Genomic DNA, 56,445 nt, shown 5'->3' with positions numbered 1-56,445 from the left:
ACCTGAGCCTCCTCGACCTGCGTGACCACGACTTCGACCTGCCCTTCGGCGCGTTCTCGCCGCGCCTCGGCGGCTGACCAGTACGCTCCGCCAGCCGGACGGACTAGAGTTCGGAAGCGTGACAGCGCGTATCGAGCGAGTGGTGACCGAGGGCGTCGTCGACATCGACGGCACCGAGCACAAGGTCGAGAACAACACCTGGATCGTGGGCGACGACGACGAGGTGATCGTCATCGACCCGGCGCGTGACGCCGAAAAGATCCTTGAGCAGGTCGGTGAGCGTGAGGTGCTCGCCGTTATCTGCACCCACGGCCTGCCCGACCACGTCGGCGCGGCCATCGAGGTGGCGAGCAGGGACGAGTCCGTCATCGCCCTCCACCCCAAGGACAAGCAGCTGTGGCGGGACACCTGGACCGAGACGTGGCCGGACATCGAGATGGAGGACGACGGCGTCTTCGGCGTCGCCGACGTCCAGCTCGACGTCATGGAGACGCCCGGCATCAGCCCCGGCGGCGTGTCGCTCTACTCCGAGGCGCTCGGCGCCGTGTTCACCGGCAAGACGCTGCAGGCCGACGGCCCGGGCAAGCTCGGCGGCGAGTACCCCGCCCTGCCCGACCAGCTCACCGCCATCGGCGGGCGCCTGTTCACGCTGCCCGGTGACACCCGCGTGCTGGCCGCCCACGGCGACGAGGTCACCATCGGCGACCTGGAGCCGCACTTCGACGACTGGGTGTCCGGCTCGCTGACCCGCACCGCCACCGAGGAGGAGGGCCCGCTCGCCGACGGCACCCGCGTCGCGGGGATCAGGCTCGACCCGGGCGACGACTAGGGTGCGAGGGCTCCGCAGCGACCGGAGTGACGAGGGAAGGCGGCGGCTCCGCGGCGACCGGGCCGCCCGCACGGGGTGGAGGCCATGAACGCCGACCAGCTCCCCCTGGAGGGGATGCCGCGGCGGCTCTACTCGTGCACGCCGTCGCGGCTCAACACCTGGCTCGACTGCCGGCGCCGTTACCGGTTCACCTACCTCGACCGGCCTCAGCCGCCCAAGGGCCCGGCCTGGGCCCACAACAGCGTCGGCGCCAGTGTGCACAACGCGCTGGCCGGGTGGTGGCGCGAGCCGTACGAGCGGCGCACCCCGCTGACCGCGGCCATCCTGCTCACCAACGGGTGGATCAAGGAGGGCTTCCGCGACGAGGAGCAGTCGGCACGGTGGCTCGGCCGTGCCCGTGACCTGGTCTCCGGCTACGTCAGCACCCTCGACCCCTCCGACGACCCGGTCGGCGTGGAGCGCACCGTCGCCACCCGTACCAAGGTCCTCGCGCTGTCCGGGCGGATCGACCGGCTCGACCGGCGGGGCGACGAGCTGGTGGTCGTGGACTACAAGACCGGGCGGCGGCCGCTCACCCAGGACGACGCCCGCTCGTCGCTGGCGCTGGCCGTCTACGCGATCGCGGCCTCCCGGATGATGCGCACGCCCTGCCGCACCGTCGAGCTGCACCACCTGCCGACCGGCGAGATCGTGGAGTGGCGGCACACGGACGAGTCGCTGGAGCGGCATCTGGGGCGGGCGGAGGAGATGGCGGCCGAGGCGTCCGCCGCCGACGAGCGCTACCGCGAGGCCGTGGCCGCGCCTCCGTCGTCCCGGTCGAGGGCGCCGCGGGGCGCTCCGCAGGGGCCGGCGGTGCGGGTCCCGCCCGAGGTCGAGGAGCTGTTCACGCCCAGCCCGGGGCCGATCTGCTCCTGGTGCGACTTCCGCCGCCACTGCCCCGAGGGCCTGGCCGCGGGCCCCGACCGCAACCCCTGGGACGGCCTCGCCGACTAGGACTCCTCAGATCCGCCGACGGTCTCGTACCTGATCAGGAGACAGCCCCTCAGCCTTCAAGATCGGCGTGCTCGGCGATGCCGGGACTGCCGGCCGCTCACGGCGCCGGCGGCCGTCTCCCGGGCTGGACGACGCCCCGTTCAGGCGAGGCCGGCCACCGGCAGTGACCCGTTCAGGCGAGGCCGGCTCGCCGGGCGACGACATCGACGTGCTCGGAGAGCAGTTCGAGCAGGTCGGCCGGCTCCGGGTCGTCGGCGTGCAGGTGGGCCAGGGCCGTCAGGGCGGTCATGGCCACGTCCAGGAGCTCGTACTCGACATCCTGGCGCGTGGCGGACCGGCCCTTGCGGGGATTCTGGCCGGTGACGCCGACGAGTGCGTTGATCGCTTCACCCGCCTCCTCGGCGACCTTGGCGACCCTGCCCCACAGCAGCGCCTCAGGGTCACGGTCGAGGTTTTCCGGCGACTGGTCGATCCAGGTGGACACCGCGCGGATGAGCGCGTTGGTCCGGTCGTGGTTCATCGACCCGGACTCTACCGGCCGCCGGGCCCGCCCGGACACGGGACTGGATCGGGACCGATATCGGTTCGGGCGTGGAGGCGCCGACACCCCGCCCGCACTACGGGCCGGTCAGTTCTTCGGCCGGCGGCGCGGGTCGGTCAGGCCCCTGAGCCCCTTGCTCACGTCGTAGCCAGCCGCGCCGAGCCGCTCGCGGCAGCCCCGCAGCATGGTCCGGGTCGCCGGCATGAACGCGCGGTCGTGCACCGGCTCCGGCAGGCTGTTGAGCGCCAGCCGGAACCCCCGCAGCCCCGCCGTCACCAGTCCCGGCGGCACCTCCGGCAGCACGCCGTACATCCGCCTCGCCCACTCCGGCAGCGAGTAGTAGCACAGCGCGCCGAATGGGAAGTAGAGCGGCTTGCCCGCCGACAGATGCCGCAGCTCCCGCGGCAGCCTCGGCCACAGCAGGAACCGCACCGTCGCGGCCGCCTCCTCGGTGACGCGCAGCGACGGCCGCGCCTGCTTGAAGTAGGCGTCCATCTCGGCGCACGACCCCGGCACGTCCTCGGGGTGCAGCCCGACGTAGGCGGCGCTTCCGCGCTGCTCGCGCAGGTAGCGGTCGGCGTCGCGCTCCGTCAGGCCGAGCCCCCCGCGCCGGGCCACCTCCAGGTACGACGACACCTCGGCGCAGTGGACCCACAGCAGCAGCTCGGGGTCGTCCACGCGGTGCCTCGCGCCCGTGTCCGGGTCGGTGACGCGCAGCGCGCGGTGGATGCCGCGCACCCGCCTGCCGATCTCGGCCGCCTCCTCGGGGCTGCCGAACGTCACCCGCCCCACGAAGTCCGCCGTGCGGCGCAGCCGGCCGAACGGGTCGTCCTGGAACGTGGAGTTCTGCCAGACGCCGCGCATGGCGAGCGGGTGAAGCGCCTGGAGCATCAGCCCGCGGACACCGCCGACCCACATGGAGCGGTCGAGGTGGACCCGCCAGGTGGCGCTGTCAGGAGGTTGGACGACGATCTCGTCGATGCCGGCCATGATGGGCAGCAGGATTACACGGAGACGGACCTGGTGTCCAAATGGCGGCTCTCCGCCCGGTTCCAGAACCTGACGAGCGCGGCCGCCGTCGTCTCGGGTGCCTCCACGGCCGGCGAGTGCGCGGCGCCGGGCACGACCACGATCTCCGCGCCCAGGGCCGTGGCCATCTCCGCCTGCGTCTCGGCGGGCCAGCCGTCGTCGTGCTCGCCGTACAGGACGAGCGTCGGCACCTCGACCTGGCGCAGCTCGTCGGTGCGGTCGTGCATGCTCACCACCTGCTCGGCCATGCGGGACAGACCGGTCGGGGAGTTGGACAGCAGCCGCCTGCGCAGGAACGCCAGGATCTCGTCGGACACCCCCGCGGACAGCGCCTCCGGCTCGAAGGCGTCGTCCCAGACCTGCTCAAGGCCGAGCCGCGGCACCTCGTCCATGATCCGGCGGCTGGCGTGCGCCCGCCGTCCGACGATCGCGGCCGGGCCCGAGCTCATCAGCGTGAACGAGGCGAACTTGGTGCGCCCGTCGATGACCGCCTCCCGCGTCACGAGACCGCCGAAGGAGTGACCCACCAGATGGAGCGGCTCGCCGTCGGCGACGACCTGGGCCAGCAGGTCGATGTCGGCGCCGAGCGCGGCGCACGTGTAGGCCTCGGGGTCGTCGGGGCCGGGCGTCTCGTACTGCCCGCGCAGATCGACCGCGAGCACCCTGCGGCCGGACTGGGCCAGCGTCTGCAGGACCGCGATGAAGTCCTCCTTGCTGCCGGTCAGGCCCGGGACCATCAGCGCCGGCCAGCGCTCCGCCACACCGCTGACGGGCAGCGCCTCAAGGGCCGCGAAGGTGCCCTCGGGCGTCTCCAGCTTCTGCGGCACAACGCCAGGTGGCAGGTTGAGGAATCGCGGCGTACTCACGTGGGGCAACAATACCCCGAGGTCAGCGGTCCGACACCGGCGAAGCTAGGACGCTGGTGCGAGTTCAGAGGAGTTGTCCGCATGCGCGAAGTGGAGTCCGGCCGGCGGCTGAGCTGCCGCGCCGCCTGACGCGCGGTCGCTCCTGACGTCCCGTTCCGGCGTGCCGTGCGGTGAACGCAACCGTGCGGTGAACGCGACAGGGCCGGTGAACGCGACAGGGCGGTGAACGCGACAGGGCGGTGAACGCGACAGGGCGCGCACCGCGAAGGTGCGCGCCCTGTCGTCCGGACGTGTCCGGAGGTTCTTCCGGAGGCGTCAGCCCGTGCGGCGGCGATTACCGCCGCCACCGCTGCCGCCACGAGCCTGGCGGCGCTGCTGCTTGCGCTCCGTCGCGGCCGACGGCGCGATGTCGTCGTCGTCCGTCGCCAGATCGGGCGACTGGAAGATCACCGCGAACGGGCTCGGCGGAATGATCCGCTCCGGCTCCTTGCGGGCCGGGGGCGGCGGGGTGGACAGGAAGCTCGGCTCCGGAACGCGCTCGGCGACCGGCTCCTGAACGCGCCCGCGGTCCTCACCGCGTCCGCGCTCGGCGACGTCCTCCCGAGCACGTCCGCGCTCGGCGACGTCCTCCTGAGTACGTCCGCGCTCCGTGGACGGCTCCTGGGCACGGCTCCGGGAGATGACGGGCTCCTTCTCCTTGACGCCCCGATCCTTGACGCCCCCATCGTTGACGTCGCGATCCTGGACGTCCCGCTCCTTCGCCTCCCGCGGGCCGGCCTCGGCGGCCGGCTGGGCGGCGGAGCGGCGGGTACGGCGGCGCGGCTCGGCGGCCACCGCCTCCACCTCGTCCGCGGAGATGATCGCGGGTGTCTCGTCGGTCCTGCGCGAGCGGTTGTCCACGACCTCTACCTCCGCGGTCTCGACGGGGCTGTCTTCGGCCAGCTTGCCGCCACGGGTGCGGCGGCGCTGACGCGGCGTGCGCGGCGGACGCTCCTCGCGCTCCTCACGCTCGTCGCGCCGGCGACCCCGTACGCGCGGGCGGCCGGTCTCACCGAGGTCCTCGATGCGCTCGGCCGACAACCCCACCCGCGAGCGGTTGGCGTGCGGCAGGACGCCCTTGGTGCCCTCCGGGATGCTGAGCTCGGAGTAGAAGTGCGGCGACGTCGAGTAGGTCTCCGCCGGCTCGGCGAAGTCGAGCCCGAGCATCTGGTTGATCATCTTCCAGCGGGTCAGCTCCTCCCACTCGACGAAGGTGACCGCGATGCCCGTGCGCCCGGCCCGGCCGGTGCGGCCGATGCGGTGCACGTAGGTCTTGTCGTCGGTGGGCGCGTCGTAGTTGACCACGTGGGTGACGTCGTCGATGTCGATGCCGCGCGCCGCCACGTCGGTGGCGACCAGCACGTCGATCTTGCCGTTGCGGAACGCGCGCAGCGCCTGCTCCCGCTGGCCCTGGCCGAGGTCGCCGTGGACGGCCGCGACCGCGAACCCGCGGGTGTCGAGCTGCTCGGACACCATGTCGCAGGCCCGCTTGGTCTCGCAGAAGACCATGGTGAGCCCGCGGCCCTCGGCCTGGAGCAGCCGGGACACGATCTCGATCTTGTCCATCCGGTGGACCCGCCAGACGAGCTGGCGGACCTGCGGGGTGGCCTCGCCCTCGCCGCTGTCGTGCTCGGCGCGGACGTGGGTGGGCCGGTTGAGGTACTTGCGCGACAGCCCGACGATCTCGCCCGGCATGGTCGCCGAGAACAGCATGGTCTGCCGCTGCTCGGGGATCAGCTTGAAGATCCGCTCGATGTCGGGCAGGAAGCCCAGGTCGAGCATGCGGTCGGCCTCGTCCAGCACGAACGAGGTGACCTGGCTGAGATCGAGATGCTTCTGCTTGACCAGGTCGAGCAGCCGGCCGGGGGTGCCGACGATGACGTCGACCCCGGCCTTGAGCGCCTCGACCTGCGGTTCGTACGCGCGACCGCCGTACACGGTCAGCACGCGCGAGCCGAGCTTGCCCGCGGCCGTGACCAGGTCCTCGCTGACCTGGGTGGCCAGCTCGCGGGTGGGCACGACGACGAGCCCGCGCGGCTTCTTGCGGTTCTTGCGCGGCTTGCCGATGCTCTGGAGCATCGCGATGCCGAACGCCAGGGTCTTGCCGGTGCCCGTGCGGGCCTGTCCGATCAGGTCCTGGCCGCTCAGTGCGAGCGGGAGTGCCATTTCCTGGATCGGGAACGGTGTGGTGATGCCCTCGGTCTCGAGGGCATCGGCGATTTCTGGAGTGACTCCGAGGTCTCGGAAAGTCGTCAGCGTGGCCTGCCTCAGTCTCAAATGAAGGCGGGCCTGCCGGGACCGACGGGCGGAAAACGTTCCCCGTTGCCTGGGTCCTCGCGGTAGAGCCAGCCCTCTCGCGTCATTAGCGACCGCGGCCCGGGGAGCGGGGGTTTTCGGGGGGATCCCCCGAATTTACACAGTGCGGTCGCACTTTCACAGAGCAGTGTACTCGATACCACAACGTTGGCCGAGCTTCTGGATGTTCCCGAAGATTTCGCGAAGTACGCTGCGTTCCATGAAGGAGTCTCCTGGAGTGGTCGATCTGCTCGGTGTGCTGGCATATGCCGAGCTCAGCGCGTTCGCGCGGATGACCGAGGACGCCGCGTCCCTGGCCCCCTCCCTGGCGGACCGGGCGGCGCTGAGCGAGCTGGCCCTGGCCGAGTACGCGCACTTCCGGCTGCTGCGTGACCAGCTGGCCGAGCTGGGCGCCGATCCGGAGGAGGCCATGTCGCCCTTCGTGGAGGCACTGGACGGCTGGCACACCCAGACCGCGCCGGGCGACTGGCTGGAGGCGCTGGTCAAGGCGTACGTGGGGGAGGGCATCGCGTTCGACTTCTACCGGGAGGCGGCCAAGCGGCTGGACCCTCCGCTGGCCAAGCTGGTGGACCAGGTGCTCGCGGACGAGGGCCGGTCGCAGTTCGCGGTGGAGCGGGTCAGGGCGGCCCTGGAGGCCGACCCGGTCGCCGCGGGCAGGCTGGCGCTCTGGGCGCGGCGGCTCGTCGGCGAGGCGCTCAGCCAGGGGCAGCGCGTGGCGGCGTCCCGGCCGGAGCTGGCGCGCATGCTGGTCTCCGCGGACGCGGACGACCAGGCGGAGATCTCGCGGATGTTCGCCCGGCTGACGGAGGAGCACGGCAAGCGCATGACCGCCCTGGGGCTGTGACGCCCGGGCACAGCGGGCGCCCAGCGCCAGGGGGCGCGTCCGGGGCCGCGGCGCCCCAGGAGGGCCTACGGCGGCGGCGCCCAGGAGGGCATGCGGGGGCGGCGCCCAGGAGGGCATGCGGGGGCGGCGCCCGGGAGGGCGTCCGGCGGCGGCGCCCGGGAGGGCGTCCGGCGGCGGCGCCCGGGAGGGCATGCGGGGGCGGCGGACGTCCGGGCGGGTGTCCGCGGGCCTCTCAGGACAGGCGCGGGGTCCTGAACCTCCTCAGGGGCAGGCGCGCGCTCCTGGGCGGGTGAGCCGGCAGCCCCATGGTGGCCGGTCGGCCGGGAGACCGGCCTTGGACGGCTCGATGGCTGGACAGCGCGCGCTCTCCCTGCGGAGCACGGGGCGCGAGGTCCAGCGACTGGGTCCGCATCTCGTCAAGGAACCGCCGTGGCGGCGCCAGGCCCTCATAGATGCACGGTACAGCGGTTTCGCCTTCCGCGCCCGCCCCGGCGTCGAGCGGGGGCGGGCGCGGGGCGATCGGCGGGGGTGGCTGGGGGCGCTCCCCCTCCGCGTCAGGTCAGAGGGTGCCGCCGAAGCCGACCGGACGGGACTCGTCCTCGCCGATCTCGACGAATCCCAGCGACGAGGTGGGCACGAGCACACGCCTGCCCTTCGTGTCGGTGAGCGAGACCACGCCGCGCTCGACCGCCAGGGCGTTTCTGATCTCCTCTTCGACCTGCTCGGCCGACAGCTCGGTCTCGACGACGAGCTCGCGGTGTACGGACCGCACACCGATCTTGACTTCCATCGTGCTCCCTTTCGTGCCTGTGGACGCGGCCGCTCCGAGCTGACGCTCGACGGGGGCTGGCCCCTCCATGGTCGCCCCTCCGGGGCGGGAGCGGGCGGAGTGATCGCGCCCAGCGAACGGGTTAAGCCGTACGCGGAAAACCGCTGATGCCGCGCCAGGCGAGCCGGGCGACGAGCTGCTCGGCCGCCTCCTTGGGGATGGAGCCGTGGGTGGTGACCCAGTACCGGGCGCTCACCTCGGCCATGCCGACCAGGCCGACGCCCAGGAGGTGGGCCTCGTCGCTGGTGCAGCCGGTGTCCTCCTGGATCACCGCGCTGACCATCTCCGCGCACTCGCGCAGCGAGCGCTCCACGCGCTGGCGCACCGGCGCGACGTTGCGCAGGTCGGACTCGAACACCAGGCGGAACGCCTCGCCCTGGGTGGAGACGAAGTCGAAGAACGCCGCGAAGGTCGCCTGCACCCGCAGCTTGTTCTCGTGGGTGGAGGCCAGGGCCTCGCGGCAGCGGTTGACCATGTCGTCCACGTGCATGTCGAGCAGCGCCAGGTACAGCTCAAGCTTGCCGGGGAAGTGCTGGTAGAGCACCGGCTTGCTGACCCCGGCCCGGTCGGCGATCTCGTCCATGGCGGCCGCGTGGTAGCCGTTCTCGACGAACACTTCCTGGGCGGCGCTGAGCAGCTGCCGGCGGCGGGCGAGTCGGGGCAGCCGGGTGCCCCGGGGCTTGGCGTCCGGGGTTGCTGTCACGCGGGTCTCCCATGGGTCTGTTCAGTGTGCCCTGTCGGCACATCCTACGTGCGGGTAGGCGGCCTCACCGGTAGTCGTCGTCATCGAGGTCCACGACGCGGTCCTGGTCGGCCGCGTCGGCGGGATCGGCCTCCAGCGGGAGCGAGGCACGCGGTCGTCCCGTCTCCTCGCGGTGGGAGCGCTGCTGCTCGGCGGCGTCGGCCTCCGGCGCCTCGATCGACAGCTCCTCCTCCTCGAAGGTGCGGTCGTCGTCACGCGTGTCCATCTCCGACATGTGAGGTCCCCTTCCAGATGTGGATGTTCACCAGACTACGCCCGGGCGAAAAGATCGCCGTGCTCCTCCGCGCGCGCCAGCACGTCGGCCGCGGTGAAGACCAGGTCGTCGGGGTGTTCGCAGCTCTCGACCTCCTCCCACAGCAGGGGCGTGGAGACCGTCGGGCGTTGCCTGGCCCGCAGCGAGTAGGGCGCCACGGTGGTCTTCGCCGGGTTGTTCTGGCTCCAGTCGATGAACACCTTCCCGGGGCGAGCCTTCTTGGCCATCACGCTCACCACCTGGTCCGGGTGCTCCTTCTCCAGGAGCTGGGCGAGTCTCCTGGCGTACGCCGACGGCTCCTCGCGGCAGTCCCAGGAGGCGTACAGCTGCATGCCCTTGTTGCCGCTCGTCTTCGGCAGGGCGGTCAGTCCCTCGACGCGCAGCACCTCGCGCAGCGTGAGCGCCACCTCGCAGCACTCCACGATGGTGGCCGGGGCGCCCGGGTCGAGGTCGAAGACCAGCGTGTCGGGCGCCAGCGCCTGCCCGTCCTCCGACACCCGCCACTGCGGGACGTGCAGCTCCAGGGCGGCCAGGTTGGCGTAGTACACGAGCGTGGGCAGGTCGTCGACGACGGCGAAGTCGATGGTCTCGCGGTTCTTGGTGCTGCCGGGCGCCGGGAGCCGGGCCGTGCGGACCCAGCCGGGGGTGTGCTCGGGCGCGTTCTTCTCGAAGAAGAACGCGCCTTCGACGCCGTTGGGGTAGCGCTTGACGGTCAGCGGCCGGCCCCGCAGGTGGGGGAGCAGGAGGGGCGCGACGCGGCTGTAGTAGTCGATGACCTCGGCCTTGGTGAAGCCGTCCTCGGGGTAGAGGATCTTGTCGAGGTTGCTGAGCACCAGCTCGCGCCCGTCGACGCGGACGGGGACCTTCTTCACGGCGTGACCTCCGCGGCGCTCACAGGGTGACCTCCGCGGGGATCTTGTCGGGGCGCAGCCCACGCCACACGGGGTGCCGGAGTCTCAGGTCGTCGGTCCACATCGTGTAGGCCACCTCCCCGACGAGGTCCGGTCTAACCCACCGGTTGCGCCACGGCACGGGATCGCCGAACGGGCTGTGCCGGATCTCCAGGGGCGCCAGCAGGGCGTACAGCTCGCCGAGCGCGGCGTCGGTGAATCCGGTCCCGACGTGACCGACGTACCGGAGCCCCTCGCCGGTGAACACGCCCATGAGCAACGACCCGATGCCGCCCGCCCGGCGGCCCTTGCCGGGTTTCCAGCCGCCGACGACCACCTCGGTGGTGCGCAGGTGCTTGACCTTGACCCACCACGGGGAGCGCTCGCCCGGCCGGTACGGGGAGTCCAGCCGCTTGGCGACGACCCCCTCCAGGCCCTGCTCCCGCGTGGCAGCGAGCAGGTCCGACTCGCCGGGGAAGTACGGCGGGGCGCCGGCGTCCAGCTCGTCGAGCAGGCCGCGCCGGTCACGGTACGGCAGGTCGAGGAGCGGGGTGCCGTCGAGGTACAGCAGGTCGAACGGGAGGAAGGTGATGGGGCGGAGGCGCAGCACGGCAGGCCCGGGGTCGGTGAGGTTCATCCGCCGTTGCAGCCGCGTGAAGCTCGGCCGGCCGCGGGGGTCGAAGGCCACCAGCTCGCCGTCGATGACGACACTCTTCACGCCGAGCCCGGCGGCGGTCTTCGCCTCGCGTACGGATATCTCCGGATAGCGGCGGGTGTAGTCGGCGCCGTGCCGCCCGGTCAGCCGCAGGCCGCCGTCGAGGTGGAGGAGCGCCCGGATGCCGTCCCACTTGACCTCCAGGCCGTAGCCTGCCCGGTCCTTGGGGAGTTCACCGGGGACGGCCAGCATTGGTTCGATCGAATGTGGCAGTAGGTATGGCATTCCTTGCCCCATGACGGGTATGTGCCCATTGGCCGGCCACCTGTTACCGCTTGAGGAGTGACCATGCGCAGCATCTGGAAGGGTGCGATCTCCTTCGGGCTGGTCACGATCCCCGTCAAGCTCTTCTCCGCCACGGAGCAGAAGGACGTCACCTTCCACCAGGTCCACCGCGAGGACGGCGGACGCATCCGCTACAAGCGGGTCTGCACGGTGGACGGCGAGGAGGTCTCGTACTCCGACATCGCCAAGGGGTACGAGCTGGCCACCGGCGAGATCGTGGTGCTGACCGACGAGGACTTCGAGGACCTGCCGCTCAGCTCGTCGCGCCGCATCGACGTGCTCCAGTTCGCCCCGGCCGAGCAGATCGACCCCATTTACTTCGCCAAGTCGTACTACCTGGAGCCGGACGGGCAGGGCGCCAAGCCATACGTGCTGCTCCGGAACGCGCTGGAGAGCTCGGGACAGGTGGCGGTCGTGAAGGTGGCGCTGCGCCAGCGCGAGTCGCTGGCGACGCTGCGGGTGCGCGACGGCGTGTTCGTGCTGGAGACGATGCTGTGGCCGGACGAGATTCGCAAGCCGGACTTCGAGTTCTTGGAGGAGGACATCGAGGTACGGCCGCAGGAGCTCAAGATGGCCGAGTCCCTGATCACCACGATGGAGTCCGACTTCGACCCGACCGAGTACCACGACGCCTACCGCGAGGCTCTGCAACAGGTGATCGAGGCCAAGGTGGAGGGCAAGGAGGTCGTCGCGCCCCAGGAGGGCGAGGAGGAGGGCGGCCCCGCCGTGGACCTCATGGCCGCGCTGCGGGCCAGCGTGGAGGCCGCCAAGCGGGAGCGCTCCGGCCAGCCCGCCAGGGGCAGGAAGACGGCGGCCAAGGAGCCGAAGGCCGTCGAGGAGAAGGGGACGCGCAAGGACGAGGAGAAGGCCGCCCCCAAGCGCAAGACCCGCAAGTCCGCCTGAGCCTCGCGGCCGGTCCACCGCGAACGCGGAGCGCCGTGCGACCCGCAGGTCACACGGCGCGTTACGTACGGTTTGCCCGCTGCCCGGTTACTGGGTGGGCTTCTTGGTGATCGTGACCGTGGGCCGCGGCTCCGGCCGGGACGTCGAGATCGAGAAGGCGTCGGCGTCGGCGTGGTTGTGGTTGGTGCTGACGTTGTTGTTGCGCAGGCGGATCCTGATGCGGTTGCGGTGACCGTCGCCCCAGCCGCCGGCCTGCAGGCCGACGGAGGCGGTCGGCGTCGTGGCCGAGGCGGACGACATGGTGACGGAGGCGATGGCGACGACGCCGCCGGTCAGCGCGACGGCGGTCACGACGCCCGCGACCGCGTGCTTGTACATGGACATGCGGATGCTCCTCGAAACGTGATGGTTGATGGCGCTACACAACGAACGAGTGCCTGCGTTCGCAGGGCCGCCGCTCGGCGGGACCTGACGACGGTGAACGCAGGCACTCGATGGATGAGCCGAGGCTCATTCCGGAAAACTTGACCGGTCGGCTACTCGCCGTTGCCGTTGCCGTTGCCGTGCTCGTGGTGCTCGTTGCGCGACACGGAGATGGCGTCGGCGTCGGCGTCGTTGTCGTTGGTGTTGACGTTGTTGTTGTTGATGTGGAAGCGCAGCCTGATCCTGGAGTTGCCGCCGTTGTTGCCGCGGCCCCAGCCGCCGCCCCAGCCGCCGCAACGCCAGCGGCAGCCGCAGCCCCAGCTGTGGCCGCAGCTCGTGCTGAAGTCCACGGAGGTGGCACCTGCGGTGGCCGTGGTGGTGGCCGCGCCCAGAGCGACGAATCCGCCGGAAAGGGCCGTGGCGGCCGCGAGGCCCGCCATCGCGTGCTTGAACATGAATTCTCCCCGAAGAATGGTGAGTGAAAGTGCCGCCCGGGCGCTTGCTGCGGCGCCGCGGGAATGGCCGGTGAAAGCGCTCCGGAGGTACTGCCGAACGCGCCGGGAAATGGGCTGGAGTTTCCCCGGTCCAGCTACGGGTTCCACGTCTTGCTATGGTTCTCTGCGATTTCTGCGGTGCCCGTGTCCGCCGAGGGGGGTCGCCGCTCGTCCTGGCGAACGACGACCCCGATGAACACGGGCGCTCCTCAGTTGTGAGCGCGGGGCTCACCCCGGCCGGAAAAGCGGCGCACGGCTCACGTGCGCCCCGGCCGGCCTGGCGCTCCGATGGAGCGCCTCAGAGCGGACGACGGGTCAGTCCTCGTCGTGCTCGCCGTTGCGCGACACGGAAACGGCGTCGGCGTCGGCGTCGTTGTCGTTGTTGTTCACGTTGTTGTTGTGGATGTGGATGTGGATCTTCACGCGCTGGTGGCCGCGACGGCCGCCCCAGCCACCGCGGAAGCCGCAGCCCCAACGGCGCCAGCAGCCCATGCTGAAGTCACCCGACGTGCTGGTGACCGTGGTGGCACCGGCGGACGACGCGGTGGTCAGCGCGCCGACGGTGACCACGCCGCCGGTCGCGGCGGTGGCCAGCGCGAGACCTGCGATTGCGCTCTTGAACGTGGGCATTGAGTTCCCCCCTAAAGGATCGGTTGCCCTGGTTCTTTTGGCATTTCCGTCCTGAACGGAATATGCCGTGGATGGTGACCAAAAGCCCCATCCGACGCTTTTCATTTCCGGCGGCCGGGGGCTGCAAACGAGAATCGGGCCGTTTTGCTATACCCTAACGGTCCCATTGCTCTTATTAAGTGTTTATGAAATGAATTGCCATGATATGTCCGTTTTGCTCTGTCAGTTCTGCGGATATGCCGCACGAATAAAAGCAGCCACATCCCGAAAAATGCTATTAAGTCCCTTATGTCATGGGATGGTGTGATGTGTCGCGAGGCGGGTCGCTATCGTGGACTGGGCGCGAACGAGGAGGGCACATGGCAGCGGAGCTGATCCCGCACTGGCCAGGACGCATGGTCGGCTCGGTGCACGTCAGATCCACCCCGGACGGCGCTCCCGAACAGGCCGTGTTCGTCCATGGGCTGGCCGGGGCCGCCACCAACTGGACGGACCTGATGGACGAGCTCAAGGACGTCGTCACCGGCCACGCGATCGACCTGCCGGGCGCCGGCCACTCACCGGCCCCCGAGGACGGGGACTACAGCGTCGCCGCGCACGCCAGGGCCGTCATCGGCCTGATGGAGCGCACGGGGCCGGCCCACCTGTTCGGCAACTCGCTCGGGGGAGCGGTGGCCGTCCGCGTCGCCGCGGAACGCCCCCGCCTGGTGCGCTCACTCACGCTCATCTCGCCCGCGCTGCCCGACCTGCTGCCCAGGTACGGGCCGGTCCGCGTGGCCGCCGCGGCGACGCCCAGGCTCGGCGAGTGGGTGGCCGACAAGCTCCGGCTCGTCCCGGCCGAGCAGCGCATCAACGCCTCGTTCGCGATGGTGTGGGCCAACGTCGGCGCCGTCCATCCCGTACGGCTGCGCGACGCCGTCGAGGAGCTGCGCAGGCGCGACGACCTGCCGTACGCCGGAGCCGCCATGATCGGCTCGGCCCGCGGCATCGTCGCGGAGTACTTCGCGGAGTACTTCCGGCGCGGCGCGGACAGCCTGTGGCGGTGCGCCGCCCGCGTCCAGGCGCCCACGCTGATCATCCACGGCCGGCACGACCGGCTGGTCCGTCCCGCCATGGCCGCCAAGGCGGCCCGCACGTTCCAGCAGGTCAGGCTCGTTCTGTTGCCCAGGGCGGGGCACGTGGCGATGATGGAGATGCCCTCCGTGGTGGCCGCCGAGGCCCGCCGTCTGATCGGTGAGACGCGATTGGGGAATGCCCCGCTCACCGGCTAGGTTCCAACCTGAGGAACGTGAGATGGGTCCCCCTGGAACGGGAGCGTAGAAAGTGTCGTTGCCACCGCTGGTCGAGCCGGCCGCCGAGCTGACCGTTGACGAAGTGCGCCGCTACTCACGCCACCTGATCATTCCCGACGTGGGGATGGCCGGGCAGAAGCGGCTGAAGAACGCCAAGGTGCTCTGCGTGGGCGCGGGCGGCCTGGGCTCCCCCGCGCTGATGTACCTCGCGGCGGCGGGCGTCGGCACGCTCGGCATCATCGACTTCGACGTCGTCGACGAGTCCAACCTGCAGCGCCAGATCATCCACGGCCAGTCCGACGTCGGCCGGCCGAAGGCCGAGAGCGCCGCGGCGACCGTCCGTGAGATCAACCCACTGGTCGACGTGATCGTCCACAACACCGCGCTGACCAACGACAACGTGATGGAGATCTTCTCCGGCTACGACCTCATCGTCGACGGCACGGACAACTTCGCCACCCGTTACATGGTCAACGACGCGGCGGTCCTGCTCGGCAAGCCGTACGTGTGGGGCTCCATCTACCGCTTCGACGGGCAGGCGAGCGTGTTCTGGGCCGAGCACGGCCCCTGCTACCGCTGCCTCTACCCGGAGCCCCCGCCTCCCGGCATGGTCCCCTCGTGCGCCGAGGGCGGCGTGCTCGGCGTGCTGTGCGCGTCGATCGGCTCCATCCAGGTCAACGAGGCCATCAAGCTGCTCACCGGCATCGGCGACCCGCTCGTGGGCCGGCTGATGATCTACGACGCCCTGGAGATGAAGTACCGCGACGTCAAGGTCCGCAAGGACCCCGAGTGCGTGCTGTGCGGCAAGAACCCCACCGTCACCGCGCTGCTCGACGACTACGAGGCGTTCTGCGGCGCGCTCTCCGACGAGGCCGCCGAGGCGGCCTCGGGCTCCACGATCACCGCGCAGGAGCTCAAGGCCATGCAGGACAACGGCGACAACATCTTCCTCGTGGACGTTCGCGAGCCGAACGAGTACGAGATCGTCTCCATCCCCGGCGCCACGCTGATCCCGAAGGGCGAGTTCCTCAACGGCTCGGCGCTGGAGCGGCTGCCGCAGGACAAGCGCATCGTGCTGCACTGCAAGTCGGGGGCACGCTCGGCGGAGGCGCTGGCCATCGTCAAGAACGCCGGCTTCTCCGACGCCGTCCACGTCGGCGGCGGCGTGCTGAGCTGGGTCAAGACCGTGGACCCCAGCCTGCCGTCCTACTGACCGCGGAGTGCTTCACCCGGACCGGCCGTCCCTCGGGGCGGCCGGTTCTTTCGTCTGCTCCGGCCTGCCGGTGGTCCGGAGATAGACCGGTTTCCGCTGCTGGTCCGGTTTCCGGGGATGGCACCGGGTCGCCCGCATTAAGGTCGAAGCCGTGGACATTGCCCGCCCCTGCTGGCCTGCCCTCGTGGTGGCCTCCGCGCTGACGCTCGTCTGCGCGGTGACCGCCGGGGTGGCGGCCGGTGCGGCGGGCACGGAGCTGACCCGCGGCCCGAACACCGCCGAGCTGCGCGCCGCCGTCAAGCGGGAGACGGCCGAGCGGTGGCGTGTCTGGCCGGCGGGGCGCGTCTTCCCGGCCCGCCTGGCGTACTCCGCCGAGCAGGGCGGCATCGAGCAGGCCAGCCGGATCGGCATCTCGCCGCGCACGGGCTGCGCCGGGGCCGTGGACCCGGCCGCCGACGCGGCGCTGCGCCGGGCCGGCTGCCGGGCGGTGCTCCGCGCCACCTACATCGACGCGCTGCGCGGCGTGCTGGTCACCGTGGGCGTCGCCGCGTTCCCCGACGAGCGCGCCGCCGCCCGCGCCACGGCTGCCTTCCCGCAGGCGGGAGAGCCGGTTCCCGGTCTGCGCCCGCTCGCGTTCCGCGGCACGGTCGCCGACCGCTTCACCCCGTCCGTACGGCAGGCCGGCTCCGTACGCCAGGGCGGGCCGTACGTGGTGCTGACCACGGCGGGACAGGCCGACGGGCGGCCGGCGCGGACGGCGGGGGAGCAGCGGCCGGCCGTCTTCTCGTACGGGAGCGAGCTGGCCGCGCACGTCCTGCACAGCCTGACCACTCCCAGCCTGCCCGACTGCGCCGCGCCGGAGTGGCGATGCTGAACCCCCGAGCACTGAATCCCCGAGGGCTGAATCCCCGAGCGCTGAATCCCCGGGCCCTGAGATTCCGGGTGATGAGATTCCGGGTGATGGGCGCCGGTGTGGTGGCGGCCGGGGCGGTGCTGGTCGCCGGGGCGCCCGCGCTGGCCGACGACGTGCGCGGCGAGCAGCAGCCGGTCATCGACACCCTGGAGCTGCCCAGGGCGTGGCGGGCCACCAGGGGCGGCGGGGTCACCGTGGCCGTGCTCGACTCGGGCGTGGACTCCCTGCACCGCGACCTGGCCGGCTCCGTGACCGTCGGCAAGGACTTCACCAAGGGCGCCAACCCGCCGGGCGTGCGCCCCCTCCGCCTGCACGGCACGTACATGGCCTCGCTCATCGCGGGCCACGGGCACGGCCCGGACGGCTCGCGCGGCGTCATCGGCGTCGCCCCCGAGGCCGAGATCCTCTCGGTGCGGGTGATCCTGGAGGACGAGGAGCGGGGGTTCCGGGTGTTCAACACGCATCCGCGCTTCGAGAACGTGGTGGCGCGGGGCATTCGCTACGCCGTCGACAAGGGCGCGGACGTGATCAACCTGTCGCTGTCGAAGGAGCTGCCGACCAGGGAGGAGCGGGCCGCGATCGGGTACGCGATCTCCAGGGGCGTCGTGCTCGTGGCCGCGGCCGGCAACGACGGGGCGCGCGGGGGCGGCGCCGGCCATGAGGCGCCGTACTCCTATCCGGCGGCGTTCCCCGGCGTGGTGGCGGTGGGCGCGACGGACCGGCGGCTGCGGCGGGCGACGTTCTCCAACGGCAACTCCTCGGTGGTGGTGGCCGCGCCGGGCGTCGACATCATGGGTGCGGGACCGGGCGACCAGTACTGGATCGGCCGGGGCACCTCGCAGGCGACCGCGCTGGTCTCCGGAGTAGCCGCCCTCATAAAAGCGAAATATCCGGAAATGTCGCCGCCATTGGTCGCCCGAGCCCTCACCGCGAGCGCCATCGACCGGCCCCCGGGCGGCTACGACACGGGCACCGGGTTCGGCGTCGTGAACGCCCGCCGCGCCCTGGCCGAGGCCGCCCGGCTGGCCCGCCACACCGAGACCGCCACCGGCGGCCAGGCCCAGGATCCGGCCTACCCTGTGGGAGGCGGGGCGTCGGCCCCCGTCCAGGTGGTCGCGCGCGACCGGGACAGGGTCCACGCCTACGTCGCCGTGGCCGCCGTGGCTGCGGGCGGGGCGCTGGCCTCCGTGGCCGCCATGTACCTCCTGGTCAGGCGCGTGCGCCGCGCACACAGCCCCCAAGACGCATGATCCGCGTGCCAAGGGGGACGAAATACACACCGAGCGACCCCGGGAACGAGGCGGTGGTGAAGGCACGTAGGACGAATTCGGGGCTCCCGCGCGCCGGAGGGACACCGGGACGGCGAAATCCCCTGGGCTCCCAGTCCGGTCGCCGCTCGCGGGTGCGTGCCTGGCCGGCGGCCACCACCCGCGCCGGCACAGCCGCCCGGGAGCGTGCCGAGCGGGAGGAGTTGCGGCGTGGCGTGCGCTACCGCCGCTGGTTCGTCGTGCTCGTCGGCGCCGTCATGGCCATGTCGGCCGTCGTCGTGCTGCTCGGGACCGTCGGGCTGCTCGCCGAGAACCGCTCCCGCCCCCTGACCCCCGCCGAGCAGAACCGCTACAAGCAGGAGGAGATCGCCCGCCGCTGGCAGGCGTGGCCGGCGACGGGCGTGTTCCCGGAAGAGGTCAAGTACCAGGGACTCGACAGTGCCCAGCAGTACGCCCGGCGCGTCGGCATCGCCCCCGAGACCGAGTGCCGCGACGGCGTGGACGCCTCGGTGGCCGCCGTCCTCGACGACCACGGCTGCGTGACCATGCTCCGCGCCACGTACGTGGACCAGACGGCCACGTTCGTGTTCACGGTCGGCGTGGCCGTGCTCAAGGACGAGGAGGCCCGGCTGTCGGCGACCGAGCAGCTCAGCCAGGACGACCGGGTGGGCGTGCTGCCCGTGGCGTTCCCCGGCACGGTGACCGAGCGGTTCGGCACCGAGCAGCGCCAGCGCGCCGGCTGGGTGGGCGCCGGGCCGTACATCGTGTTCTCCACCGCGGGCTACGCCGACGGGCGCACGCGCGCGGCCGTCCCGCCGGAGGAGATCCTGCACAGCGAGCTGTGGCCGGCCGCCAAGTCCATCGGCAACCAGATCGCCTACTTCCTCGCCGACCCGCCCAAGGTCCCGCCCTGCACCCAGGGGAACGTGTGCTGACCGCCGCCGTCCGCGTGCTCGCCGCCGCGGCCCTGACCCTGCAGTCCCCCGCGAGCGTCCCCGTACGGGAGCAGCAGCAGTGGGTGCTCGACGCGCTCAACGTCGAGCAGGCGTGGGCCGTCACCAAGGGCCGCGGCGTCACCGTCGCCGTCATCGACAGCGGCGTGGACCCGAAGCTCAAGGAGCTGCGCGGCAAGGTGACGACGGGTCCCGACATGAGCACCTCGTCCGTGCAGCGCGAGGCCAGGCCCGGCGAGCACGGCACCTCCATGGCCGCGCTCGTCGCCGGCTCGGGCGCCAAGAACGGGCTGGTCGGCGTCGCGCCCGACGCCCGCATCCTGTCCGTGCCGCTGGCCCTGGACGAGGAGCCCGGCACCGGCACCATCGAGCCGGCGCCCGCCCCCCGTCCCGACGAGGACTCCGGCCTGGAGAGCCCGCTGGCCAGGGGCCTGCGCTACGCCGCCAACCACGGCGCCCAGGTCGTCAGCATGTCGATCGGCGGCTACGGCCCGCTCAAGTCCGAGCGCGAGGCCGTCTCGTACGCGCTGGGCAAGGGCGTGGTGCTGGTCGCCGCCGTGGGCAACGACGGGCAGACCGGTTACGCCCAGCAGAAGGGCACCTCCTACTGGAGCTTCCCCGCCGGCTACCCGGGTGTCATCGGCGTGGCGGCCGTGGACAAGCAGGGCAGGCGGGCCCCGTTCAGCAGCGACAACCTGTCCGTCCTCGTCGCGGCGCCCGGCGTGGGCGTGCCCGTGGCCAGGATGGGGGGCGGCTACGAGCCGTCCGAGGGCACCAGCTCGGCCGGCGCGCTCGTCGCCGGGGTGGCCGCACTGATCAAGGCCCGCTACCCCGCCCTGCCGCCCGAGCGGGTGGCGCAGGCCCTGTCGTCCAGCGCGCGCGGCCGTCCGGCGGCCGGGTACGACGACAAGGTCGGCTTCGGCGTGGTCGACGCGGGCGCCGCCCTCAACGCCGCCGAGCGTCTCGCGCAGGCCAAGCCCGCGCCGGACGTGTCCGACGACCTGCACTTCGGCGAGGGGGAGGACAGCCCGGCGCCGTCGCGGCCCGGGCCCGAGCCGTGGCGGCTCTGGCTGTTCGGCGGGGCCGCGCTCGTGGCGCTGGTCACGTTCAGCGGGGCGATCATGGCGCTCAATCAGCGTAGAGGGTGAAAGATCCGCTATGGTCCCGCGTCATGGGATACGAGCTGCGCGTGGTCCGGGAGGCGCCGATCGCCTACGCCGACCTCGCGAGGGCGATCGCGCCGGCCGGGTTCGAGCTGCGCGGATCGCGGGAGATCGTCGCCAGGCACGGCGGCGGCGCGCACACCGTGGCACGCTGGACCGACCAGGTGGTCGGCGAGCCCGGATCCGACTGGCAGGTGGCACAGCTCGTCCGGCTGGCCGCGCTGCTCGGCGCCCGGCTGGTCGGCGAGGACGGTGAGAGCTACACGCTGCGCGACGGCGTGGTCCAGGTGACGGCCGGCGGCACGACGACCGATCTGGGCAAGTTCGACGAGATCATCGACGCGGGTCCCGCCGCGTGGGGACCATGACGCCGCGGGGCCGCCGGTGAACCCGTACGCGGAGCGCGTCCTCCAATTGGTGGAGTCCATCCCGCCGGGCCGCGTCATGTCGTACGGCGACATCGCCGAGTATCTCGGCGAGGGCGGCCCGCGCCAGGTCGGCGCCGTGATGTCCACGTGGGGCGGCGGCGTGCCGTGGTGGCGCGTCGTCCACGCCGACGGCGGGGCCGCCTCGGCCGGTCATCTCCAGGAGTGCCTCGCGCACTGGCGGGCCGAGGGCACGCCCAGACGGGGCGAGAAGGCCGACATGCGGGCCGCGCGCTGGGACGGGCGTTCAGTGGATTCTCAGTAAAACGTTTGAGCTGCGGATTCGCCCCGACGGTGCATCTGCGGTACGAGACTCCCCTTAGCATGGGCAAAACAGGTGATGGCGGTCCGAAAGGCGGTGCCCCCCATGGCCACCGGCGTAACAGCCCAGAGCCAGGGCGGAGTTCCGGCCGCCGATCGTCTGAAGGTCGTCCAGGATCTCTGCGATCGTGGCGAACCCCTCGACGCGATCATGCGCGCGGTCGGTCCTGGCGGTCAGGACGCGGCGTTCGACGCCGAGGTGCTCAGCGGCCCGCTGGGCGCGCGGATGGACGTCGCCGTCAAACGCGGGCCCGCCCGCCGGCGCGAGCTCGTCACCCTGCTGCGCCCGTACCTCGCGGGGGTGGACGAGAGCGTCAAGCGCGACCTGCCCGTCGCCCGCCGCCTGATCTGCCACCTCGTCGAGCACCGCCCCGACGAGGAGCTCATCGACGGCGAGACGCTGGCGACGGCCGTCGCCGCCGCGGCCGAGCCGTCCAAGCGCATCCGCAAGGGCCTGCGCTGGTACGCCGACCTGCCGTTCCAGGACGAGCTGCCGTCCACGCTGTACGAGCTGCGGCGCTCCGACATGGTGCCGGTCACCCACATCGACGACATCCAGTGGGTCGACGGCAGGCTGCGCATCACCGGGTTCGCCTACCTCGCCGGGCTGTCGGTGCGCAGCCGCCGCTTCAACCGGGCGACCGTCGTGCTGCGCGGGCCCCGTTGGCTGCCGCCCGTGCGCCTGCGGACCCGCCGGACGTTCGAGCCGGAGGCCACCCACGGCGCCCGCGAGCCGGGCTGCAACTACGACTGGTCGGGGTTCTCGGCCGAGCTGAGCCCGTGGTCGCTGCGCTGGCGCGGCGCCGTGCGCGGCGTCGTCCACGCCGCCCGCCGCCGGATGCGCCACCGGCCGGCCGTGGCCGACGCCACGACGTGGCGGGCCGAGATCGTGTTCTGGAGCCGCGGCGCCCGCGCCACCGGCCTGCTGCGCGGCTTCGCGGTGGGCCGCGCCGAGCGTCCCGCCGGGCTCAAGCTGCGGCCCGGCTGGTGGGTCAGGCCCACGTGGACGTCCGACCGCGCCCTCCAGGTGGTGCTCCAGCCCAACCGGGCCGAGCTGACCGGCGTCTCCGTCGAGGGCGACCGCCTGGAGCTGAAGATCTTCCTGCCCGGCCGTACCGTCACCAAGGGGCACGCCCGGCTGGGCGGCCACCGCATGGCGGCCGACTTCACGCCCAAGGACGGCGGCACGGAGGTCGTGGTCGTCCAGGCCGTCTCCGCGCTGCTCCACGAGAAGGACGGCCGGCGGCTCTGGGTCGAGCCCAAGGGCGACCCGGCGGCCTCGGTCATGCTGGCCGACCTGGTCGACACCCGGGCCACCATCGGCGACCGCGAGATCACCGTGCTCGGCGACCGGCGTGACCGCGTCATCGTCTCGGCCCACCGCATCCGCCCGGTGATCTCCTCGGCCGTCTGGGACGGGTCCGCCCTGGTCCTGCGGGGCAGCTACCCCGACGCCCCCGGGCACCGCGTCCTCACCCTGCGTCACCGCTCCGGGCTCTGTTACGGCATCCCGATGGAGCGCGACGGCGAGAGCTTCTCCGTCCGGATCACGCCCTCGGCCATGGACCGCTTCGGCGAGAGCCTCCCGCTGTCCTCCGGCACCTGGAACCTGTCGACCCGCCATCCCTCCGGCGAGATCGTCCCGCTGCGCATGGACCACGCCGCCCTGCCGGGGCTGGACGAGGAGCCGCGCGAGCTGGGCGGGCACGCGTTCCGGATGGTGTCCACCCGCTTCGACGTGCCGGTGATCGCGGTCGAGGAGTCGCGGCCCGCCGACGAGAAGGGCGTGGCCGGCACCCACGTGCTGCGGAAGGTCTTCTACCCGGCCCAGCGCACCGAGCCGCTCACCGACGCGACCGTCTACGTGGTCAACGACGGCCGGCTCTACGCCGACAGCGTCCGGGCCGTCTACGAGGAGCGGCTGCGGCGCGGCGACGACCGCGAGCACATCTGGATCGTCAAGGACGGCGCGTTCACCCCGCCGGGCGGCGCCACCGTGGTGCGCGCCGGCAGCCGCGAGCACCACGCCGCGCTGGCCAGGTCCCGCCACATCGTGACCAACTCCTTCCTGCCCGTCTGGTTCCGGGCCCGCGAGGACCAGGTCGTCCTCCAGACCTGGAACGGCACCCCGGCCAAGCACGTCGGCAACGACCAGCCGCACATGGCCCGCGACCCCCGGCCGCCGATCTGGCACCGGCAGGCGACGGAGGTACGCGGCTGGGACGTGCTGCTGTCGCAGTCGCCGTGGGCGACGCCGGTGCTGCGCAAGGCGTTCGGCTACCAGGGCGAGGTCCTGGAGAGCGGGCTGCCGCGCAACGACGTGCTCACCTCGCCCGACCGCGAGCGGCTGGCCGCGCGGGTGCGCGAGCGGCTGGGGCTGGCCGAGGGCAAGCGGGTGGTGCTGTACGCGCCGACGTACCGCGACTACGACCGCAAGAACGCCATGGTCAAGCTCGACCTGGCCAAGGCGCGGGAGGAGCTGGGAGCCGACCACGAGCTCCTGGTCCGGGCCCACCCCATGCAGGCCATGCCCGCCGTCCCCGACATCGCCCATGACGTCACGACTTATCCGGATATGGCGGATTTGTTGCTGGTGGCGGACGTGCTGGTCACGGACTACTCGTCCGTCATGTTCGACTTCGCCGCCACGGGCCGCCCCATGGTCTTCTACGCGTACGACCTGGCCAAGTACTCCTCCCGGCGCGGCCTGTACGTGGACCTGCCGGAGATCGCCCCCGGCCCGGTCCTGTCCACCTCGGCCGAGGTCGTCGAGGCCCTGCGCTCGATCGACCAGGTGGCCGCGGCCCACAGGGACCGCTACGACGCTTTCCGGGCCACCTACGCCCCGAGAGACGACGGCAAGGCCACGGCCCGCGTGGTGGACCGCCTCTTCTCCTGACCCGTACTCCTGACGTGAGAGGCCCCGGCGCTGCCGGGGCCTTTCACGTCGGCGCAGGGGCAATGGATTGCGGGGCCGGACCATGTGAGGCCGGACGACGTGACTGCGGTCAGCCGCCAGAAGGGGCGGTGGGCGGGAAGATCTCGGTCTCCGGACGCTGCATGTACTCCATGGCCGCCGTGAACACCGGGTCGCTCCAGCGCCGCGCCAGCTCCTCCGGCGACACGTCCTCGATGCGCGTCTGGATCCACCACACGTTGCCGAACGGGTCCCGTACCCGGCCCACCACGTCGCCGAAGGCCAGGTGCGTGACCTCCGAGATCGACGTGCCCCCGGCGGCGACGGCCCGCCGGTGGACGGCGTGGGCGTCCTCGACGTACAACCGGACGAACGCGGGCGTCGCGGGCCAGCTCGGGTCGGCGTCGAACAGCATCACGATCGCGTTCCCGATGCGCACCTCGGCGTGGCCGATCACGCCACGGGCGTCGACGACCCGGCCGAGCTCCTCGCCCCCGAACGCCTCCTTCAGGTAGTCGATGACCGCGGCGGTGTCGCGGGAGATGATCCATGGGGTGACGGTGGTGTAGCCGTCGGGGATGGGCTTGACGGGCATGTCGCCGCCTCCTGTGCCGTGTTGCGGAATGTCTGCTCCCACACTGGACAGGGAGTAGGTCAGGTTCCGTCCTACACGGTCCTCAGTAGGCGCCCGCGGTGGCGCGGAGGGCCCGGCCGCTCAGCTCGCGGAGGTGTTCCAGCAGCTCAGGGGGCTCGTGCACCTCGAACTCGCAGCCCAGGGTGAGCAGTCGGAACGCCAGCCACTCCAGGGTGTCGCTGCGGCCGTCCAGCCGGCAGGTGCGCTCGTCGACGGCCGTCACGTCCTCCGTGCCGTCACCCAGGCGGGTCCTCACGTACTCGGCCGGAGCGCGCAGGGTCACGACCGCGCGGTAGGTGGGGGCCAGGGTGTGGAGCTTGGAGACGACGAAGGCGGCGGCGTCCTGGGCCGGCAAGGGCCTCGGCGCGAACCGCGCGCCCGTGGGCCAGGGCCGCTCGACGCGGTCCACCCGGAAGACCCGCCAGTCGTCCCGCTCGCAGTCGTACGCGAGGAGGTACCAGCGCCGGCCCCAGGTGACCAGTGCGTACGGCTCCACGTGGCGCCTGCTCTCGGCGCCGTCGCCGGACCGGTACGCGAAACGCACCCGCTCTCCGGCGGCGGCCGTCGTGGCGAGCGACGTGAGGATCTCCGGGTCGATACTCGGCCCGGCGACGGGCGGCGGCGCCGACGTGGCGGTGCTCAGGGCGCCGACCCGCGCCCGCAGCCGGGACGGCAGCACCTGCCGCAGCTTGGCCAGGGCCCGTACCGATGCCTGGTCGATGCCGTCCACGGCGTGCCGGGTCACGGTGCGCAGGCCGACGGCGACGGCCACGGCTTCCTCGTCGTCGAGCAGCAGCGGCGGCATGGCCGTGCCCGCCACCAGCCGGTAGCCGCCCGCGCCGCCCATGCTGGCCTCCACGGGATAGCCGAGGTCGCGCAGCCGTTCGATGTCCCGGCGGATCGTGCGCGGGCTGACCCCCAGCCGCTCCGCGAGCTCGCTGCCGGGCCATTCACGCGGGGTCTGCAGCAGCGACAGCAGAGTCAGCAGGCGGGCGGAGGTGCCGGACATGTCCCTCAGAATGCCTTAAACGCGTACGGCCTTCATGTTCACGGCACTAGGATCATGGTCGTCGCAGCATCGAGAGGGGACCGACGTGGCCGAGACGCCGGATCAGTGGAAGAGCGCCATCGACACGACGCGCCCCAGCATCGCCCGCGCCTATGACGTCGTGCTCAACGGCAAGGACAACTTCGAGGTCGACCGCGCGTTCGTCGCGGAGATCGTGAAGGTGGTCCCCGAGATCTACGACGTGGCCACGTACAACCGGCAGATCCTCGGCCGGGGCGTGCGGTTCCTCGTCGAGCAGGGCGTCAGCCAGTTCATCGACCTCGGGTCCGGGCTGCCGACCCTGGAGAACACCCACCACGTCGCCCAGCGCGCGAACCCCGAGTCCCGCGTCGTCTACGTCGACAACGACCCGATGGTGCTGGCCCACGGCAGGGCGCTGCTCGCCGAGAACGAGCGCACCGCCGTCGTCACCTCCGACCTGCGCGACCCCTCGGCCATCCTCGCCGACAAGGACGTCCGGCGGCTCATCGACATGAACCAGCCGGTCGGCGTGATGCTGGTCGGCATCCTGCACCACCTGCACGACGACGAGGACCCCCAGGGCATCGTCGAGAAGTACATGGCGGCGGTGCCGTCCGGCAGCTACCTGTTCATCACCCACTTCTGCGCCTCCAGCGAGGAATCCCGCGAGGCGGAGAAGAAGTACCTCGCCCTCCTCGGCACGGGCCGCTTCCGCACGGAGAAGGAGATCACCGGCTTCTTCGACGGGTTCGAGCTGCTGGAGCCCGGGGTCGTCCCGCTGCCCCTGTGGCGCCCGGACGGCCCGGTGCCGGCGGAGCTGACGGTCGGCCAGCGCCTCATGTACGGCGGCATCGCCCGCAAGCCCTGACCCTGCCCCGCAGGGGCTAACCAGCGGCGTCGAACTCCAGCTCCGCCCAGTCGATCACCAGTGGGATGGGGTTGCTCACCAGCGGTGTCTCGCCGAGCTCGTCCTTCATGAACGTCCCCGTGTGCTTGTAGAGCCTCGTGGCGGGGTCGAGCCGGTAGCGCTCGACCATGGAGACGCCCGTGCGGTCGAGCCGGACGACCCAGTAGTGCGGGATGCCCGCCTTCGCGTACTCGCCGAGCTTGTCCGTCGTGTCCTGGGTCTCCGAGCCGGGCGAGACGATCTCCACGGCGAGAAGGACGTGCTGGGCCCGCAGCCGCTCACCGCGGTCTTGGTCAAGACAACGGTAGAGGACCACGTCGGGGCGCCGGTTCAGCAGGGGGACGTCGCGCAGACGCAGGTCCACGTCGTTGTTCACCGTCAGACAGCCGTGGCCTTCCTTCGCCGCCGCACGAGCGTAACGTTCCAGCAGGTTCGCGAGTCGCCGTCCGGCGATCTGATGGTCGGGCGTGGGGGCTTCGCGATAGACGACGAAGCCGTCGACGATCTCGATGGCTTTCGCGATCTCCTCGGGAAGGAGTTCGTATTCCTCTGCCGTAACGCGTGATGGCTGGGGGCGAAGGGTGAGGAGCCAGCTGTCGTCAGGCAATGCGGCCATTCGCGCCTCCAGATTCGGTGTCCGCTCGGCACCTCAGCGTAAGGGCCGGCCCTGCCCCGAAGTGGAGGAAGGGGGAAGGCCGTGCGGGGCATGGTAGGGAAAAGGTCAAAAAGGCTGTGTTGGGCATGAACCGCCCGGTGGTGGGATAGGGAAGCGGAGAGGGATTCAGTCCGGAGGCGACGTCATGACCGAGGCCCAGACCCGTTCGTCCGATACCGCCGGGCCGGTGGACGGCTCCGCCAGACGGTTCACGCTGGACCTGCCGATGATGAGCATCGAGGTTCGCCCTCGACGGGTGCACCTGCCGCACGTGTCGATGCCGCGTCTGCCCGTTCCCAGGATCAACCGTCAGGAGATGGGCCACGCCGCCGACGTCGCGCGGTCGATGCTGCCGCCGCCCGAGCGCGTGGCCTACTACGGGGCCCTGGGGGCGATGGCGGTCATGGGCGTGATCGAGTGGCCCGTCGCGGCGGCCATCGGCGCGGGCGCGATCATCGCGCAGCGGGCCCGTACGGGGGAGAGCAGCTTCATGGGGGGCATCGCCGGCGGCGCCACCGCGCGGGAGTCCCAGGCGACCCGGGCGGCGGCCGAGACGGTCGCACGCGCGGCCTCGACGGCGCGTACGTCCCCGGCGACGCGCGGCCGGAGCGGAACGTCCACGAGGGCGAGGAGCGGATCCGCGAACAGCACGCCGTCATCGGCGGCCGCGGCCGCCTCCACGACGAGGAGGGGCGCCGCCTCTCCGAGGAGCCGGAGTGTCCCCTCCGGCCAGAAGGACTCCGGCACCTAGCGCCCGCCCACGACACCAGCGGCCGTCCATGCGCACGTGGCGGCCTGTGCGAGTCATCGCGCGGTCCGGTGAGCCGGAGCCCCCGGCCGGGCGATGAGCGAGCGAGTACCTGACACGTCCACCTGTCCGGCCTTCCCCCGCCATGACACACCTGTTCGACGGGAGAGGGAGAACACATGCGGTTGCCCGGCGTGCACGCCGTCGCCGGCGCGCTGCTGACCATGCTTCCCGAACCGGTCCGAGGACTGCTCCCGCACCCCCGGGTGGTCCGCGCGTGCCCGGGCGGGGTACGGGTCGAGCTGTGTGCCCTGGGCGGACCGGGCACCGATCGGGCGGCGCGCCTCCTGGAGGAGCGCCTGCGCGCCGCCGGCGCCGAACGGGCCGAGGTGAACGGCGTGCTCGGCTCCGTGTACGTCGCCTGCGACCCTGAGGCGACGGACCTGGACAAGTTCGTGGCGATCGTCGACGAACTGGACGAGGGGACGCCGGACTTCCCGGGTGGCTCCGGCCTCCAAGGCTCCGGCCTCCAAGGCTCCGGCCTCCAAGGCTCCGGCCTCCAGGAGGACATGGACGCTGACGAAGCGGGAACGGGAGGCGGCGCCTGGGCGCTCGACGGTGTGGAGCAGCAGGCGCGCGCCGCCGTGAGCCTCGGCCTGCATCTTCTCGGCGCCGGCGCGGCGCTGGCCGGGCAGGTCGTCCGGGTGCCCGGGCTGCCCCCGCTGGTCCCGGCCCTGGTCTCCCTGGTGGAGCACACCCCGCGGGTCCGCCGCGAGCTGGAGGAGCGGGTCGGCAAACCGATCGGCGACGCGCTGCTGGCGTCCGGGCGGATCGCCACGCACACGCTCGCGCTGCGGCCCGTCTCCCTGCTCATCGACTCGGTGGCGGCGGCCGGCCGGTTCGTGGAGGCGCGTGCGGTGCGCGCGGCGTGGGAGCGGCGCGAGGAGGACTTCGCCGCCGAGGACGGGGCCTACCGCCACATCCGTGCGGCCGTGCCGCCACGCGGGGCGCCGTTGCCGCGCGGGCCCGTCGAGAGGTACGCGGACGCGGCGGGCACGCTGGCCGTGGCCGGGCAGGGCGTGACCACGTTCCTCAGCCGAGACCACCAGCGGGGGCTGACCCTGCTGGTCGCCGGGGTGCCGAAGGCGGCGACCCTGAGCCGGAACGCGTTCACCAGCGCGGTGGTGCGCGCGCTGGCGGGGCGGGACACGATCGTGCTGGACCGTGAGGCGCTGCACCGGATGGACCGCGTGGACACGGTCGTCGTGGACGCCGGTCTGCTCACCACGGGCGCGTGGGCGATCCACGGCATCGTGCCCCTCGCCTCCGCCGAGGAGCCGAAGGGGACGGGCGCGCGCACGGAGCAGGCGGGTGTGGAGGAGTTGCACGCCCGTCTGTACACGCTCATCGATCTCACGGACCGCTCCGCCCCGGTGACCCGCCGGGAGCGCGACGGCTGGAGCGTCGCCCCGTACGAGCCGGCCGGGGCGATCGGCGGCGGGGAGCCCGCCGAGGTGGGGCGATGGCGGGACGAGGGGATCAGGCTGGTCGCGGTCGCCAGGCACGGCGTCGTGGCCGCCGTCGTCGGCCTGGAGCCCGAGCTGCACCCGCTGGCCGAGGCTCTCGTCGCCGCCCCCGGGCGCGGGTGCGAGGTGGTGCTGGCGGGCGGCGATCCGGGGTTGGCCGCCCGGCTGGGCGTGGATCGGGTGGTGCGGGGGGGATCGCGGCTGGCCTCCGAGGTGCGGGCCATGCAGGCCGGCGGGCACGGGGTGGCGGTGGTGTCGCAGCGGGGAGGGCGGGCGCTGGCCCTGGCGGACGTGGGCGTCGGCGTGCTCGGCAGGCCCCGCCCGGTCCCGTGGGACGCCGACGTGATCGGCGGGTTCGAGGGGGCGCACCTCCTCCTGCGCGGCCTGCCGTACGCGAGGAAGGCCGGCCGGCGCGGTGTGCGGGTGGCCGCGGCCGGCGCCGCGGTGGGTGCGGGGCTGGCGTTCCTGGGCCCGGCGCGGACGGCGCTCGCCCGGGTGCACCTGGTGGGTAACGGCACGTCCGTGGCCGCGCTCGTCGTGGGCGAGTGGACGGGCCGCAGAGCGGGCCGCGAGGTGCCGCCTCCGCCCGTCGACCACACGCCCTGGCACGCCATGGCGGCCCGCGACGTGCTGGCCAGGCTCGACACGTCTCCTGACGGGCTCGCGGAGGAGGAGGCGGCGCGGCGCAGGGCGGCGCCGGTGACGCCGCGGGCAGGGCCGCGCTCGCTGGCCCGAGCCTGCCTGGAGGAGATCGCCAACCCGCTCACGCCGGTGCTCGCCGCGGGCGCGGGCGTGTCGCTCGCCGTCGGCTCGGTGCTGGACGCCGCGCTGATCAGCGGCGTGATGGGCGTCGGCGCGCTGCTCGGCGGCACGCAGCGCTGGCACGCCGACCGGATCCTGCACCGCCTCACCCGGATCACGGAGACGGCTGTACGGCTGCGCCGCCCGGCCGGCGCGGTGGCCGGCGTCGCGGACGACCTGGTGGTGGGCGACGTGATCGAGCTGCGCGCGGGTGACGCGGTGCCCGCGGACGCGCGGCTGGTCCAGGCGTCCGGCCTGGAGGTGGACGAGTCGACGCTGACCGGCGAGTCGCAGCTCGTGGCCAAGGGCGAGGCGCCGACGGCGGCGCCGGCCGTCGCGGACCGGACGTCGATGGTGTACCAGGGGACGACGGTCGCGGCGGGCCACGGCCTGGCCGTGGTCGTGGCCACCGGCGAGGCGACCGTGGCGGGCAGGACCGCCAGGCTGTCCGCGACCGCGCCGCCGCCGACCGGGGTGGAGCTGCGGCTGCGCGCGCTGAGTCGCCGCATCCTGCCCGTCGCCGTCGGGTCGGGTGTGGCGCTGATGGTGATCGAGCTGCTGAGGGGCACACCGCCGGCCGCCGCGGTCGCGCCCGCCGTGAGCCTGGCGGTCGCGGCGGTGCCGGAGGGCCTGCCGTTCGTGGCGACGGTGGCGGAGCTGGCGTCGGCCAAGCGCCTGTCGGCCCGCGACACGCTCGTACGGAACCCGTCCACGATCGAGGCGCTGGGCCGCGTGGACGTCCTGTGCTTCGACAAGACCGGCACCCTGACCGAGGGGCGCATCAGCCTGGGCCGGGTGTCGGACGGGCGGACCGAGCGGCCCGTGGACGAGCTGACGCCCGAGCTGCGGGCCGTCGTGGGCGCCGCGCTGCGGGCGTGCCCCCGGCACGAGGACGGGCGCGCCATCCCGCATCCCACGGACCGCGCCGTGGTGGAGGGCGCGGAGCGGCTGGGCGTGTCACCGGCGGACGGGCTCCGGGGGTGGCGGCGGGTGGACGAGCTGCCGTTCGAGCCGGCGCGCGGCTACCACGCCGTCCTCGGGACGCACGGGGACGCGACGGGGGAGCAGGGCGGCGGGGCGCGGCAGGTGCTGAGCGTGAAGGGCGCGCCCGAGGTGCTGCTCAGCCGCTGCACGGAGCTGCGGCGCGGCGCGGGGACGGTGCCGCTGGACGAGGCGGCGAGGCGCGAGCTGGAGGAGGAGATGGACCGGCTCGCGCGCCAGGGCCACCGGGTGCTGGCGGTCGCCGAGCGGCCCGCCTCCAGCCGCGCCGACCTCGACGAGTCCAGGATCGAACGGCTGAGCTTCCTCGGCTTCCTCGGCCTGGCCGACCCGGTGCGGCCCACCGCCAGGCGCAGCGTGGAGGGCCTGATGCGCGCCGGCGTCCGTGTCGTCATGATCACCGGTGACCACCCGAGCACGGCGGAGGCCATCGCCGCCGAGATCAACGCCCTGAACGGCGGCCGGGTCATGACCGGCCCCGAGCTGGAGGAGCTGGACGACGACGCGCTGGCCGGGGCGCTGCCGGACGTCGCGGTGTTCGCCCGGGTCACGCCGGAGCACAAGGCCCGGATCGTCGCCGGGCTGCGCCGCATGGGCCGGGTGGTCGCCGTCACCGGCGACGGCGCGAACGACGTGCCCGCCATCCGGCTCGCCGACGTGGGCGTGGCCCTGGGCTCCCGCGCCACCCCGGCCGCCCGCGCCGCCGCCGACATCGTGGTGGTGGACGAGCGCATCGAGACGATCATCGACGCGATCGTGGAGGGCCGGGGGATGTGGGGGTCGGTGCGCGACTCGCTGAGCATGCTGCTCGGAGGCAACCTCGGCGAGATCGTGTTCACCGTCGGCTCCAGCCTGCTGACCGGGCGCAGCGCGCTCAACACCCGCCAGCTCCTCCTCGTGAACCTCCTCACCGACATGCTCCCCGCCATGGCCGTGGCGGTGCGGCCGCCGGGCGCCGCGGACCCGGACCGGCTCCTCGCCGAAGGGCCGGAGGCGTCGCTGGGCACCGCCCTGACCCGCGACATCTACCTGCGGGCCGTCACCACCGCCGCGGCGGCCGCGGCGGCGTGGCTGCTCGGCCGCATGACCGGCACACGTGACCGGGCCGACACGATCGGGCTCGTCGGGCTGGTGGGGGCGCAGCTCCTGCAGACACTCGTCGTGGGCGGGCGGGACCGGCTGGTGCTGCTGGCCTCGCTCGCGTCGCTGGCCGTGCTCGCGGTGATCGTCTCGGTGCCGGGACTGAGCCGGCTGTTCGGCTGCCGTCCGATCGGGCCGCTGGGGTGGGGGATCGCGCTCGGCTGCGCCGCCGCGGCGGTGCTGCTCGAAAGGGCACTCGAACGGGTGGACGCGCGCCGGCCATCTGGCGTTCGCCTTTCGGACACGTAAGATGCCGCCAAGTGCCAGATTTATGGTGAAATATGGCGTTACGTACCGTTTCCCTCATGTGAGGTATCTCATGCCCGATCTCCTGGCCTCGATCCTGGCCAAGGCGGCGCTCATGGTGGCCGAGGCCCTGCTGGCGCGCCTCATCCACGCCCTCATCACGACGTTCCTGCGGACCCCCGGAGTCCGTCTCGCCTGACCTCACCGCGGCGTGTCGCCGCGCGAACCCCTCCTCGTGTCGCTAACGTGAGCGGATCGTCTCCGCGGGACCGGTCAACTCGGCACGATCTACCCCTGTGGTCTGATGGAATCTAGTGCTGTGAGTGGTCAGACCTGGCGGTTGGTGCGGCGCGGGAGCGCGAGGCCGGCGGAGCCCCCTGTGCTCGATGAGTACCAGCGCGCCGTGGTCGCCCACGGGAGCGGGCCGCTGCTCGTCCTCGCCGGTCCGGGCACGGGCAAGACGACGACGATCGTGGAGTCGGTGGTCGACCGCATCGAGCGCCGGGGGGCCGACCCCGAGCGGGTGCTGATCCTCACCTTCAGCCGCAAGGCGGCCGGCGAGCTGCGCGAACGCGTGACCGCCCGGCTGCGGCGCACCACCCGCACGCCGCTGGCCCTGACGTTCCACAGCTACGCGTACGCGCTCCTTCGCCGCGAGGCCGTGCTGGCGGGCGAGCCGCCGCCCCGGCTGCTGACCGGGCCCGAGCAGCTTCTGGAGATCCGGCGGCTGCTCCACGGCGAGCTGGAGGACGGCGCGACGGAGTGGCCGCGCACGCTGCGGGAGGCGCTGAAGACCCGGGGGTTCGCCGAGGAGCTGCGCGACCTCCTGTCGCGCGCGGCCGAGCGCGGCCTGGACGGCGACCGCATCGAGGAGCTCGGCAGGCGCCACGGCCGTGACGACTGGGTGGCGGCCGGCGGCTTCGCCCGGCGCTACGACAGGCGCTTCGACCTCGACCCGGAGCCGGCGCTCGACTACACCGAGCTGATCCGGGCGGCGGCCGCGCTGCTGGCCGACCCGGAGGTTCGGCGCAGGGAGCGGGCCGCGCACGACGTGGTGTTCGTTGACGAGTACCAGGACACCGACCCGGCGCAGGAGATGCTGCTGCGGCAGCTCGCGGGCGACGGGCGCGACCTGGTGGCCGTGGGCGACCCCGACCAGTCGATCTACGGGTTCCGGGGGGCCGACGTGCGCGGCATCCTGGGGTTCCCGCAGCGGTTCCGCACGCTCGACGGCCGGGACGCCCCGGTGCTCGCGCTGCGGGTCTGCCGCCGCAGCGGCGCGGACGTGCTGGAGGCCACCCGCCGCCTCGCCGCCCGCCTCCCGGCCGCCCCACTGCCGGACCCGACACCGTCCCGGACGCCCGTACCGGACCAGGCGCGGGGCCAGGCGGCACCGGGCCAGGCGCAGGCCCCGGCCGGGACCCCGGCGCCCGCGCGGGCACGGACGCACGGTCACCGGGAGCTGCTGTGCCTGCCCGACGCCGACCCGGGCGACGTGCGGGTGCTGCTGGCCGACAGCACCAGCCAGGAGGCCGCCGTCGTGGCCGACACGCTGCGCAGGGCCCACCTCATCGAGGGCGTGCCCTGGCACCGGATGGCCGTGCTCGTGCGCTCGGCCGTCCGCCAGGTGCCGCTGCTGCGGCGGGCCCTGGTCAGCGCGGGCGTGCCGACGATGGTGGCCGGCGACGAGGTGCCGATCGCCCAGGAGCCGGGCGTACGGCCGCTGCTGACGATGCTGCGCGTGGCCCTCGACCCCCTGGTGCTGGACGAGGCGGTGGCCGAGGAGCTGCTGACCGGCCCGCTGGGCGGCACCGACATGATCGGCGTCCGGCGCCTCCGCCGAGCCCTGAAGATCGCCGAGAACGAGGCATACGCGCTCACCGAGCCGGAGGCCGCCGTACCCGGCCAGGACGAGCGGGAAGAAGAGCAGCCGGAGCCGCCCGAGGCCCGTGACAGGCCCCGCACGTCCGGCGAGCTGCTCGTCGCGGCGCTGAAGGACGCCCGCGAGCTCACCCGCGTCGAGCCGCACATCGCCCCGCCCGCCGAGCGCGTCGCCAAGCTGCTGGTCACCGCCCGCGAGGCCGTCCTCCAGGAGGGCACGGCCGAGGACGTCCTGTGGGCGATCTGGCAGGCGAGCGGCCTGGCCGAGCGGTGGACCGAGCTGAGCCTGGGCGGAGGCGCCCGCGGCGCGCAGGCGGACCGTGACCTGGACGCGGTGGTGGCGCTGTTCGACCACGCGGCCCGGTTCGTGGACCGGATGCCGAAGGCCGGGGCCGAGGTGTTCCTGGACGACCTCGCCGCGCAGGAGATCCCGGGCGACACGCTGGCCGACCGGGCGCCCGACGGCGACGCGGTGCGCGTGCTGACCGCCCACCGCTCCAAGGGCCTCGAATGGGACGTGGTGGTCGTCGCCGGGGTCCAGGAGGGCGTGTGGCCGGACCTGCGGCTGCGCGGGTCGATGCTGGGCGCCGACGACCTGGTGGAGCTGGCCGAGGGCGCCAGGCCGAACGCCGCGTCCCTGGCCTCGAAGCTGCTGGCCGAGGAGCGGCGGCTGTTCTACGTCGCGGCCACGCGGGCCCGGCGCAGGCTCGTGGTGACGGCCGTGGGCGGCGAGGACACCGACGAGCGGCCGTCGAGGTTCCTGAGCGAGCTCATGCCGGGCGCGGTGGAGACGGCCACGGTGGACGACCGGGCGCGCTGGCTCAACATGGCGGCGCTCGTCGCCGACCTGCGCAGCGCCGTCACCGACCCGACCCGGCCCGCCAAGGTGCGCCGCAAGGCCGCCCAGCAGCTCGCCCGCCTGGCCGCCGCCGGCGTGCGGGGCGCCCACCCCAACGAGTGGTACGCCCTGACGACCATGACCGACGACCGGCCGCTGAGCTGGCCCGACGACACCGTCAGCATCTCGCCGTCGGCGGTCGAGAGCTTCACCAAGTGCGGGCTGCGCTGGTTGCTGGAGACGGCCGTCGGCGCCGCCGGCACCAGCAGCGCCCAGGGGCTCGGCACGATCATCCACGCGCTGGCCGTGCTCGCCTCCACCGACCTGCCGAACGAGGACCTGCTCGGCAGCCGCCTGGACGAGATCTGGCACGAGCTCGACTTCGGCGGCGTCTGGTTCAACCGCAAGCAGCGCCAGGTCGCCGAGCAGATGATCGGCAAGTTCCTGCGCTGGCACAAGGAGAACCCCCGCGAGCTGGTCGCCCTGGAGGAGGCGTTCGTCGCCACGGTCGGCGACGGCGTGCAGATCAAGGGCCGCGTCGACCGGGTCGAGCGCGACTCCGAGGGCCGGGCGGTGATCATCGACCTGAAGACCGGCGGCTCCAAGCCCCGGCCGGGCGAGCTGGACCGGCACCCGCAGCTCGGCGTGTACCAGCTCGCCGCGCTGCTCGGCGCGTTCGCCCGCCACGGCATGACCGAGCCGGGCGGCGCCGCGCTGGTCCAGCTCGGCAAGGCGGGCGGCCGCAACGAGGCGCTGGAGCAGCGCCAGGGCGCCCTCGCCGACGACCCGAACCCCGGCTGGGCCGCCGGCCTGGTCGACACCGTGGCGACCGGCATGTCCGGACCGTACTTCCAGGCCAGGGCGAACGACGGCTGCCGCACCTGCGCCGCCAAGGCCAGCTGTCCCGTCAACGACAGCGGAGGCCAGGTGTGCTGAACCCCGTCGAGCTGGCCGGGAAGCTCGGCGTCCTGCCGCCGACCCCCGAGCAGGCCGGCGTCATCGAGGCGCCCCTCGAACCCATGGTCGTCATGGCCGGCGCCGGCTCCGGCAAGAGCGAGACCATGGCCGGCCGCGTCGTCTGGCTCGTCGCCAACGGCCTGGTCAAGCCGGGCAACGTGCTCGGCCTGACGTTCACCCGCAAGGCCGCCGCCGAGCTGGCCACCCGCGTCAGGGAGCGGCTGAACGGCCTGGCCGAGGCGGGCCTGGTGACGCCGGACGCGCTCGACGAGGAGCCGACCGTGTCCACCTACCACGCCTACGCGGCGCGCCTGGTCACCGACCACGCGCTGCGCGAGGCGCTGGAGCCGACCATGCGGCTGGTCACGCCGGCCGTCTCCTGGCAGCTCGCCTCACGGGTGGTCGCCGCCTACGACGGGCCGATGGACCGCGTCGAGCTGGGCCCGCCGTCCGTCACGGCCGCCGTCCTGGAGCTCGCGGGGGAGCTGTCGGAGCACCTGCGCGGCGCCGGGGACGTGCGCCGGGTGGGCGACTGGCTGCGCGACCAGCACGAGAGGCTGCCCGGCCGCGTCACGCAGGCCCAGCACCGGCCGGTCAACGTCCAGGCGGCCAGGGAGCAGTTGCTGCCGCTGGTGGAGGCGTACGAGCGGCTCAAGCGGGCGCGCGAGGTCATCGACTACGGCGACCAGATGGCGCTGGCCGCCCGCATCGCCGCGAACCACAAGGAGGTCGGCGAGATCGAGCGGTCCCGCTTCGCGGTGGTGCTGCTCGACGAGTACCAGGACACCAGTCACGCCCAGCTCGTCCTGCTCCGTAGCCTGTTCGGCGGCGGCCACCCGGTGACGGCGGTCGGCGACCCCTGCCAGTCGATCTACGGCTGGCGCGGCGCCTCGGCCGGCAACCTGCGCCGCTTCCCCCGCGACTTCCGCACCGGCACCGGTGACCCGGCCCCGGTTCGGCAGCTCAGCGTCAGCTTCCGCAACGGCGACCGGGTCCTCGACGTGGCCGCCCGCGTCCAGCTCCCGCTGCGCATGGAGGCCCGCGAGGTGCCCGTCCTCGTCCCCGGCCCGAACCGGGTGGACCGGGGCCGCGTCACCTGCGCCTTCCACGAGACCGCCGAGGACGAGGCCCGGTGGGTCGCCGACGGCCTGGCCGGCATCCTCGGCCGGGAGGTCGCCCCGGACGGCCTGCCCTGGGGCGAGGGCGAGCGCAAGAAGACGCTCGCGATCCAGCCGCAGGACGTGGCGATCCTGGCGCGCAAGCGCTCGCAGTTCCCGGCGCTGCGCAAGGCGCTGGAGGAGCGCGACATCCCGGTCGAGGTGGTCGGCCTGGGCGGCCTGCTCACCGTCCCCGAGGTCAGCGACATCGTCGCGACCCTCCGCGTCCTGTACGACCCGACGGCGGGCGACGCGCTGGCCCGGCTGCTGGCCGGTCCGCGCTGGCGCATCGGCCCCGCCGACCTGCGGGTGCTCGGCCAGTACGCCCGCGAGCTGAACCGCGAGAGCCGCGCGGGCGGGCGCGGTCACGACCCGCTCGACCAGGTGGTGGCCGACCTGGCCGAGGAGCGCGGCAGCCTGGTCGACGCGCTCGACGAGCTGCCCGACCGGGAGGAGTGGCTGGAGTCGTTCTCGCCGCTGGCCGGCGCCCGGCTCGTCGCGCTCGCGCAGGAGCTGCGCCAGCTGCGCGCGCACACCGGCCAGCCGCTGCCCGACCTGATCACCGAGGTGGAGCGGCGGCTCGGGCTGGACATCGAGGTCGCCGCGCGCGGCGGCACGGTCAGCGCGTTCGCGGCCCGGGCCGACCTCGACGCGTTCCTGGACGCGGCGTCGCGGTTCGCGGGCGACTCCGAGGACCCGACGCTCGGCGCGTTCCTCGCCTACCTCCAGGCGGCCGAGAGCGAGGAGTTCGGGCTGGAGGCCGGCCGGGTCGGCGACAGCAACAGCGTGAAGCTGATGACCGTCCACGCCTCCAAGGGCCTGGAGTGGCCGATCGTGGTCGTGCCCGGCCTGTCGCAGCTCGTCAGCTCCAAGGGCACGATCGCCACCGGCAGCATGTTCCCGGCCACGCCCGTCACCAACAGCCGCTGGACGGAGAACGCCCGTAAGCTGCCCTACCCGCTGCGCGGCGACACCGCCGACCTGCCCCGTCTGCCGGGCCTGGCCAAGGAGGACCTGGCCGCGTTCGACGAGAGCTGCCGGGAGCGCGACCTGATGGAGGAGCGGCGGCTGGCGTACGTGGCCGTCACGCGCGCCCACTACCACCTGATCGCCTCCGGCTACCGGTGGGGCAGCGCCACCAGGCCGCTGGAGCCGTCGGACTTCCTGCTGGAGATCCGCGACACCGCCGACAAGGTGGCCTTCTGGGCGCCCGACCTCGAAGAGGGGGCCTCGAACCCGCTGCTGGCCGAGCCGGCCGCCGCCGTCTGGCCGGTCACGCCCGAGGGCCTGCGCTACGAGTCGGTCCTGGACGGCGCCCGGCTGGTCGAGGACGCGCTGGCCGGGTCGCTCGCCCCGGCCGAGGACGAGCCGCTGCGCCCGTTCGAGGAGGAGCGCGTGCGCGCCTGGGAGCGCGACACGGACCTGCTGCTGCGCGAGCGGGAGCTGCACCGCAGGCGTGGCGCCACGACCGTCGAGCTGCCGTCGAAGCTGACCGTGTCGTCGCTGGTGACGCTCGCCGCCGACGCCGGCGAGCTGGCCCGCAGGATCCGCCGGCCCGTCCCGGTCAAGCCGGCTCCGCTCGCCCGGCGCGGCACCTCCTTCCACAAGTGGCTGGAGACCCGCTGGGACCAGCAGCGGCTGCTCGACGACTTCGACCTCGACCTGGTCGAGGAGGTGGAGGAGGCCGACGTGCGGCTGGCGGACCTCCAGGAGCGGTTCGAGCAGAGCGAGTGGGCCGAGCGCCGGCCGCTCGACCTGGAGGTGCCGTTCGAGACCATGATCGCCGACCGGCTGGTGCGCGGCCGGATGGACGCGGTGTTCGAGCTGCCGGACGGCCGCTACGAGGTGGTCGACTGGAAGACCGGCGAGCCGCCCACGGGCAAGAAGGCGCGGGCCGCGTCGGTGCAGCTCGCCGCCTACCGGCTGGCCTGGTCGCATCTGGCCGGTGTGCCGCTCGACCGGGTCAGCGCCGCCTTCCACTACGTGCGCGCCAACCGGACGGTGCGCCCCGTGGATCTGCTGGACGCCGACGGCCTGGTGGCGCTCGTCGAGGCGGTGCCGGTCAGGCCGTCAGGTGGCGGAACTCCGGGTGAGGGTGCATGAGGAAGGCTCGGCGCCGGTCGGTCGGCGGTCGCGAGCGCGAATGACCGCACGGCGTGAACGACGGCGCCGGGGATGGGCAGGGCGCCGAGATCGGCCGCGGCGAGGACGTCGGGTCGTGGGAACGTCCTGGTGAGCCCGGCCGGGGCGAGGCCGGGCACGGCCCCGCCGAATCGGTCGACGAGGCAGCCCAGAACGGCCCGTACCTGCGAGGCGTCCGCTGTCCCGGCCCGCACGATGTCGTGCACGCCGGCCTCGAACGGATCCCAGTGGCCGCACGTCCGGGCGGGATCGTCAAGAGCGAGAAGGCGCCGGGCGCGGCGGACGTGGTGGACGAGGCCGCCCAGCCGGGGGAGATGAGCGACGAGGAGCAGCTCCGTCGAGGACCGCTGGGTGATCTCGATCATGCCGGGATCGTGATCGACCAGGATGGTACGCCGATAGGAGCCGCCCGAGACCGCCTCGACAGCCGGTGTCGCCCGTGCCGCCAGGTGGCGCAGGGCGGCCGCGAAGTCGATCGGCTTGTCGTGGGTCAGCCGGAGGGCCAGCCCGCCGTCGGCCTGGAGGCGGTCGGTGACCCGTCGCCGGGCCCGTAACTCGCGCGGGGTGCCGTGGAAGACGTCGGCGAGGACGCGGTTGAGCTGCCGGACGCTGCCGAAGCCCGAGGCGAAAGCGATGTCGGCTATGCGCAGGTCGGTGTCGTCGAGCAGCCGACGGGCGAAGTGCGCGCGCCGGGAACGAGCGAGCTGGTCGGGTGTGACCCCGGCATGCTGCAGGAACACCCGCCGCAGATGACGCGGCGACACGCCGAGGTGGCCGGCGAGACCGCTGTCCGTCGCGTCGTCCAACGCTCCGGCGGCGATGAGCTGAACCGCGCGGCACACCAATGCGGGCATGTCCGCGGAAGCCAGGGATTCATGCCGGTACGGGCGGCAGCGATGACAGGCGCGATACCCGGCCGCTTCCGCCGCGGCCGCGGAGGGGTAGCGGGTGGTGTTCGCCAGGAGGGGGCGGCCCGGGCAGTCGTCGCGGCAGTAGATGCCGGTGGTAAGGACAGCGCCGACTGCGTTCACGGCTCCAGCATGGCATCGGCGGGCCGGTCCAGATCGGACAGATCAGGACCCACTGCCGAATCTGGCCGAATCTGACCAGATCACTGATCCGCACCCCGCGAGAATCCTGGGCAATCCACCTGCACAAGGAGTCGGCCCATGAGTGCGGCATCGAACAAGCAGCTCGTCATCGACGCGTGGCGCGTCTTCGCCACGCGAGACGCGAGCCGGGTCCGCGACGTCTTCACGCACGACGCGGAGTGGCTCGCCCCGCCCGGCAACGCGACCTCTCTGGCCCTCGACGGAACGCATCACCTCGTCGGACGGGAACGCATCGTCCGGTTCTTGACCCAGGAGTTCTCCACGGTCTTCGTCGACGACGTGTCCATGGACTTCGGCGGTTTCCACGCCGACGGCGACACCGTGGTCGTCGAGATGCGCCTGCGGGCCACCCTCGCCCACGGCGGCCACTACGACAACGACTACTGCTTCATCTTCGAACTGGAGTCCGGCCTGATCAGACGGATCCGCGAGTACATGGACACCCGACGTGGAGCGGCATGGTTCCACGCGCCCGCCGACGGCCCGGCGGCGCCCGTCGACGGGGTGCCGGTCAGGCCGTCAGGTGGCGGAACTCCGGGTGAGGGTGCATGAGGAAGGCGTGGTGGGAGATGTTCCAGGCGTAGGCGCCGGCCATCGCGAACACCACCACGTCGCCGACGCTCACCGAGGTGACGACGTCGCGGGCGAAGACGTCCTTGGGCGTGCAGAGCTGCCCGACGAGCGTGACCGGCTCGTCCGTCACGCCCTGGCCCCGTCCCTCCGGCAGCACCTCGAACGGCTGGTCGTGCCCCTTGGCGACGGGCGTGCGCAGGTGGTGGGTGCCGCCCAGCAGGACCGCGTACGCCCGGCCGTGCACGCGCCTGACGTCCACGACGCGGGTCGCGTAGAAGCCGCAGTACGCGGTCAGCGCCCGGCCCGGCTCGATCCGCACCCGTTGCCCCGGACGCCGCAGCCCCGTCAGCCCCTCGCCGTACTCGGCCCAGCCGAACCGCGCCCGCGGAGCGGTGTAGTCCACGGCCATGCCGCCGCCCAGGTTGACCTCGTCGTGATCGGTGTCGAGCAGGTGGCGGGCCAGGCGCAGCAGCTCGGGCGCGTCCAGGCCACTGGCCAGGTGGGCGTGCACGCCGCGCAGCCGTACGCGGTCGGTGAACAGCGGCAGGCACTGCGCCACCCCCGCCTCGTCCATCCCGAACGGCCCGCTCATCGTCAGCGCGGCCCCCTCGACCGCGAGCCCGGGGTTGAGCCGCAGCAGCACGTCGGCCTCCAGCCCGGTGGCCAGCAGGCGGCGCAGCTCGCCGGGCGACTCGACGTGGAGGCGGTGGTGCGGCAGGCGGAGCTCGGCCTCGGTCTTGCCCGGCCCGCCGAGCGCCAGCGGCTTGCCCGGGAACAGGGCCGACACGTGGGCGTGCTCGCCGCCGGAGGACACCTCGAACCCGTCCACGTGCGGCTCCAGCACGCGCAGCAGTTCGGGGTCGGGGTTGGCCTTGACCGCGTAGTACAGCTCGACGCCCGGCAGTGCCTGCCGTACGGACCGGGCATGGGCCTCCAGGCCGGGCAGGTCGTACAGGTAGGCGGGGATGTCGCCGAGGCGGGCGGCGGCGTCGCGGACACCGGCGGGGATCATGCGAGGGGGTTCGCGATCGGCACGTACCCGGCGGCCCGGTCGGCGGCGCGGGCCCAGCGGACCGCGAGGTTCGCCTTGGCCGGCAGCGGGGCGCCGGCCAGCAGCTCCGGCAGGGGCAGCGGCCGGCCGAGCCGGTCGGCCTCGGCGGCGAACACGGCGCGGGCCGCCCGCCACAGCTCGCGCAGCAGCTCGTCGCCGCCCCGCGCCGCGACGGTCGCGGCCACCTCGGTGAGGTGGTTGACCAGCAGGCAGTACACGACCCGGGCCCAGCCGCGCTCGGCGTCGTACGTCAGCGCCTCCGCCACGCGGGACGGCAGGCCGCCCAGGTCATGGCGGCCGGCGACCAGCTTGGCGCCCTCCAGGTCGCGGAAGACCGCCTCGCGCGGCAGGCCGGTCGCGTCGAGGCCGACCAGAACGTTCTGCAGGTGCGGCTCCAGGACCACGCCGTGCGTGAAGAACAGGTCGAGGACGGGCGGCGCCACCACCGACACGTACGCCGTCCACCACCCGAGCGGATCCCGCTCCATCGCGTCCGCCCCGTACGGGGCCGGCCCGCCCGCGGCCGGGTCCAGGGCGAGCGCCGCGGCCAGCACCGGCGCCACGCCGGGGGAGCACACCCGCCACGGGCTCTCCCGGACGATCACCCCGAGCCCTTCCAGCAGCCGCGTGCCCAGGGCGGCCGACCGGTAGCCCGGCTCCCGCAGCCACAGCGCGCCCGGGAACACCTCACGCACCCGCTCGAACACCGGCCCGAGCCGCGCGGTCAGCTCCACCGCCCCGGCCAGCTCGTACCAGGCGTTCTTCCGCACGCAGTTGGTGATCCGCACGTCCAGGCTGAACTTCAGGCACAGCCCCGCGTCCGGCGCGTACACCGTCCTGACCGACGACGTCGGCGACACCACCGGCCCCGGCCCGAGGTCGGTCAGCGCGTCGCCGAGCGCCGGGCCCAGCCGGTCGAGCAGCAGGTCGAGCTGCCACGGGTGCGCGGGCAGCAGCCGGTGCCCGGGCGGCGCCTCGCCCAGCAGGTCGAGGGCCGACGCGTCGCCCTCCTCGGCCAGCACGTCCTCCCGCACCGCGAGCAGCCGCAGGGGGAAGCGGGCGTGCGTCTCGGGCGCGTACCGCTCCCAGAGGTCACCGCCGCGCGCCTTCGGGCTCGGGTGGAACGGATGCCCGAAGACCAGCGCCTGCTCGGAGGCCAGCCACGGGTCGGCCGGCGGCTCGGCCCCGGCCCGCTCCCGCAGGATCGCCGCCACCGCCTCCCGGCTGGCCGCCACCTGCCCGGCGAACTCCTCGTTCGGCCCGCCCTGGAGCTCCGTCCCGCCCAGCTCGGCCTCCGCCAGCCGTACCAGCTCGTCCGAGGTCAGCGGCTGCCACGCGCCGCGCTCCAGCCGCTCCGGCGGCCCGTCGAAGCGCAGCGCCGCGCCCCCGCGCGTGCGCGCCCGCAGCAGCGTGCCCCCCACCCGCAGCAGCACGTACGGCGGCGCGGGCCACACCAGGCCGTGCGGCCCGGCCACCTCCCGCACGCAGCAGCGCAGCAGCGCGGCCAGCGTCGCCTCCTCGGCCGGTGAGCTGGGCGCGCCGAGGACCAGACCGTGCATGTCAAGCTCTCCTCAGGTAGTTGGGCCCGCTGGTGCCGTAGAACTTGTTGACGTCGCGGGCGCCCGACCGCTCCTTGGCCACCAGCGTCCCGGCGGTGATCATCGACTTGCCGGTGAGCCGCGCCGCCTCCAGGGTCCGGGCGCGCAGCAGCCGGGCCATGGGGTCGTCGCCGTGCTCGTCGAGCGCCTCGGCCAGCGTGTCGCGCAGCAGGGCGGCGGCCCGCCGGTGCGGCAGGGCGCCGAAGATGACGGCCGCGGCGGCCAGGTGCAGGGTGATGGTGACGAACACGTCCGCCAGCGCGTGCGGGTCGTCGGTCAGCATCCGCTCGTCGGCGAAGGCGGGCGTCCCGATGCCGGCCGCGGCCAGGCGGGCGGGTGAGGCGAGCAGCCCGTCGTTGTCCTTGACGAGCAGGTCCACGCGGCCGTCGCGGAGGACGAGCGCCAGGTTCTGCTGGTGGGCCTCCAGGGCGACGCCGTAGCGGACGAACAGCCGCACGTTCCAGCCGAGCAGCAGCCGCAGGTAGGCGGGCAGCACGTCGCCGCCCGTCCTTTCGTCCAGCTCGGCCAGGACGCCGGGGGCGTTAAGCGCCGCGACCGGCACGATCACGCCCTCGGGCAGCCGGCGCACCATCCACGCGAGGTACTCGTGGCCGGCGTGCGCGTACGTCTGCTCGTCGGCGACCAGCACGCCCGGACCGGCCAGCCGCCGCAGCAGCAGCTCGGCCGCGGCCCCGTCGCGCAGCGTGCCCGGCCTGATGGAGCGCCGGTTGCGCGCGCCGAGCGTGCTCGTGGGGACGGGCAGCTTGAGGTGGGTGCGCGGGGCGACCTCCACCGTGCGCATCGACAGGGTCGGCCGTACGGTCGTCCACGGCTCGTCCAGCAGCCGTACCCCTTCGATCCGCCGCACCTCGTCCACGGCCAGGGGGTGCACGGGGAACAGCACCTCGTCCGGGCCGGGCGCGGGCAGCGGGGGCGTCAGGTCGGGCGGCAGCTCCGCGGAGCCGGGCGCGAGCAGGGCGCGCGGCACCGCGGCCCAGCGCAGCTCGAACGCGGGGGCGAACTCCGGCGCGTACGCGAGCAGGTCATCGGCCGACAGGCCGAGCCGGGCCCGGGACGTCGGGTACACCGGGTGGTCGGCGAACGCGGCCAGCGTCTCGTACGACGGTCCGCGGGCCAGCACCGCGGCGGCGTGCTCGTCGTGCAGGTCCCAGGCGGTCAGGGCCTGGGCGCACTCCTCGGCGAAGACGGCCACCCCTTCGGCGTCGGCCGGGTCGGCCACGGCCCTGAGGGTGCCGAGCACCTCGGCCAGCGTCAGCCGCTCGCCGGGCGCGACCACGAAGTCCTGGAACAGCACGCCCCGCGCCAGCCGCACCACCCGGTCCCCGGCGAGCAGCAGCCCCACGCCGTCGCGGCTGCGGGTGACCCGCGCCGACAGGCGGCCGTAGTCCTCGCGCAGCAGCGCGTTCAGCACCCGAGCCGCGAGCTCCGCCTCCCGCCCCGCCCGGTGCCCGTCCACCCGATCGCCCGCCTGCCCGCCCGCCTGCCCGCCCGTTTGATCGTCCACGCCACCCGCCCGCCCGCGCGCCTCGTTCGCCGGACCCCACACGGTCCGGTCGCGTACGGCCTTCACGCGATCACCCACGGCCGGGCCGCCCGATAGCCGCCGATGGCCGCCTCCACCCGGTCGCGGTCGGGCCCCACGGCGCGGATCACGCCCAGATAGTCGCGGTTGGTGTGGGTGCGCTCCACCACCTCACCGGCCGAGCGCAACGGCCGGTGCCAGAGCCGCACACCGTCCGACACGACGGTCTCCGCACCCGGCGCGGACGTGATCGTCCCCGACCGGTCCGCCACCACGCTCACCGCGCTGCCGTACCCGGAGCCGTGAGGGGTCTCCGGCAGGGCGGACAGCGGCTCCCCGAGGTGCACCCGCAGGATCCACTCGAACAACGGCACCCCCAGCACGTCGGCGAGCAGGAAGTCGCAGTGGTCGCCGATCAGCCGGTAGTTCACCTCGACCACCCGCGGCCCGTCCGGGGTGACGACGTACTCCGTGTGGCACGCGCCGAACCCCGCGCCGAGCGCCGCCAGCGCGGCCAGCACATGCTCGTGCGGCCCGTCCGGCGCCCAGTCCAGCCGCTCCTCGACGAAGTGCGGCAGCGGCCCCAGCGTCGTCGCGAACCCGCCCAGCACCCGGACCGCCGACCCGTCGCCCAGCGTCTCCAGCGTGCGCAGCGGGCCTTCCAGGTACTCCTCCACGACCAGCGCCTCGCCCGGCCGCCGCCGCCTGACCTCCGCCACCGCTCCGGCCAGGTCGCTCTCGACCAGCATCACGTCCTCGCTGGCCACCCCCTCGCGCGGCTTGACGACCAGCGGGTACGGCAGTCCGTCCGGCACGGCGTCGCCCGGGGCCATCCGTACGGACCGGACCCGCTCGACCCCGGCCTCGGCGAGGGCGCGCCGGGTCAGGAACTTGTTCTTCGCCGACAGGCACGCCCGCCAGTCCTTGCCCGGCAGCCCGAAGTAGGCGGCGGCCAGCGCGGTCTCCGCCTGGAGGTGGTCGGAGTTGGAGAAGATCGCGTCGGGCCGGCCGAGAACGGCGATGGCGTCGACGAGGGCGCGCGGGTCGCGCACGTCGCAGCCGACGGCGTCCGGATGCCGTTCGGGGCGGTCGGTGAGGATCGTCACCTCACAGCCCAGCGCGCGGGCGGCCGGGAGGAACCCGTCGGTCACCGAGTCGGTCGGCTTGAGAGCGGTCAGGTACAGCCGCAAGCGTGGCACCCCCGGATGTGATCAGGTAAGGCTTACCTAACCGCAGATCCTAGCCCCTCGACGATCACCGCCGAGCCCCCATACCGCAACCTCAGGCTAACGCCGGGGTCATAGGATGACATCCGGAACTTGGAAGGGTGGGCCCGTGGAGACGAGAGCGGAAGAGCAACTGATCGGACCGCTGCTCCTCGCACGCGGCACCATCGACCGGTCGTCCGCGCTGCGCGCCGACGACGCGTGGCTGGAACGTGCCTGGGCCGCGCCGACGACCCGGGTGCTGGTGATCCAGGACGGCCAGACGCTCGTCCGGCGCTCCGGCGACGAGGTGCGGGCGGTGCTGTTCGCCCCGGAGGAGGCGCCGGCCGGGGAGCGCTACCTGCTCGGCGTCGAGGGCGACGTCGCCTACTTCGCGGTTGCGGCGCCGCTGCCCGGAGGAGCCACCGGCGACGGCAACGGCCGCGTCACGGTCCCGATGAGCCCGCTCGACGCGCCCGAGGGCGAGACCGTCTCCGCGGGCCTGCGCCAGGCGGGCGGCCTGCTCGGCGACCGCGACGCCGGACTGCTCGTCCACGCGGTGGCGCTGGAGGCGTGGCACTCGGCCCACGAGTTCTGCCCCCGCTGCGGCAACCGCACCGAGGTGCGCGCCGGCGGCCACGTCCGGGTCTGCCCGCGCGACTCCAGCCAGCACTTCCCGCGCGTCGACCCGGCCGTGATCATGCTGGTGCGCGACCAGGACGACCGCTGCCTGCTGGCGCGCGGCCCGCAGTGGCCGGAGGGCCGCATGTCGATCCTGGCCGGCTTCGTGGAGCCCGGCGAGTCGCTGGAGCACGCGGTGATCAGGGAGGTCGCCGAGGAGGTCGGCATCCAGGTCGCCAGGCCGCGCTACCTGGGCAGCCAGCCCTGGCCGTTCCCGCGCAGCCTCATGCTGGGCTTCTTCGCCGAGGCCCTGACGACCACGCTCACTCCCGACGCGGAGGAGATCGTCGAGGCCCGCTGGTTCTCCCGCGAGGAGCTCACCCAGGCCATCGCCTCCGGCGAGCTCCGCCTCCCGCCGCCCGTCTCCATCGCCCGCCGCCTCATCGAGACCTGGTACGGCGACCGCCTCACCGGTGACTGGTAAGCCCCGGCTACTTAGCGTAGATTCGAAGACACCTTCGGTAGCGAGAGGCTAAAGTCATGGCCATGAACGACTCTCACATGCAGGAAATCCTCGACCTCGAGCGTCAGAAGATCGCGATCCAGCACTCCGCGGCTGAAGCGCGCATGGACGTCAAGATCGAAGCTTCCGAGAAGCGCATCATCCATGCGGTCACCAACGCGATCACCGGCGCGGTGGTGGAGCTCAAGCGAGAAATCATAGGCGTCCGCATCGAGCTCAAGCAGGACATCGCCGACGTCCGCACGGAGCTCAAGCAGGACATCGCCGACGTCCGGACCGAGATCGCCAACGTCCGCACCGAGCTCACGGACGAGATCCGTAGCGTCCGCACCGAGCTCAAGGGCGACATCGCCCGCCTGGAGCAGAAGATCGACTGCCACGCCCACTAGACGAGGACCTGGGTGAATTTGGCACCCAGGTCCTCAGGACCAGTTCTACCACGTCGCTCGTCCCTCGACAGGGCAGGGACGAGTGACGGAGGGGGTCAGGCGGCCTCGAGGAGCGCCTTCACCTCGCGGGCCGACGGGTTGGTGCGGACGATGCGGCCCGACGGGGTCTCGATGACGACCGTCGGCACGGTCTGGTTGCCGTTGTTCACGCTCATCACGAACTCCGCCGCCGCGGGGTCACGCTCGATGTCGACCTCTTCGAAGGGGATGCCCTCACGGGTGAGCTGCGACTTCAGCCACTTGCAGGGCCCGCACCACGTGGTGCTGTAGACGGTGAGCGCCATGTCGGACGATTCCCTCCAAGGTCAAGGAGACTGGCCGCTCCCTTCAACACGGCTGAAGCCCCCGTCATTCCTGCGAGGTCAGAGCTGGCCGCCGAGCCGCTCCGCGATCCACTGGTGCACCTGCTCGGAGACGCCCGGCTGGCGGTACATCGCCGAGCTGTGCGCCGTTCCCGGCGTGGTGATGACCGTGACCGGCACCCCGACCTGGCCGAGCATCTGCTTGAGGAGCTGGCTCTGCACCGGCGGGACGAACTCGTCGGCCGAGTGGGCCGTCAGCATCGGCGCGTCGTGGCGGCTGGCGTGCCAGGCCACCTCCATGCTGGCCCAGATCCGCGAGCAGCGGCCCTTGGGCTCGCACCCGCCCGCGAGCTGGATCGCCGAGGCGCGCAGCTTGCGCTTGTACGGGTCGGTGGTGACGGCGCCGTCGGTGTAGGCGCGCAGCGGCGACACGATGGGGGACAGGCCGACCACGCCCTTGAGCCCGTTCATCCCGTCGCCGTACGTGCCGACCGACGCCGCCAGGTGCCCGCCGGCGGAGAAGCCGACGACCACGAAGTTCTTCACGTCGAAGCCCCACCGGGCGGCGTGCTTGCGGGCCGTCTGGATGGCCGACAGCACGTCGGTGCGCTGCGCGGGCCAGGCCGCCTGGCCGGAGAGCCGGTAGTTGAGGTTGAAGACCGCGTAACCCTCGTCGGCGTACTCCCGGGCGATGGTGGTCATCTGCCGCTTGTCGCCGCTGGACCACCAGCCACCGTGGATGAGGAAGACGCCCGGCCGCGGCGTGCCGTCGGCGGTCCACCAGACGTCCATGTCCTGGCGGCGCTCCCGGCCGTAGGAGACGGTCTCGTACGACAGGCCGTTCAACGTGGACAGGTCGGACGTGGACACCGGGGCCGGTGTCGGATCCTTGGCCGCCTCGGCGGTGGCCGGTGTGGTGACGGTGACGGCGGCGAGCGCGAGAGCCCCCACGAGAACCGCAGTGCGCACGGTCTTCCCTTTCCCCCATGCACGTGGTCGGGCCCCATTGTGAGGGAAAAGACCAGTTCTTTGCATCTCGGTGACGATGAACGGATGACGGGCCGCATGTTGCCAGAATGGACGGGTAAGCGCCACCGGCTGGGAGGATTGACAGGTGAGCAGCGTGGATGACGTCCTGTCGGGCCTCGACCCCGAGCAGCGCGCGGTCGCCGAGGCCGTGCGCGGGCCCGTGTGCGTTCTGGCTGGTGCGGGCACCGGCAAGACACGCGCGATCACCCACCGCATCGCGCACGCGGTGCGGAGCGGGGTGGTCGACGCGCCGAGCGTGCTGGCGGTGACTTTCACCACACGGGCGGCGGGGGAGCTGCGGCAGCGGCTGCGGGCGCTGGGCGCGCCGGGGGTGCAGGCGCGCACGTTCCACGCGGCGGCGCTGCGTCAGCTCACCTATTTCTGGCCGCGGGTGATCGGCGGCGAGGCGCCGTCGGTGATCGAGTCCAAGCTGCCCGTCCTCGCGGAGGCCTGCCGGCAGCTCCGCCGCGGCGCGGACCGGTCGGAGCTGCGCGACCTCGCGGCCGAGGTGGAGTGGGCCAAGGTCACGCAGATCGGCCCCGAGGACTACGTGGCCGCGGCCGCCAAGCACAACCGCACCCCGCCGGTGCCGGCCGAGGAGGTGGCGCGGCTCTACGAGGCGTACGAGCGGATCAGGCGCGAGCGGCACCTGGTCGACTTCGAGACGATCCTGGAGCTGACCGCGGCGGTGATGACCGAGCACCAGGAGGTGGCGGCGCAGATCCGCCAGCAGTACCGCTACTTCGTCGTCGACGAGTACCAGGACGTCAACCCGCTGCAGAAGCTGCTGCTCGACACCTGGCTCGGCGGGCGCGACGACGTGTGCGTGGTCGGCGACCCCAACCAGACCATCTACTCCTTCACCGGCGCCACCCCGCGCTACCTGACCGGGTTCGCCGTCGAGCACCCCGACGCCGCCGTGATCAAGCTGGTGCGCGACTACCGCTCGACCCCGCAGGTGGTGGATCTGGCCAACCTCGTCATCGCCAAGGGCCGCTCGCCGCACCGCCTGGAGCTGGTCGCGCAGCGGCCCGACGGGCCCAGGCCGGGCTTCCACGAGTACGACGACGAGCCGGCCGAGGCCGCCGGGGTGGCCCGGGCGATCAGGAAGCTGCTCGACCAGGGCGTGCCGTCCCGCGAGATCGCCGTGCTGTTCCGCACCAACTCCCAGTCGGAGGCTTACGAGGAGGCGCTGGCCAAGGCGGACCTGCCGTACGTGGTGCGCGGCGCGGAGCGCTTCTTCGAGCGACCGGAGGTGCGCCAGGCCGTCGTCCTGCTGCGCGGCGCGGCCCGCTCGGCGTCGGGCGAGCCGCTGGCCTCGGAGGTCCACCACATCCTCGCGGGCCTCGGCCTGACGCCGTCGCCGCCCGGCGGGGGCAAGGCCCGCGAGAAGTGGGAATCGCTGAAGGCGCTGGCCGACCTGGCCGAGGACATGGCGGCCGACGGCGCCGACCTGCCGGTGTTCGTCGGCGAGCTGGAGCGGCGCGCCTCCGAGCAGCACGCGCCGCCGGTCGAGGGCGTCACGCTGGCCTCCCTGCACGCCGCCAAGGGCCTGGAGTGGGACGCCGTCTTCCTGGTGGGCCTCACCGACGGCATGCTGCCGATCATCTACGCCGAGACGCCCGAGCAGATCGAGGAGGAGCGCCGCCTGCTCTATGTCGGCATCACCCGCGCCCGTCACCATCTGGCGCTGTCATGGGCGCTGTCGCGCGCGCCGGGCGGGCGCAAGGGCCGCCGGCCCTCCCGTTTCCTCGACGGCCTGACCGGCCGCGCCCCGGCCGCCTCCCGCGCGCCGGGCGCGGCGAAGGAGCGCCGTCAGGTGGCCGCGCCGGTGAGCTGCCGGGTCTGCGCGAAGACGCTCACGGCGGCGGCCGAGCAGAAGCTAGGCCGCTGCGCCTCCTGCCCGGCCGACTACGACGAGGAGCTGCTGGAGAGCCTGAAGGCGTGGCGCACGGCCGCGGCCAAGGACGCGAAGATCCCGCCGTACGTCGTCTTCACGGACGTGACGTTGCAGGCGATCGCCGAGCGGGCGCCGCGCACCGAGCAGGAGCTGCTGTCGATCGCCGGCGTCGGGCGCGTCAAGCTCGACCGGTACGGGGACGCGGTTCTGTCGTTGTGCCGCGGGGCCTCCTAGTCCCGACCTCGGCTGACGTACCGCTGACCCAAGTTTGGTAAGAGATGGGCGACAAGTCACACTTGCCGTACTAATGGCTCATCCCGAGGGGGACCCGTGAACGAGGCGCTGAAGGAGCTGCTCGATCTGCTCGACCTTGAGCAGATCGAGCTCGACATCTTCCGCGGGCGCAGCCCCGAGGAGCGCATCCAGCGGGTCTTCGGCGGTCAGGTCGCCGCGCAGGCGCTCGTCGCGGCCGGTCGCACGGCGCCGCCGGACCGGGCGGTGCACTCGCTGCACGCCTACTTCATCAGGCCCGGCGACCCGTCCATCCCGATCGTCTACAACGTCGAGCGGGTGCGCGACGGGCGCTCCTTCACCACGCGCCGGGTCGTGGCGGTCCAGCACGGCAAGGCCATCTTCACGATGTCGGCCTCGTTCCACATCTTCGAGGAGGGGCTGGAGCATCAGGCGACGGACCTGCCGGAGGTGCCCGGCCCCGAGACGCTGCCGACGTTCCAGGACCGCATGTACGCGCTGGTGGGAGACCGGCCCGAGTACCGCGACTGGCTGTCGCGGCCCAGACCGGTGGACGCCCGCTACGCCACGCCGCTGACCTGGGAGGCCCACCGCAACCCCGAGCTGCGCAGCGCGAAGACGAACGTGTGGTTCCGCTACGACGCCGAGCTGCCCGACGACCCGCTGCTGCACGTGGTGCTGGCCGCCTACGCCTCCGATTTCACGCTCGTCGACACGGTCCTGCTCGCCCACGGCATGGCCTGGGGCGCCTCCGACATCCAGGGCGCCTCGCTGGACCACGCCATGTGGTTCCACCGGCCGTTCCGTTCCGACGACTGGCTCCTGTACGCGCAGCAGTCACCGTGGGCCGGAGGGGCGCGGGGGCTCGCGCGCGGTGAGATGTTCACCGCGTCGGGTGACCTCGTGGTGTCCGTCGTGCAGGAGGCGATGATCCGTGTCACGAAGTCGTGAAATCGCAGGTCGAAAATAGGTTGCCGGGTTCTGCGTTCCCGGTTTAGGGTCATGGTCAAGCAAGTCGGACGGTCCTGTCCGGCGATCCCAGAGTGGAGGTGAGTCCCAGTGATCAGCATCGACATGTCGGCCACGCAGTGGCTCGCCTCCGCATGCCGTGACTCGGTGAGACTGGCCGATGGTCTCGCCAAGCCGCTGCAGGAGAAGTCTGCCCGTAGCCAGGCCCCCGCCTACCCGCGCGTCCACCTCGGTGCCGACGCCAAGAGCGCTCCTGTCTTCGCAGCAGGCACCGACGTGCCGACCCAGCAGATCACCAAGGGTGGAATGCGCGGTCCGCAACCCTGGAGGGATGTTCCGGTCATAACCTGACCGGCACAACAGCAGCCTCCAGGCCGCGGATCCGCACCAAGGATCCGCGGCCTTCTTGTTTGTCCGTGATCCCCGACCACCTCGAGGTGCCGACCAAGATCTACGAGTTCGATCAAAAGGAGAAGCAGATGGGGGCCAAGACGATCATGGACCTGATCGACGAAGCCAAGATCCCCTGTCGTACCGACCCCGACCTGTGGTTCGCCGAGTCGCCGGAAGACGTGGAGTTCGCCAAGGCGCTCTGCGGCGGCTGCCCCATCCAGAAGGCCTGCCTGGCCCGCGCGCTCGAGCGCGAGGAGCCGTGGGGCGTCTGGGGCGGCGAGCTGGTCCTCCGGGGGACCATCGTCCCCCGCAAGCGTCCCCGCGGGCGTCCCCGCAAGCACCCGGTCGCTGCCTGACATCCCTTTCACGCCACATCACCAGAGAGCAGAAAAGCGCATGAGCACCAGAATGTCCCACAGCCTGGAAGTCCCGTATCTCAGCCATGACATGGTCAACGACCGAATACAAACCCTCCACCGCGAGGCGGAGGAGCAGCGCCTGATCTCCCGCCTCCAGCGCGTGGAGCGGGCGCGGCGACAGGTCCAGCGAGCCAACGATCGGCTCCGCAGGGCTCTGAGCCAGCAGGCGTGACGCGGAGATCCTGCCGCCGGCGCAGGATCTCCCGTCCACCCCTGACCCCTCGCGGGAATCCGTGAACACACAAGGGGCCGGGCGCGATCATCGCGCCCGGCCCCTTGCTCGTGCAGTACAGGTGCCGTGCAGTCAGAAGTGCGGTGCAGCCGGAAGTGCTAGAAGTACCGGGGGGCGAGGTCCGTCGTCGGCCACGTCTTCACGGTGCCGATCGCCTCCCCGAGGATCGGGTCGATCGAGTCGAAGTCCGGGCTGCCCGTCTCCTCACGCCGGTTGAAGATCGCACAGTAACTGACGCCGTTCTGCACCCGCGCCAGGAAGCTGAACGTGCCCGGCATCGACCCGTTGTGCCAGGTGTTCAGGGTCCCGACGTTGTTGTTGCGCACGCTCCAGCCGAAGCCGTACCAGGAGCCGTTCGAGTTCACGCCGATCTCGGGCTTGGCGAAGACCCGGGAGAGCGACGTGGAGTTCAGCACCGTCCCGGCCTTGTCGAAGACGAAGCCCCACTTGACCATGTCGACGGCCGAGGCCAGCCAGCCGCCGTTCGCGTCCTGGTTGGGCATGTTGAAGCCGCCGTAGGGGTACGGCACGACGGTGCCCGAGTCGTTCAGCACGGTCTTGTTGGTGAACTTCGAGGTGTAGGTCACCTCGCTGGTCCCGGTCTCCGCCAGGAGGCTGCGGCCGAGCCGCATCCGGGTGATGCCGGCCGGCGCCAGCAGCTTCTGCTTGACGTACGACTCGTAGCTCATCCCGGAGACCTTCTCGATGATCCGGCCGAGCAGCATGTAGCCGTAGTTGCTGTAGACGTACTTGGTGCCCGGGTCGAAGTCGAGCTTCCTGGCGGTGGCCCACTTGATGATGTCGGCGTGGTCGATCGGCAGCGAGACGCCGAGCGAGGCGGCGATGGTGTGGTCGGCCCAGAGCTGGTCCGGCGACACGCCCCGGTCCCAGCCGGCCGTGTGCTGGAGCAGCCGCCACACGGTCACCTTGGCCAGCCGAGGGTCGGCCGTGGCCGACAGGCCCAGCAGTGACGTGACCGAGGCGCCCAGGCTCAGCTTGCCGTCCTGGGCGAGCCGGGCGATGGCGGCGCCGGTGATGTTCTTGCTCAAGCTGGCGATCCGGAACAACGACGTCGGCTGCACCCGGATGAGACTGCTGTTCTTGGTGTAGACGCCGTAGCCGCGGGCCAGCAGGATCTTGCCGTTCTTGGCCACCGCGAGCTGGGCACAGGAGATGTCCCGCTCGGTGATGAACTTCTTCATCGCCGCGTCGAACCCGGCCATCGAGGCCGGCACGACCCCGGTGACCAGCAAGGAGCCGGCCGCCGCCTGGGCGGGCCGCGATCCGAGCGCGATGGCGGGCACGGCCGCGGCGCCCGTCTGGAGCAGGCGTCGCCGGCTTAGCGTTGTCATGTTGATCCCTCATGCCTCATATGCAACATTGGCCACCTTTACTACCACAGTCAGCTTGTAAACACCTGATCGCAGACCCCTCCAGAAGGGACCAACTCCCGCGTGACCAGCGAACACCGCCTCCCGGCCCCCACGGCCCGGCTTGGCTTCCGCGAGATGACACCGGATGACCTCGACGACATGGCCGCCCTGCTCGGCGATCCGGACGTGATGCGCTACTACCCCCGCACCAGGACGCGCGAGGAGGCCGGGCGCTGGATCGAGGCCAGCCTGCGCAGCTACGCCGAGCACGGCCACGGGCTATGGCTGCTCACGGTGCGCGAGACGGGCGAGTTCGCCGGCAACTGCGGCCTGGTCCGGCAGACGATCGAGGGCGAGGACTTCATCGAGGTCGGCTACCTGGTGCCGACCGCCCTTCAGGGCAGGGGGTACGCCACGGAGGCCGCCGCGGCCTGCCGCGACCACGCGCGGGACGTCCTCGGGGTGGACCGGCTGATCTCGATCATCCATCCGGACAACGTCCCCTCCCAGCGCGTCGCGGAGAAGAACGGCCTCACCCTGGAACGCCTGGCCGACTTTCACGGCCTGCCGCGCCGCATCTACTCCATGACTTTCGCGTAAATAACCGCCTTTATGTGAATGACGTCACAGAAAGGCCGCGCCGTTGACGCACCGACCGAAGAACGGAGCGCCGCGCCTGTGACGCCGTTCACGAAAGCGGAGGTCGCTGAGTTCACGAAGCGCTGGGTTGACGAGGAGCTGTGTGCACAAAAGCAGAGGCCCGGAGGAAAACCTCCGGGCCTCTGATCTGGTAGCGGGGGCAGGATTTGAACCTGCGACCTCTGGGTTATGAGCCCAGCGAGCTACCGAACTGCTCCACCCCGCGTCGGTGTGTACCTGAAGCCTATAGGGATACCGGCGTTGTGGCAAAAGGAACGCCGCGCCGTTGCCGCACCTACCGGAAAACAGAGCGCCGCGCCTGTGACGCCGTTCACCGAAGCAGAGCGTCGCCGCATTCACAGAAGCGGTGCGTACACAAAAGCAGAGGCCCGGAGGAATCCTCCGGGCCTCTGATCTGGTAGCGGGGGCAGGATTTGAACCTGCGACCTCTGGGTTATGAGCCCAGCGAGCTACCGAACTGCTCCACCCCGCGT

51 protein-coding genes, 2 tRNA genes and 1 pseudogene (1 of these 54 cut by a window edge) are annotated in these 56,445 nt (G+C 72.6%); 29 read left to right on the top strand and 25 right to left on the bottom strand.

Annotated features, from left to right (window positions below; genetic code table 11):
- From ACIBG4_RS14470 to ACIBG4_RS14460, 3 genes are all read left to right on the top strand, one after another.
- Positions 1–77, top strand: the 3' portion of a protein-coding gene (locus ACIBG4_RS14470; protein ID WP_355444751.1) for a DUF6758 family protein. 577 nt of this gene lie to the left of the window's left edge; the window shows 77 of its 654 coding nt (coding positions 578–654); its start codon lies beyond the left edge, outside the window; it ends in the stop codon at positions 75–77.
- Between the two features lie 41 nt (positions 78–118).
- Complete coding sequence (locus tag ACIBG4_RS14465) at positions 119–829, top strand: MBL fold metallo-hydrolase (protein ID WP_397202183.1); 711 nt, start codon at positions 119–121, stop codon at positions 827–829.
- Positions 830–913: 84 nt separating this feature from the next.
- Positions 914–1,822: a RecB family exonuclease gene (locus ACIBG4_RS14460; RefSeq protein WP_397202182.1), complete on the top strand. Its 909-nt coding sequence runs from the start codon at positions 914–916 to the stop codon at positions 1,820–1,822.
- A gap of 172 nt (positions 1,823–1,994) precedes the next feature.
- On the opposite strand, the gene ACIBG4_RS14455 is transcribed toward ACIBG4_RS14460, so the two are convergent.
- From ACIBG4_RS14455 to ACIBG4_RS14440, 4 genes are all read right to left on the bottom strand, one after another.
- Positions 1,995–2,342: a MazG-like family protein gene (locus ACIBG4_RS14455; protein WP_397202181.1), complete on the bottom strand. Its 348-nt coding sequence runs from the start codon at positions 2,340–2,342 to the stop codon at positions 1,995–1,997.
- A 108-nt stretch (positions 2,343–2,450) separates the two neighbouring features.
- Positions 2,451–3,353, bottom strand: coding sequence for an oxygenase MpaB family protein (locus tag ACIBG4_RS14450; RefSeq protein WP_397202180.1), 903 nt, complete (start codon positions 3,351–3,353; stop codon positions 2,451–2,453).
- A gap of 14 nt (positions 3,354–3,367) precedes the next feature.
- Complete coding sequence (locus tag ACIBG4_RS14445; RefSeq protein ID WP_397202179.1) at positions 3,368–4,258, bottom strand: alpha/beta fold hydrolase; 891 nt, start codon at positions 4,256–4,258, stop codon at positions 3,368–3,370.
- 315 nt (positions 4,259–4,573) lie between these two features.
- Entirely contained in the window at positions 4,574–6,463 is a 1,890-nt protein-coding gene (locus tag ACIBG4_RS14440) for a DEAD/DEAH box helicase (RefSeq protein ID WP_397202178.1), read from the bottom strand.
- Between the two features lie 349 nt (positions 6,464–6,812).
- On the opposite strand from ACIBG4_RS14440, the gene ACIBG4_RS14435 reads away from it, so the two are divergent.
- Positions 6,813–7,457 (top strand): ferritin-like fold-containing protein, encoded by a 645-nt coding sequence (locus tag ACIBG4_RS14435; RefSeq protein ID WP_397202177.1) that lies wholly within the window; start codon positions 6,813–6,815, stop codon positions 7,455–7,457.
- Between the two features lie 559 nt (positions 7,458–8,016).
- Here the strand turns inward: ACIBG4_RS14435 and ACIBG4_RS14430 are convergent.
- The 5 genes from ACIBG4_RS14430 to ligD (ACIBG4_RS14410) form a co-directional block, all read right to left on the bottom strand.
- On the bottom strand, positions 8,017–8,247 hold the full coding sequence (locus tag ACIBG4_RS14430) for a DUF3107 domain-containing protein (protein ID WP_310712984.1): 231 nt from the start codon (positions 8,245–8,247) through the stop codon (positions 8,017–8,019).
- 121 nt (positions 8,248–8,368) lie between these two features.
- Positions 8,369–8,989: a TetR/AcrR family transcriptional regulator gene (locus ACIBG4_RS14425; protein WP_175605892.1), complete on the bottom strand. Its 621-nt coding sequence runs from the start codon at positions 8,987–8,989 to the stop codon at positions 8,369–8,371.
- Positions 8,990–9,053: 64 nt separating this feature from the next.
- On the bottom strand, positions 9,054–9,263 hold the full coding sequence (locus ACIBG4_RS14420; protein WP_397202176.1) for a hypothetical protein: 210 nt from the start codon (positions 9,261–9,263) through the stop codon (positions 9,054–9,056).
- A 35-nt stretch (positions 9,264–9,298) separates the two neighbouring features.
- The gene (ligD, locus tag ACIBG4_RS14415) at positions 9,299–10,174 is read right to left on the bottom strand and encodes a non-homologous end-joining DNA ligase (RefSeq protein ID WP_397202175.1); all 876 of its coding nucleotides are present in this window, start codon (positions 10,172–10,174) and stop codon (positions 9,299–9,301) included.
- Positions 10,175–10,193: 19 nt separating this feature from the next.
- Positions 10,194–11,099 (bottom strand): non-homologous end-joining DNA ligase, encoded by a 906-nt coding sequence (ligD, locus tag ACIBG4_RS14410; protein WP_397202174.1) that lies wholly within the window; start codon positions 11,097–11,099, stop codon positions 10,194–10,196.
- Positions 11,100–11,195: 96 nt separating this feature from the next.
- On the opposite strand from ligD (ACIBG4_RS14410), the gene ACIBG4_RS14405 reads away from it, so the two are divergent.
- On the top strand, positions 11,196–12,095 hold the full coding sequence (locus ACIBG4_RS14405; RefSeq protein WP_397202173.1) for a Ku protein: 900 nt from the start codon (positions 11,196–11,198) through the stop codon (positions 12,093–12,095).
- A gap of 87 nt (positions 12,096–12,182) precedes the next feature.
- Here ACIBG4_RS14405 and ACIBG4_RS14400 read toward each other — a convergent pair whose 3' ends face one another.
- From ACIBG4_RS14400 to ACIBG4_RS14390, 3 genes are all read right to left on the bottom strand, one after another.
- Positions 12,183–12,479 (bottom strand): hypothetical protein, encoded by a 297-nt coding sequence (locus ACIBG4_RS14400; protein ID WP_397202172.1) that lies wholly within the window; start codon positions 12,477–12,479, stop codon positions 12,183–12,185.
- Between the two features lie 152 nt (positions 12,480–12,631).
- Positions 12,632–12,973, bottom strand: coding sequence for a hypothetical protein (locus tag ACIBG4_RS14395; protein ID WP_397202171.1), 342 nt, complete (start codon positions 12,971–12,973; stop codon positions 12,632–12,634).
- Positions 12,974–13,327: 354 nt separating this feature from the next.
- The gene (locus tag ACIBG4_RS14390; RefSeq protein ID WP_397202170.1) at positions 13,328–13,642 is read right to left on the bottom strand and encodes a hypothetical protein; all 315 of its coding nucleotides are present in this window, start codon (positions 13,640–13,642) and stop codon (positions 13,328–13,330) included.
- A gap of 359 nt (positions 13,643–14,001) precedes the next feature.
- Here ACIBG4_RS14390 and ACIBG4_RS14385 point away from each other — a divergent pair, with 359 nt between their 5' ends.
- From ACIBG4_RS14385 to ACIBG4_RS14345, 9 genes are all read left to right on the top strand, one after another.
- Positions 14,002–14,913, top strand: a complete 912-nt coding sequence (locus ACIBG4_RS14385) for an alpha/beta fold hydrolase (RefSeq protein WP_397202169.1) — start codon at positions 14,002–14,004, stop codon at positions 14,911–14,913.
- Positions 14,914–14,965: 52 nt separating this feature from the next.
- Positions 14,966–16,147, top strand: coding sequence for an adenylyltransferase/sulfurtransferase MoeZ (gene moeZ, locus ACIBG4_RS14380; RefSeq protein ID WP_310713001.1), 1,182 nt, complete (start codon positions 14,966–14,968; stop codon positions 16,145–16,147).
- Positions 16,148–16,298: 151 nt separating this feature from the next.
- A complete protein-coding gene (locus ACIBG4_RS14375; RefSeq protein WP_397202168.1) occupies positions 16,299–17,021 on the top strand; it encodes a hypothetical protein in 723 nt (240 codons plus the stop codon).
- Between the two features lie 71 nt (positions 17,022–17,092).
- Complete coding sequence (locus tag ACIBG4_RS14370) at positions 17,093–18,310, top strand: S8 family serine peptidase (protein ID WP_397202167.1); 1,218 nt, start codon at positions 17,093–17,095, stop codon at positions 18,308–18,310.
- A gap of 152 nt (positions 18,311–18,462) precedes the next feature.
- Complete coding sequence (locus ACIBG4_RS14365; protein ID WP_310713007.1) at positions 18,463–19,263, top strand: hypothetical protein; 801 nt, start codon at positions 18,463–18,465, stop codon at positions 19,261–19,263.
- A complete protein-coding gene (locus ACIBG4_RS14360) occupies positions 19,257–20,429 on the top strand; it encodes a S8 family serine peptidase (protein WP_310713009.1) in 1,173 nt (390 codons plus the stop codon). The genes ACIBG4_RS14365 and ACIBG4_RS14360 overlap by 7 nt, the downstream gene beginning before the upstream one ends.
- Before the next feature lie 23 nt (positions 20,430–20,452).
- Complete coding sequence (locus ACIBG4_RS14355) at positions 20,453–20,812, top strand: hypothetical protein (RefSeq protein ID WP_310713010.1); 360 nt, start codon at positions 20,453–20,455, stop codon at positions 20,810–20,812.
- 16 nt (positions 20,813–20,828) lie between these two features.
- Positions 20,829–21,134: an MGMT family protein gene (locus tag ACIBG4_RS14350; protein WP_397202166.1), complete on the top strand. Its 306-nt coding sequence runs from the start codon at positions 20,829–20,831 to the stop codon at positions 21,132–21,134.
- Between the two features lie 102 nt (positions 21,135–21,236).
- Positions 21,237–24,089 carry a CDP-glycerol glycerophosphotransferase family protein gene (locus ACIBG4_RS14345; protein ID WP_397202165.1) on the top strand — a complete coding sequence of 951 codons (2,853 nt, stop codon included), beginning with the start codon at positions 21,237–21,239 and terminating at the stop codon, positions 24,087–24,089.
- 109 nt (positions 24,090–24,198) lie between these two features.
- Here the strand turns inward: ACIBG4_RS14345 and ACIBG4_RS14340 are convergent, their stop codons facing one another.
- Positions 24,199–24,702 carry a VOC family protein gene (locus tag ACIBG4_RS14340; protein WP_397202164.1) on the bottom strand — a complete coding sequence of 168 codons (504 nt, stop codon included), beginning with the start codon at positions 24,700–24,702 and terminating at the stop codon, positions 24,199–24,201.
- Positions 24,703–24,784: 82 nt separating this feature from the next.
- Positions 24,785–25,750, bottom strand: a complete 966-nt coding sequence (locus ACIBG4_RS14335; protein WP_397202163.1) for a helix-turn-helix transcriptional regulator — start codon at positions 25,748–25,750, stop codon at positions 24,785–24,787.
- A gap of 85 nt (positions 25,751–25,835) precedes the next feature.
- Between ACIBG4_RS14335 and ACIBG4_RS14330 the strand changes: the two genes are divergently transcribed.
- The gene (locus tag ACIBG4_RS14330) at positions 25,836–26,639 is read left to right on the top strand and encodes an SAM-dependent methyltransferase (RefSeq protein ID WP_397202162.1); all 804 of its coding nucleotides are present in this window, start codon (positions 25,836–25,838) and stop codon (positions 26,637–26,639) included.
- 16 nt (positions 26,640–26,655) lie between these two features.
- On the opposite strand, the gene ACIBG4_RS14325 is transcribed toward ACIBG4_RS14330, so the two are convergent.
- Positions 26,656–27,294, bottom strand: a complete 639-nt coding sequence (locus ACIBG4_RS14325) for a Uma2 family endonuclease (RefSeq protein ID WP_397202161.1) — start codon at positions 27,292–27,294, stop codon at positions 26,656–26,658.
- A gap of 184 nt (positions 27,295–27,478) precedes the next feature.
- On the opposite strand from ACIBG4_RS14325, the gene ACIBG4_RS14320 reads away from it, so the two are divergent.
- From ACIBG4_RS14320 to ACIBG4_RS14300, 5 genes are all read left to right on the top strand, one after another.
- Positions 27,479–28,084, top strand: a complete 606-nt coding sequence (locus ACIBG4_RS14320; protein ID WP_397202160.1) for a hypothetical protein — start codon at positions 27,479–27,481, stop codon at positions 28,082–28,084.
- A 176-nt stretch (positions 28,085–28,260) separates the two neighbouring features.
- The gene (locus ACIBG4_RS14315) at positions 28,261–32,796 is read left to right on the top strand and encodes an HAD-IC family P-type ATPase (RefSeq protein WP_397202159.1); all 4,536 of its coding nucleotides are present in this window, start codon (positions 28,261–28,263) and stop codon (positions 32,794–32,796) included.
- A gap of 70 nt (positions 32,797–32,866) precedes the next feature.
- On the top strand, positions 32,867–32,992 hold the full coding sequence (locus ACIBG4_RS14310; protein WP_355451444.1) for a hypothetical protein: 126 nt from the start codon (positions 32,867–32,869) through the stop codon (positions 32,990–32,992).
- Positions 32,993–33,172: 180 nt separating this feature from the next.
- Positions 33,173–36,448: an ATP-dependent helicase gene (locus ACIBG4_RS14305; RefSeq protein ID WP_397202158.1), complete on the top strand. Its 3,276-nt coding sequence runs from the start codon at positions 33,173–33,175 to the stop codon at positions 36,446–36,448.
- Positions 36,442–39,729, top strand: a complete 3,288-nt coding sequence (locus ACIBG4_RS14300) for an ATP-dependent helicase (protein ID WP_397202157.1) — start codon at positions 36,442–36,444, stop codon at positions 39,727–39,729. The genes ACIBG4_RS14305 and ACIBG4_RS14300 overlap by 7 nt, the downstream gene beginning before the upstream one ends.
- 302 nt (positions 39,730–40,031) lie before the next feature.
- Here ACIBG4_RS14300 and ACIBG4_RS14295 read toward each other — a convergent pair.
- A pseudogene (locus tag ACIBG4_RS14295) lies at positions 40,032–40,799 on the bottom strand (helix-turn-helix domain-containing protein); the annotation flags it as partial.
- Between the two features lie 138 nt (positions 40,800–40,937).
- Here ACIBG4_RS14295 and ACIBG4_RS14290 point away from each other — a divergent pair.
- Positions 40,938–41,432: a nuclear transport factor 2 family protein gene (locus ACIBG4_RS14290; protein WP_397202156.1), complete on the top strand. Its 495-nt coding sequence runs from the start codon at positions 40,938–40,940 to the stop codon at positions 41,430–41,432.
- Here the strand turns inward: ACIBG4_RS14290 and ACIBG4_RS14285 are convergent.
- From ACIBG4_RS14285 to ACIBG4_RS14270, 4 genes are read right to left on the bottom strand one after another with little or no spacing between them, the layout of a single operon-like run.
- Complete coding sequence (locus ACIBG4_RS14285) at positions 41,392–42,465, bottom strand: type III PLP-dependent enzyme (protein WP_397202155.1); 1,074 nt, start codon at positions 42,463–42,465, stop codon at positions 41,392–41,394. The two genes, ACIBG4_RS14290 and ACIBG4_RS14285, sit on opposite strands and share 41 nt — an antisense overlap.
- Positions 42,462–44,063: an IucA/IucC family protein gene (locus ACIBG4_RS14280; protein ID WP_397202154.1), complete on the bottom strand. Its 1,602-nt coding sequence runs from the start codon at positions 44,061–44,063 to the stop codon at positions 42,462–42,464. Before ACIBG4_RS14280 ends, ACIBG4_RS14285 begins: the two co-directional genes overlap by 4 nt.
- A gap of 1 nt (position 44,064) precedes the next feature.
- Positions 44,065–45,693: an IucA/IucC family protein gene (locus tag ACIBG4_RS14275; protein ID WP_397202153.1), complete on the bottom strand. Its 1,629-nt coding sequence runs from the start codon at positions 45,691–45,693 to the stop codon at positions 44,065–44,067.
- On the bottom strand, positions 45,690–46,844 hold the full coding sequence (locus tag ACIBG4_RS14270) for a siderophore biosynthesis protein (RefSeq protein WP_397202152.1): 1,155 nt from the start codon (positions 46,842–46,844) through the stop codon (positions 45,690–45,692). The genes ACIBG4_RS14275 and ACIBG4_RS14270 overlap by 4 nt, the downstream gene beginning before the upstream one ends.
- A 136-nt stretch (positions 46,845–46,980) precedes the next feature.
- Here ACIBG4_RS14270 and nudC point away from each other — a divergent pair, with 136 nt between their 5' ends.
- Both nudC and ACIBG4_RS14260 read left to right on the top strand, forming a co-directional pair.
- Positions 46,981–47,955 (top strand): NAD(+) diphosphatase, encoded by a 975-nt coding sequence (gene nudC, locus ACIBG4_RS14265; protein ID WP_397202151.1) that lies wholly within the window; start codon positions 46,981–46,983, stop codon positions 47,953–47,955.
- A 56-nt stretch (positions 47,956–48,011) separates the two neighbouring features.
- Entirely contained in the window at positions 48,012–48,383 is a 372-nt protein-coding gene (locus ACIBG4_RS14260; protein WP_397202150.1) for a hypothetical protein, read from the top strand.
- A gap of 95 nt (positions 48,384–48,478) precedes the next feature.
- On the opposite strand, the gene ACIBG4_RS14255 is transcribed toward ACIBG4_RS14260, so the two are convergent.
- Complete coding sequence (locus ACIBG4_RS14255) at positions 48,479–48,727, bottom strand: mycoredoxin (protein WP_397202149.1); 249 nt, start codon at positions 48,725–48,727, stop codon at positions 48,479–48,481.
- Between the two features lie 78 nt (positions 48,728–48,805).
- The gene (locus tag ACIBG4_RS14250) at positions 48,806–49,714 is read right to left on the bottom strand and encodes an alpha/beta hydrolase (RefSeq protein WP_397202148.1); all 909 of its coding nucleotides are present in this window, start codon (positions 49,712–49,714) and stop codon (positions 48,806–48,808) included.
- Positions 49,715–49,868: 154 nt separating this feature from the next.
- On the opposite strand from ACIBG4_RS14250, the gene ACIBG4_RS14245 reads away from it, so the two are divergent.
- The 5 genes from ACIBG4_RS14245 (at position 49,869) to ACIBG4_RS14225 (ending at position 53,879) form a co-directional block, all read left to right on the top strand.
- Complete coding sequence (locus ACIBG4_RS14245; RefSeq protein ID WP_397202498.1) at positions 49,869–51,908, top strand: ATP-dependent DNA helicase UvrD2; 2,040 nt, start codon at positions 49,869–49,871, stop codon at positions 51,906–51,908.
- A 96-nt stretch (positions 51,909–52,004) separates the two neighbouring features.
- Positions 52,005–52,877: an acyl-CoA thioesterase II gene (locus ACIBG4_RS14240; RefSeq protein WP_355450738.1), complete on the top strand. Its 873-nt coding sequence runs from the start codon at positions 52,005–52,007 to the stop codon at positions 52,875–52,877.
- 108 nt (positions 52,878–52,985) lie between these two features.
- On the top strand, positions 52,986–53,246 hold the full coding sequence (locus ACIBG4_RS14235; protein ID WP_310713049.1) for a hypothetical protein: 261 nt from the start codon (positions 52,986–52,988) through the stop codon (positions 53,244–53,246).
- Positions 53,247–53,374: 128 nt separating this feature from the next.
- Complete coding sequence (locus ACIBG4_RS14230) at positions 53,375–53,644, top strand: WhiB family transcriptional regulator (protein WP_344883713.1); 270 nt, start codon at positions 53,375–53,377, stop codon at positions 53,642–53,644.
- Between the two features lie 40 nt (positions 53,645–53,684).
- A complete protein-coding gene (locus tag ACIBG4_RS14225) occupies positions 53,685–53,879 on the top strand; it encodes a hypothetical protein (RefSeq protein ID WP_310713052.1) in 195 nt (64 codons plus the stop codon).
- Between the two features lie 158 nt (positions 53,880–54,037).
- Here the strand turns inward: ACIBG4_RS14225 and ACIBG4_RS14220 are convergent, their stop codons facing one another.
- A complete protein-coding gene (locus ACIBG4_RS14220; RefSeq protein ID WP_397202147.1) occupies positions 54,038–55,291 on the bottom strand; it encodes a serine hydrolase domain-containing protein in 1,254 nt (417 codons plus the stop codon).
- 102 nt (positions 55,292–55,393) lie between these two features.
- On the opposite strand from ACIBG4_RS14220, the gene ACIBG4_RS14215 reads away from it, so the two are divergent.
- Entirely contained in the window at positions 55,394–55,912 is a 519-nt protein-coding gene (locus ACIBG4_RS14215) for a GNAT family N-acetyltransferase (RefSeq protein WP_397202146.1), read from the top strand.
- Positions 55,913–56,100: 188 nt separating this feature from the next.
- Here the strand turns inward: ACIBG4_RS14215 and ACIBG4_RS14210 are convergent.
- Both ACIBG4_RS14210 and ACIBG4_RS14205 read right to left on the bottom strand, forming a co-directional pair.
- Positions 56,101–56,177, bottom strand: a tRNA-Met gene (locus tag ACIBG4_RS14210).
- A gap of 190 nt (positions 56,178–56,367) precedes the next feature.
- A tRNA-Met gene (locus tag ACIBG4_RS14205) sits at positions 56,368–56,444 on the bottom strand.
- Between the last annotated feature and the right edge of the window lies 1 nt (position 56,445).

It is taken from the genome of Nonomuraea sp. NPDC050383 (genome assembly GCF_044459125.1).
In the GTDB taxonomy this organism is placed as follows: domain Bacteria; phylum Actinomycetota; class Actinomycetes; order Streptosporangiales; family Streptosporangiaceae; genus Nonomuraea.
This window is presented reverse-complemented; position numbering and strand designations above follow the sequence as displayed.

What these genes read in the sequence shown, in the direction of transcription:
- ACIBG4_RS14460 (WP_397202182.1), top strand. Translation starts at nt 914, where the DNA reads ATGAACGCCGACCAGCTCCCCCTGGAGGGGATGCCGCGGCGGCTCTAC.
- ACIBG4_RS14455 (WP_397202181.1), bottom strand. Translation starts at nt 2,342, where the DNA reads ATGAACCACGACCGGACCAACGCGCTCATCCGCGCGGTGTCCACCTGG.
- ACIBG4_RS14450 (WP_397202180.1), bottom strand. Translation starts at nt 3,353, where the DNA reads ATGGCCGGCATCGACGAGATCGTCGTCCAACCTCCTGACAGCGCCACC.
- ACIBG4_RS14440 (WP_397202178.1), bottom strand. Translation starts at nt 6,463, where the DNA reads ATGGCACTCCCGCTCGCACTGAGCGGCCAGGACCTGATCGGACAGGCC.
- ACIBG4_RS14435 (WP_397202177.1), top strand. Translation starts at nt 6,813, where the DNA reads ATGAAGGAGTCTCCTGGAGTGGTCGATCTGCTCGGTGTGCTGGCATAT.
- ACIBG4_RS14430 (WP_310712984.1), bottom strand. Translation starts at nt 8,247, where the DNA reads ATGGAAGTCAAGATCGGTGTGCGGTCCGTACACCGCGAGCTCGTCGTC.
- ACIBG4_RS14420 (WP_397202176.1), bottom strand. Translation starts at nt 9,263, where the DNA reads ATGTCGGAGATGGACACGCGTGACGACGACCGCACCTTCGAGGAGGAG.
- ligD (WP_397202174.1), bottom strand. Translation starts at nt 11,099, where the DNA reads ATGCTGGCCGTCCCCGGTGAACTCCCCAAGGACCGGGCAGGCTACGGC.
- ACIBG4_RS14405 (WP_397202173.1), top strand. Translation starts at nt 11,196, where the DNA reads ATGCGCAGCATCTGGAAGGGTGCGATCTCCTTCGGGCTGGTCACGATC.
- ACIBG4_RS14400 (WP_397202172.1), bottom strand. Translation starts at nt 12,479, where the DNA reads ATGTCCATGTACAAGCACGCGGTCGCGGGCGTCGTGACCGCCGTCGCG.
- ACIBG4_RS14395 (WP_397202171.1), bottom strand. Translation starts at nt 12,973, where the DNA reads ATGTTCAAGCACGCGATGGCGGGCCTCGCGGCCGCCACGGCCCTTTCC.
- ACIBG4_RS14390 (WP_397202170.1), bottom strand. Translation starts at nt 13,642, where the DNA reads ATGCCCACGTTCAAGAGCGCAATCGCAGGTCTCGCGCTGGCCACCGCC.
- ACIBG4_RS14385 (WP_397202169.1), top strand. Translation starts at nt 14,002, where the DNA reads ATGGCAGCGGAGCTGATCCCGCACTGGCCAGGACGCATGGTCGGCTCG.
- ACIBG4_RS14370 (WP_397202167.1), top strand. Translation starts at nt 17,093, where the DNA reads ATGAGATTCCGGGTGATGGGCGCCGGTGTGGTGGCGGCCGGGGCGGTG.
- ACIBG4_RS14355 (WP_310713010.1), top strand. Translation starts at nt 20,453, where the DNA reads ATGGGATACGAGCTGCGCGTGGTCCGGGAGGCGCCGATCGCCTACGCC.
- ACIBG4_RS14345 (WP_397202165.1), top strand. Translation starts at nt 21,237, where the DNA reads ATGGCCACCGGCGTAACAGCCCAGAGCCAGGGCGGAGTTCCGGCCGCC.
- ACIBG4_RS14340 (WP_397202164.1), bottom strand. Translation starts at nt 24,702, where the DNA reads ATGCCCGTCAAGCCCATCCCCGACGGCTACACCACCGTCACCCCATGG.
- ACIBG4_RS14335 (WP_397202163.1), bottom strand. Translation starts at nt 25,750, where the DNA reads ATGTCCGGCACCTCCGCCCGCCTGCTGACTCTGCTGTCGCTGCTGCAG.
- ACIBG4_RS14325 (WP_397202161.1), bottom strand. Translation starts at nt 27,294, where the DNA reads ATGGCCGCATTGCCTGACGACAGCTGGCTCCTCACCCTTCGCCCCCAG.
- ACIBG4_RS14320 (WP_397202160.1), top strand. Translation starts at nt 27,479, where the DNA reads ATGACCGAGGCCCAGACCCGTTCGTCCGATACCGCCGGGCCGGTGGAC.
- ACIBG4_RS14315 (WP_397202159.1), top strand. Translation starts at nt 28,261, where the DNA reads ATGCGGTTGCCCGGCGTGCACGCCGTCGCCGGCGCGCTGCTGACCATG.
- ACIBG4_RS14310 (WP_355451444.1), top strand. Translation starts at nt 32,867, where the DNA reads ATGCCCGATCTCCTGGCCTCGATCCTGGCCAAGGCGGCGCTCATGGTG.
- ACIBG4_RS14290 (WP_397202156.1), top strand. Translation starts at nt 40,938, where the DNA reads ATGAGTGCGGCATCGAACAAGCAGCTCGTCATCGACGCGTGGCGCGTC.
- ACIBG4_RS14285 (WP_397202155.1), bottom strand. Translation starts at nt 42,465, where the DNA reads ATGATCCCCGCCGGTGTCCGCGACGCCGCCGCCCGCCTCGGCGACATC.
- ACIBG4_RS14280 (WP_397202154.1), bottom strand. Translation starts at nt 44,063, where the DNA reads ATGCACGGTCTGGTCCTCGGCGCGCCCAGCTCACCGGCCGAGGAGGCG.
- ACIBG4_RS14260 (WP_397202150.1), top strand. Translation starts at nt 48,012, where the DNA reads ATGGCCATGAACGACTCTCACATGCAGGAAATCCTCGACCTCGAGCGT.
- ACIBG4_RS14255 (WP_397202149.1), bottom strand. Translation starts at nt 48,727, where the DNA reads ATGGCGCTCACCGTCTACAGCACCACGTGGTGCGGGCCCTGCAAGTGG.
- ACIBG4_RS14230 (WP_344883713.1), top strand. Translation starts at nt 53,375, where the DNA reads ATGGGGGCCAAGACGATCATGGACCTGATCGACGAAGCCAAGATCCCC.
- ACIBG4_RS14225 (WP_310713052.1), top strand. Translation starts at nt 53,685, where the DNA reads ATGAGCACCAGAATGTCCCACAGCCTGGAAGTCCCGTATCTCAGCCAT.
- ACIBG4_RS14220 (WP_397202147.1), bottom strand. Translation starts at nt 55,291, where the DNA reads ATGACAACGCTAAGCCGGCGACGCCTGCTCCAGACGGGCGCCGCGGCC.